The organism is Pseudomonas sp. Leaf434, from assembly GCF_001425545.1.
GTDB classification, from domain to species: domain Bacteria; phylum Pseudomonadota; class Gammaproteobacteria; order Pseudomonadales; family Pseudomonadaceae; genus Aquipseudomonas; species Aquipseudomonas siliginis.
This window is the reverse complement of sequence record NZ_LMQZ01000001.1, coordinates 346,030-403,700: the sequence shown is the minus strand read 5'-3', so window position 1 is coordinate 403,700 and position 57,671 is coordinate 346,030. Positions and strand designations below refer to the sequence as shown.

Genomic DNA, 57,671 nt, shown 5'->3' with positions numbered 1-57,671 from the left:
TCAGCCGTCATAACACTCAAGCACTGAGCGGCGTCAGTCACCTGTGGCAGGATTTCTTTGCCCAGGCCCTGGCCGAACAGACGAGTGAAGTGGTGCCTGCCTGTGGCACGTTTCCACCGGTTGACCTGAACAGCCCGGAAGAACCGACCGTTGGCAGCGAGCTGCACGCGCACATCGTCAGCCAGCGTGAGTGCGACGTGGTCGAAACCCAGGTTCGCCCGCCGGAGCCACTGTTCCTGCCGATCGCCGAGTTCGAAATGGAGCTGCTGGACAAGCCGTTCCCACCGTTCCCGCCGGAAGAGCTCAAAGCCCAGCAAGAGCAACAGGATTTCGACAGCAGCTGGGTACGCCCGATTGTGATCAACAATGGCCAGCCAGTGCCGGAGCCAGGCCCTGCGCCGCAGAAACGTCCGCTGTACCTGCCGATTGCCGAGTTCGATCTGGACTTGCTGCAGAAGCCTTACCCGCCGTTCCCGCCGGAAGAAATCGTCGAGCAGCAGAAAGCTCTGGACTTCGATAATGGCTGGGCTCGGCCGATCGTTCTGCAGAACCTGCGCCTCGCTGCCTGATTCTCAGCGACACACGCTCCAGCGCCCGACATCGACATGAAAGTGATTGCGATGGGCGGCGTTGTAGTCCGGACTCAACACCACACTGAATGACTCACAGGCGCCGTCGCGCACTTGGCGGAGAAACTCTGCGTCCTGGTTTTGCTTGGGCCAATCCCTGAGCACGCTGATCGTGCGTCCGCCAGCCAAACGGAAACCGGCAATGTCCAGCGCGTCGGCACTGGCATGTCGACTGAGGGCACCGCTCTCACGGTTGTAGACATTGCGACAGGCAAAGCTGCCGAGGTGATCGACACGCGCGATCTTCTGGCCATAAGCCGATTGCGCGGCCGGTTGCAGGGTGTGGTGTTCGAACATCGCGTACGCCACCGCCAGCGGGCAACTGGCAATGAAACTGCTGCTCAGCGCCACTCCACCGCCATGCACCCGCAGAGCACCGACCAGCGGACACTTGGCGCCGGGGCTGTCGGCCTGGGGGCTGACGCGCAGATCCGAGCTGCTCAATGCCTGTGCGCAAAGCTCGGGATCACTGCGCAGGCGCATGAGTTTGTAACCGGTGAGCCAGTTGGGCGCGGCTTTAATGTCCAATGGCGCCCACGGGTTCCACTGCGGCGGCACGTCCAGCCAGCCACGCCAGATACTCACCGCGCCACCAGCGATCGCGAGCAACACCCCCCAGAACAGCCAACGTCCCATGCTCAGCCCTTGAAGAATTGGTTGGCCCTGGCGTACGGCATCGACTGCGACGTAAAGCCAAACGTGCCGCACTGGTGGATTTCTTCAGCCGCGCGGAAGAACTCGCCGAACGCCGCCAGCGCCAGTGCCGACCCGGTGCTGATCCGCCGGACGCCCAGTTCCTCGAGCTGTTGCACGGTCAGTTTCAAACCGCCAGACATCAACACATTGACCGGTTTCGGCGCCACCGCTTGCACCACTGCGCGCACTTCTTCGGCGCTGCGCAAACCCGGCGCATAGAGCACGTCGGCACCCGCTTCGGCGAATGCCTGCAAGCGGCGAATGGTGTCGTCAAGATCGGGGTTGCCGTGCAGGTAATTTTCCGCGCGAGCGGTGAGGACGAAAGGAAACGGCAGGGTGCGCACCGCCGCGACAGCGGCTTCAATCCGTGCAACGGCGTGTTCGAAGCAATAGATCGGCGCGTCCGCACGGCCCGAAGCGTCCTCGATCGACCCGCCCACCGCGCCCGCTTCGGCGGCGCGCAACAGACTCTGCGCAGACTCGACCGGATCATCGGCAAAGCCGTTTTCCAGGTCCACCGCCACCGGCAGATCCGTCGCCGCGACAATCGCGCGGACATTGGCCAGGGTCTCGTCGAGACTCAACGCGCCATCAGGCTTGCCTTGGGAAAACGCGTAACCGGCACTGGTGGTTGCCAAGGCCTGATAGCCAAGACCGGCGAGCATCTTCGCCGAGCCGGCATCCCACGGATTAGGGATGACGAAGATCCCCTGGCGATCATGCAGGGCTTTGAAGGCTTGGGCTTTGAGGCGTTGCTGTTGACTGACTTGGACGTTCATCGACGGCCTCCCGGGCAGAAAAAAACCCGCCTCAGAGCAAGCCAAGCTGCTCGGCGGCGGGTTCTCTGTATAGCTCAGGCAGCGCGGGCAAGCCAGGCAAACGTTGCATCAGTTGGGAGTGAAAACGCTGCGCCAGTTTCGCTGCCAACAGGTTATCGGCGGTATGCAGAAAGACGTAGGGCGTGCGCCCCTCTTCGATCCATTCAGCAATCTTCGCCACCCACGGCACGAGAAACGCATCGTTGGCCTCAAGCTCGGGATGGCCGATGAAGCGCACCTGCGGAAACTGGGTGAACGCCGCCGGACGGGTCGGCACTCGCGGCTTTTTCGACTGCGCGTGGATCACCGAGGACTCGGTCGACAAGCAGCTGAACAGCGCGCGCGGGTCAAGACAGATGCGCTCGACACCGCGATCCAGCAACAGACGATTGAGCAGACGCTCGCTCTCGCCCTTGGCGAAGAACTGTTCATTGCGCACCTCGACCGCAAGCGGGCAATCCAGCGCATCGATAAACGCCGCGAGCTCCGGCAGACGCTGCGGCGTGAAGCTTTTCGACAGTTGCAACCACAGCGGCGAAACACGTTCGCCTAACGGCTTGAGTAAGTGCAGGAAGGTTTCGGCAGCGGTCAGTTGCTCGCGCAGGTCGCCGCTGTGGCTGATGTCGCCGGGGAATTTGGCAGTGAAGCGAAAGTGCGTCGGCATGATCTCGGCCCAGCGCTGCACAGTGGCTGGCGAAGGGCTGGCGTAGAAGGTGGTGTTGCCTTCGACAGCGTTGAACACCTGGCAGTAGAGAGCGAGAAAGTCGGAGGTTTTTGCGTCTACCGGATACAGATACTCGCGCCAGGCATTTTCGCTCCAGGACGGGCAACCGAGGTAGTAAGGCAGATCCATCAGATATACAGATCGAGGCCCAGCACGTCTGCGTCCCAATCGACAAAACCGGCGGTGCTCAGGTAGCTGGCGAGCGCCATGGCTACGCTCTTCTTCATCGCGCGGTGGTAGATCATGTCTTGTTGACGGGCAGGCAGGTTGCTCAGGCGTTGCGCGGTGGCTTGCGCGGCGCGAGCAGCCAGTTGCTCCTCGCTCGGGAATTCCAGCTCGCCGTCGATGATGTCGACGGACTCATCCAGCGCCGCATTGCCTTTACGCGGCTTGCGCTTGATGGGGTAGGACTGAGTGGAAACGCCGTCTATACGCATAATGTCATGCTCGGTATCAATGATGGCAATTTAGCGGCACTTGACCGACTTAGCAAACCGCCGAGTGATAACTAGAACACATAAAGCGCAAAAGGTTTTAAGCGAGGGGGCAGAAACTGACGATTGGCGATATTTGTATGTGACCGCGAACCTGTGGGAGCGAGCCTGCTCGCGAAGGGTTCAGCACATTCAACACATGCATTGACTGACCAGAAGCCTTCGCGAGCAGGCTCGCTCCCACAGGAGAAAGTGTCGTATCAGCGGGCTTTGGGGGTGGCAACTTTATCGCGCAAGTAAACCGGCTGCGCGTCATCTGCCGGGATCGCCTCACCGCGCTCCCAGGCGAAACGCGCCAGGGTCAGCAGGTCTTCGGCGTGGGGCAGCATGCCGGCGTCGGAGCCGCTCAGATTGACCGCGATGCGCTCGCCGTAACCCCAACCGGTACCGGCACCGAACCAATCGCCACTGGCATCAGCGGGCAACGCGGCGACTTCCGGCGGCAACACGGCTTCGGCACCAACCAGACGCATCTCCCCCGCCGTCTCGCGGTAGCAGCCCCAATACACTTCATCCATCCGCGCATCGATCGCAGCCGCGACCTGGCTTGCGCCATGTTCACGAAAGGCACGCTGGGCCAGCACGGCAAGGTTGGATACCGGCAACACCGGACGATCCAGAGCAAAGGCCAAACCCTGCACCACACCAATGGCAATGCGCACACCGGTAAACGCGCCCGGGCCACGGCCGAAAGCAATCGCGTCGACCGCTTGCAGCGTGGTGCCGGCATCGGCGAGCAATTGCTGAATCATCGGCAGCAGCTTCTGCGCATGCAGGCGCGGGATCACCTCGTAATGGCTCGTGACCTTGCCGTCATGCAGCAAGGCAACGGAGCAAGCTTCAGTCGCGGTGTCCAGGGCCAGCAAGGTGCTCATCGATGTTTCCAAAACAGGGGTGGGAAAAAGTGCGTCAGTATAAACAACAACGGCCCGCAAGCGGGCCGTGGATGATGCAGCCGATCAGACTTTTCAGCTCAGCGCGGCCAGCACCTTGGTGGTGATTGCATCAACCGAACCAACGCCTTCGATGTGGCTGTACTTTGGCTTGCCGCCGTTCTTGGCGGAAAGGTTCTGGTAGAACTCCACCAGCGGTTTGGTCTGCGAGTGGTAGACCGACAGGCGATGACGCACGGTTTCTTCAGTATCGTCCTTGCGCTGCACCAGCTCTTCGCCGGTGATGTCGTCCTTGCCAGCCAGTTTCGGCGGGTTGTAGACGATGTGGTAAACGCGGCCACTGGCTTCGTGGACACGGCGACCGGCAATACGCTGCACGATTTCTTCGTCTTCTACAGCGATCTCGACCACGGCATCCAGCTCGACACCGGCAGTGACCAGCGCTTCAGCCTGCGGAATGGTGCGCGGGAAGCCGTCGAACAGGAAACCGTTGGCGCAATCAGGTTGAGCGATGCGGTCCTTGACCAGCGCGATGATCAGGTCATCCGACACCAGGCCGCCGGCATCCATGATGCTCTTGGCTTGCACGCCCAGTGGAGTGCCAGCCTTGACCGCAGCACGCAGCATGTCGCCGGTGGAGATTTGCGGAATGCCGAATTTCTCGGTGATGAACTTTGCCTGAGTACCTTTACCGGCCCCGGGAGCTCCCAGCAGAATGACGCGCATCGATGTGCTCCTCAATTTTTTATATAAAAGCTTTACAAAACAAAGGATTCGCTCGTAACCGGCGGATCCTGAAAATACGGGTCGTGGCCGCACAAACGGCCAAAGGCTGATCAAGATACACAGCAGGCTGCGCCCACACAAGACGCCAAAAGTCGGAGAAACCGACGCCCGCCGTGACCTTGCGACGCGGTAACCCAAGTCGCAACCCCATCAATAACTGTCGCCTCGCGGCACTTTCCTACGGCAGGAGAAGCGGCATCCGACCCTTGTCGCAAATGCCGCCAGAGGTGCTCAGCAACCTTAGCCGGTATTGCGCAATCCGGCGGCAATCCCCGCCACAGACACCAGCAGCGCCTGTTCCACCGGGCTGCCCTGCTCGATATCCTGCTGCCGCGAACGCGCCAACAGTTCCGCCTGCAATAGATGCAGCGGGTCGAGGTAGGTGTTGCGCAAGCGGATGAATTCGAGGGTGTCCGGACTGTGCGCCAGCAGCTGCGACTGCCCGGTCAGACCGAGCACGACGGTGCATGCCTGCGACAATAGGTCGCGTAACTGCGCGCCCAACGGCAGCAGATCAGCTTCAACCAGACGCTCGTCGTAGGACTGCGCAATATCTGCATCAGCCTTGGCCAGGACCATTTCCAGCATATCGATACGGGTGCGGAAGAACGGCCATTGTTCGCGCATCTGCCCCAGCAACTCACCTTCGCCGCGCTCCAGCGCCTTGCTCAACGCAGTCTCCCAACCCAGCCAGGCCGGCAACATCAATCGGGTTTGGGTCCAGCCGAAAATCCACGGGATCGCCCGCAGGCTTTCGATACCGCCGGCGCGACGCTTGGCCGGGCGACTGCCCAGAGGCAAACGTCCCAATTCCTGCTCCGGGGTCGACTGCCGGAAATACTCAACGAATTGCGGATTTTCCCGCACCACCTGGCGGTAAGCGCTGACACCGTCCGCCGCCAATTCGTCCATCAGATGGCGCCATTCCGGAGTCGGCGGCGGCGGTGGCAGCAAGGTCGCTTCGAGCACGGCGGCCAGATACAGATTGAGGTTTTGCTCGGCGATGTCCGGCAGGCCGAATTTGAAACGAATCATTTCTCCCTGCTCGGTGGTGCGGAAACGTCCCGCTACCGAACCCGGTGGTTGCGACAGAATCGCCGCGTGCGCCGGACCGCCGCCACGGCCAACGGTGCCGCCGCGACCGTGGAACAGCAGCAGCTCGACTTGCTGCTCACGGCAGATTTCCACCAGTCGTTCCTGCGCCCGATATTGCGCCCATGCCGCAGCGGTGGTGCCGGCATCCTTGGCCGAGTCGGAATAGCCGATCATCACTTCCTGCGGGCCATGCAAACGCGCGCGATAGCCCGGCAAGAGCAGCAGACGTTCCATCACCGGCCCGGCGTTGTCGAGGTCGGCGAGGGTTTCGAACAGCGGCACCACGCGCATCGGCCGCAGTACGCCGGATTCCTTGAGCAGCAGTTGCACCGCGAGCACATCGGAAGCGGCGCCGGCCATGGAGATCACATAGGAGCCCAGCGACGCAGCGGGTGCGGCGGCGATTTCCTTGCAGGTGTTCAGCACTTCAGCGGTGTCCGCCGACGGTTTGAAATGCGCGGGCAGCAACGGACGACGGTTGCTCAGCTCCTCGGTAAGGAAGTCGATGCGCTGTTCTTCGTCCCAATCCTCATAGCGGCCGAGGCCGAGGTAATCGGTGATTTCTGTCATCGCCGAGCTGTGCCGGGTCGAATCCTGACGCACATCGAGGCGCACCAGGAACAGGCCGAACGTCACCGCCCGACGCAGGCAATCGAGCAACGGCCCGTCGGCGATGACGCCCATGCCGCATTCGTGCAGCGAGTTGAAACACAACTGCAAAGGCTCGAGCAGGTCGCGATTGTCGTGCAGCACATCGGCGGTTGCCGGGGTCGGCGCGGTCAACGCGGCATGCGCCCAGTTGCGTGTGGCGCGCAGGCGTTCGCGCAATTGCTTGAGCACCGCGCGATAGGGTTCGGCGCTGTCGCCGGCCTTGGCCTTCAGCGCATCGCTGGCCTGCTGCATCGACAGCTCGGCAGCAAGATGATCGACATCGCGCAGGTACAAATCAGCGGCCATCCAGCGCGCCAGCAGCAAGACTTCGCGAGTGACGGCGGCGGTGACATTGGGGTTGCCGTCACGGTCGCCTCCCATCCACGAAGCGAAGCGGATCGGCGCGGCTTCCAGCGGCAAGCGCAGGCCCGTAGCGGCGAACAGCGCCTGATCGGCCTTGCGCATATGGTTGGGGATCGCCTGCCACAACGAATGCTCGATCACCGCGAAGCCCCACTTGGCTTCATCGACCGGCGTCGGGCGGGTGCGGCGGATTTCTTCGGTGTGCCAGGCTTCGGCGATCAGCCGCTGCAGTTTGCTCTGGATCTGCTCGCGCTCGGCGCTGGTCAGGTCGCGATGATCCTGCGCGGCCAGTTGCGCGGCGATCGCGTCGTACTTCTGGATCAACGTGCGTCGCGCCACTTCGGTCGGATGCGCGGTCAGCACCAGTTCGATTTCCAGCCGCGCCAGTTGCCGGGCCAGGGACTCGGCGCTGTGGCCTTCGCTGCGCAGGCGCGCGAGCAGTTCCGGCAACACCCGCGACTCGAACGGCGCCGGTTGCGACTCCTCGCGGCGATGGATCAACTGATACTGCTCGGCGATGTTGGCCAGGTTGAGAAACTGATTGAACGCCCGCGCGACCGGGAGCAATTCGTCTTCGCTCAATTGATTGAGGCTGGCGCTCAGTTCAGCGTCCATCGAGCCGCGCCGGTCGGCCTTGGCGCCTTTGCGAATCTGCTCGATCTTGTCGAGGAACGCCTCGCCGTACTGGTCTCGAATGGTGTTGCCCAACAGCTCTCCGAGCAGGTGAACATCCTCGCGCAAGCGTGCATCAATATCGGTCATCAGCAGTTCTCCAGCGGTAATCGGGGACAGCGCAGAAACGAATGCTTTGCCAGAGAGTGCCGCTCTGCGCCGCTTCTTACAAGCAGGCGACGAATTGACTTTAAACCTTGCCGGCGAAAGCTAGTCTCAACAGTAAGCCGTACGACGGCCCGCCGCCGGCGCTGCCGGACACTCACCCAGGCCTGCCATCAGCAGGCGCTAAATGAGGTCATCATGAAAATTCGTGAACTCGCCCAGCATTGGGAAGAAAACGCCAAAGGTCGCCTGACCGACACCGGCTACACGATTCATCTGGACGTCGAAGCCGCCGCAAGGCTGGCGGCGATTGCCGAAATGTACCCCAAGCGTCACCCCGAGGAACTGCTCGGTGAGCTGATCGGCGCCGCGCTTGAGGAGTTCGAAGCGAGCCTGCCGTATGTGAAGGGTTCAACAGTGGTGGCGACCGATGAGGAAGGCGATCCGTTGTATGAAGATGTCGGCCCGACGCCGCGTTTTCTGGCGTTGTCGCGGCGGCATCTGCATGATTTGTCCTCGGCTGAGAACAAGCAGAAGCACTGATTCGACACACATCAAAACCGTGGGAGCGAGCCTGCTCGCGAATGCGGATTTTCATTCAGCATTTGCGCCGACTGACACATCTCATTCGCGAGCAGGCTCGCTCCCACATAGGCTGTATTCCAGTTCGCAAATTGGTTTATCAACAGACAAATTACACCCACGCGTACCGCTCCAAAGCCCCAAAGTTCCCGTCCCAGAGCCTTGTCCAAACGGTCAATTAAATTTTTGGCGATAGGCCATCTTTTCTGAACTTTTCAAAAATGCCGCCGGTCGGAACAGGTAACCACGCCTGGAACGAGCGTTTCAATTCGCGTCTACAAGCGATGCTTTCGGCTCCTCTGCCAGGATGGATTCAGTTGTATTTTCAGGAGATGCCTAATGGAGTTGAAGACCATGAAAACCCAAACCTCGTTTTCCCACCTGCGCGGTCTGAAACTGGCCGCTCTGGCCATCGGCACCAGCTTCGTACTGGCCGGTTGCGCCGGTAACCCACCGACCGAGCAGTACGCCGTGACCCAATCGGCTGTGAACAGCGCCGTCAGCGCTGGCGGTACCGAATTCGCTGCGGTGGAAATGAAGCAGGCTCAGGACAAACTGAAACAAGCTGAAATCGCCATGCACGACAAGAAGTATGACGAAGCCCGTCGCCTGTCCGAACAGGCTGAATGGGACGCTCGCGTCGCGGAACGCAAGGCTCAGGCCGCCAAGGCCGAACAGGCTGTGAAGGATTCCCAGAAAGGTGTTCAGGAACTGCGTCAGGAAAGCCAGCGCACTGTGCAGTAAGCGCGCATCCCGACCGCAAAGCTGAAACTCTTACCGATAGAAAGGACGAAAAATTATGCGTAAGCAACTGATGATTCCCGCTCTTCTGGCCGCAAGCGTTGCACTGGCTGCCTGCTCCACCCCGCCTAACCCGAACCTGGAGCAGGCGCGCACCAACTACGCCGGCCTGCAGGCCAACCCACAGGCGAGCAAAGTCGCGGCACTGGAAACCAAAGACGCCAGCGATTACCTGGACAAGGCCGACAAGGCTTATCTGGACAAAGAAGATGCAGCCAAGGTTGACCAACTGGCTTACCTGACCAACCAGCGCGTGGAAGTGGCCAAGCAGACCATCGCTCTGCGCACCGCTGAAAACAACCTGAAAAACGCCGCTGCCCAACGCGCCCAGGCTCGTCTGGATGCCCGTGACCAGCAGATCAAACAGCTGCAGGACAGCCTCAACGCCAAGCAGACTGATCGCGGTACGCTGGTGACTTTTGGTGACGTGCTGTTCGCCACCAACAAGGCTGATCTGAAATCCAGCGGCTTGGTGAACATCAACAAACTGGCGCAATTCCTCCAGGAAAACCCGGATCGCAAAGTGATCGTCGAGGGTTACACCGACAGCACCGGCACCGCGAGCTACAACCAGTCGCTGTCCGAGCGTCGCGCGACTTCCGTGCAGATGGCCCTGATCAAGATGGGCGTCGACCCTTCGCGCATCGTCGCTCAGGGTTATGGCAAGGAATACCCGGTAGCGGATAACGGCAGCGTCTCGGGCCGTGCGATGAACCGTCGTGTGGAAGTGACCATCTCCAACGACAACCAGCCAGTAGCACCGCGTTCTTCGGTGAGCTCGAACTAAGCTCCACCCGGTAACGCAAAAGCCCCGCCTGAGTGATCAGGCGGGGCTTTTTTGTGGGAGCAGACATCGTAGCCCCTCGCCCCAGCCCTCTCCCAAGGGAGAGGGAGCCGATTTGTGTCGCTTTCAAAACTTGTGTTCGGCGCAATGGATCAGGTCGACTTAGCTTAAACAAACACCTCGGTCAGTCCCCTCTCCCTCTGGGAGAGGGTTAGGGTGAGGGCTGAACCTGCAGAATCACTCCTCCAGCTTCTGCGGGGTCTCTTCGCCCATACACCGCACAGCCTTTTTCTGGCCATTGATCAACACACCGGTCAACCCTTTCTGCTCGGTATCAAACAACACCAGCACACCATCAATGCACTGCGCCACTTGCGGCGCGGGGGTCAGCGAGACTTTGTAGTCCTCGCCCGGCACGGTCTTGAGCATGGTGAATTCGCTGAGCAACAACGCATCCTCCGGCTTGGCAAAGTGCAGGTAGCCGTAGTACCACAGCGCCCCGACGGTGCCGAGGATGCTGCAGATACCGGTGATGATCAGCGGGATGGCATTACGTTCTTCACTCATTGCGGGCTCTCATCTTCAGAATTCGGGGGCGGCGGATAGTTGGGGATTTCGCCGAGGCGGCGCAGGCCGTCGAAGTGTTCGGGATCATCAAGGTAGCGCAGCATGACCTGACGCCACACCGGGTCGCCGAAGGTTTGCACATGACCGCCACGGGTCAGCTGCAACACGCGCGGCGGCGGCGCCGCTTGATACAGGCGAATGCCGTTGGCCATCGGCACCAGCGGATCGTCGATGCTGTGGAAGATCAGCTTGGGCACGCCGGTCAGCTGCGCCATCGAGTTGATCGCGCTGTCGCCATCCGGCACCAGCCACGACAGCGGCACCTGCAACGGCCAGGTCAGCCACGAAGTGCTGAGGGCGAATTGGCCGACACTGCGATAACTGGCCGGCACGCCATCCAGCACCAGGGCCTTGAGTTGTTTTTGCCGTTCCGGGTGCTGCGCCAGCCAATGCACCGACATCGCGCCGCCGAGGCTCTGCCCGAGCAGCACCAGCGGTTTGCCTTTGACCTCGGGCGCTTTGTCGAGCCAGGCAAACGCAGCGTCGATGTCCTGATAGATCGCCGGCAGGCTCGGCTTGCCCTCGGACAAACCGTAACCGCGATAGTCGACCAGCAGTACCTGATAGCCATTCTTCGGCAACCACCAGCTGCCGCCCAGATGCATCGGCAGATTGCCGCCGTTGCCGTGCAGATGCAGGACCGTGCCTTTGACCTCGACGCCAGGTTTGGCCGGCAGCCACCAGGCGTTGAGCTTCAAGCCATCAGCGGTGAGCAGGGTGATGGTGCGGTATTCGAGTTTGGCTTTGTCCGGGGTGAAGATCTGGCCCGGTTCAGGGTAGAACAGCAGCGAACTGCAACCGCCGAGGGTCAAGAGCAGGCAAAGAATGCCGAGGATTCTCATCCGGTGAAACCTCGCAAAGAAGAGAACTGAACACAAATCAAACCTGTGGGAGCGAGCCTGCTCGCGAAAGCGGTGTATCAGCCGACATCAATGTTGAAGGTGAAATCGCATTCGCGAGCAGGCTCGCTCCCACAAGGGGTTCGGTGCTGGGTCTAGAGGATATTGGAGTAATCCGCCTCAATCCGGTCCAGACTCAAATGGTTGAGGAAGTTGGAGAAACACATCCACGCCGACAACGCATTCAAGTCACGGAACTGATCCGGTAGATATTTCGGCGGCACCACCAGCCCTTCATCCACCAGTTGCCGCAAGGTTCGCATGTCTTCCAGTGTGGTCTTGCCACAGAACAACAGCGGAATCTGCTCGAGCTTGCCCTTGCGCACGGCCAACTGAATGTAGTTGTAAACCATGATGAAGCCCTTGAGGTAGGACAAGTCTTTGGTGAATGGCAGACCGGTCGGCGTCGAGCCACGGAAAACCCGGCTAGCGTTGCCGTAGCTTTCGGCCATCTCGAAACCTTGCTCGCGGAAGAATTCGTAGATCTGCAAGAAGTCCGCGCCCTCCTCGACCATATGAATCGCACGGGTGCGGTTGGTCAGTTTGCGCAGGCGACTCGGGTAAGAAGCGAAGGTGATGATTTCCATCAGGATCGCCAGCCCTTCCTGGGTGACCGTTGACGAGGGCGGGCCTTTGGACAGGAAAGTGCAGATAGGCTGGTTCAAGCCATTGAGCGTAGTGCCGACGTGCACCAGACCTTCGTGGACTTCCAGTGCGCGCACGTCGCGGTCGTTGAACAGCGCATCCGTGCGGATCTTGATGTAGTCGGCGCCCGCCGCGGCGTCGGCGACGATGCCGTCGGACTCGAACACGCGAATGGTTTCTTCGGCCTCACCGAATACCTTGTTCAGTCGGGTTTGCAGCAGGTGCACCGCGTCTTTGGCGGTGAGGATTTTCGGCTCGTCCTTCAGATCGCCGCGCCCGTCGATGTTATTCAGGTAGTCGGACATCATCAGGCCGAGGTCGGCCAATGTCGGGTCACCGGCGTGGAAGGCATCGGACGCCGCGCCGTACAGTTCTTGCGAGATCAGTCCGAAGTCCTCGGTGCCGCGCGCTTCGAGCATGCGCACCACCATGCGGTATTCCTTGCACATGCGCCGCATGATCTGCCCGACCGGGTTGAACTGGCCGAGCTGGCGGGTGATGTCGCGCTCGATGTTCTGGAATTCCAGTTTGACCTGGCTCGAATCGAACGACAGCGGGCGGTTGAGGTAGTAGTCGCGATCCACCGCCGGCATTTCCTTGCCTTTGGCCTTGAGAAAACCCTTGCGCACGTTGTCGTCCCACTTGACCGCATCGAGCACGCGGATCGGCGTCTGCGCCAGCACAATGCGATCGGACAACATGCGTATCGTCTGCTGGTAATCGTCCACCCGAAACTCCTGTAGAAAACGTGACGTGCTGAAACTCAGTCTTTTAGCCTCTGTGGGAGCGAGCCTGCTCGCGAATGCACTGTGTCAGACAACGGAGATGTTGAATATCAGAGTGCTTTCGCGAGCAGGCTCGCTCCCACAGGGTGTAGCGTGAAACGCTAGACCGACGCCAGCACCAGATGCATATACCGCGTCAGAATCCCGAGCATGTCCTCTTCGGCCAATGGCTCGGCGTCGTTGAGCAGGCCCTGATATTCCATCCGGCCGATAATCGCCGTCAACACCTTGGCATCCTGCTGTGGTTCGCGCGAGCCCAGTACCTGGAACAACTGGCAGGTGCCCTGCAACAGAATCTGCTGATGGGAGCGCACCAGAATGGCCAGACGCGGATTGAGCAGCGCTTCCTGGCGGAACGCCTGCTCGGCCATCAGATGCTCGCGGCGGTTGATCAGTTGCCGGTGCACGTAATCGGCCATCAGCCGCGCGATGTCATCGGCCAGTTGCGAGCGCGACTCCGGGCTGCCGTCGGCGCTGACCACCATTTCGCGCAGCAGACCTTCGTTATTGATCCACAACTTGGCCATGTACGCCGCGCTGCGTTCAACGTATTGGGCGAAGGTATCGGTGAGCAGGTCATCGATGTCCTTGAAATAATACGTGGTCGCCGACAGCGGCACACCGGCCTCCGCCGCGACCGCACGATGGCGCACGGCTCGCACGCCGTCGCGCACGACAATGCGCATCGCGGCGTCGAGAATGTCCTGGCGACGCTGCTCACTGCCCTGTCGGCTGGCCTTGCGGCCCTGGTACTGAACACTTTCAGCGACCGCAGTGGCGATACCCGCTGCACCTTCTTGAGCTATTGCACCCATCACGACAGCACTTCCTCTGCTATTTGCAAATTAACCAATTGATACATTTGTACCAGACAGGCAATAAAAAGCCGCCTGTTTTAGGCGGCTTTTCAACTGAAACGTTTACGCTTGCGGTCGCATGTGCGGGAACAGGATCACATCACGGATCGACGGCGAGTTGGTCAGCAACATCACCAGACGATCGATGCCGATACCTTCACCGGCGGTTGGCGGCATGCCGTACTCCAGCGCACGGACAAAGTCGGCGTCGTAGTGCATGGCTTCGTCGTCGCCGGCGTCCTTGTCGGCCACCTGCGCCATGAAGCGCTCGGCCTGGTCTTCCGCATCGTTCAACTCGGAGTAGGCGTTGGCGATTTCACGACCACCGATGAACAGCTCGAAGCGGTCGGTGACGTTCGGGTTTTCGTCATTACGACGGGCCAGCGGCGACACTTCGAACGGGTACTGAGTGATGAAGTGCGGCTGCTCCAGCTTGTGCTCGACCAGTTCTTCGAAAATCATCACCTGCAATTTGCCCAGACCTTCGAAGCCCAGCACCTTGGCGCCGGCCTTCTTGGCGATGGCGCGAGCCTTGTCGATGTCGTTCAGATCATCGGCAGTCAGCTCAGGGTTGTACTTGAGGATCGAGTCGAACACCGACAGACGCACGAACGGCTCGCCGAAGTGGAACACCTTGTCGCCGTACGGCACGTCGGTGCTGCCCAGCACCAGGTGCGCCAGCTCGCGGAACAGTTCTTCGGTCAGGTCCATATTGTCTTCGTAATCGGCGTACGCCTGATAGAACTCCAACATGGTGAATTCAGGGTTGTGACGAGTCGAAACGCCTTCGTTACGGAAGTTGCGGTTGATCTCGAAGACTTTCTCGAAACCACCGACCACCAGACGCTTCAGATACAGCTCAGGAGCGATACGCAGGAACATTTCCATGTCCAGCGCGTTGTGGTGAGTTTCGAAGGGCTTGGCTGCGGCGCCGCCGGGAATGGTCTGCAGCATCGGCGTTTCGACTTCGAGGAAGTCGCGCTTCATCAGGAAGCTGCGGATGTGCGCGATCACTTGCGAACGCACGCGGAAGGTCTGGCGCACGTCTTCGTTGACGATCAGGTCGACGTAACGCTGACGGTAGCGCTGTTCGGTGTCGGTCAGGCCGTGGTGCTTGTCCGGCAGCGGACGCAGCGACTTGGTCAGCAGGCGCACGTGGGTCATTTCCACGTACAGGTCGCCCTTGCCGGAACGCGCCAGGGTGCCTTCGGCGGCAATGATGTCGCCCATGTCCCAGGTTTTCACCGCGGCCAGGGTTTCTTCGGACAGCGTCTTGCGGTTGACGTAGACCTGAATGCGCCCGGTCATGTCCTGGATCACCATGAACGAGCCACGGTTGAGCATGATGCGACCGGCAACCTTGACCGGGATTGCAGCCTCTGCCAGCTCTTCCTTGGTCTTGTCCGCGTACTGTTTCTGCAAGGCATCGCAGTAGTTGTCGCGGCGGAAGTCGTTCGGGAAGGCATTGCCCTTGGCGCGCTCGGCAGCAAGCTTTTCCTTGCGCAGGGCGATCAGGGAGTTTTCTTCCTGTTGCAGGGCTTGCGGGTCGAGTTGTAGGTCGCTCATGTCTTTAAGTATTCCATCAGGTTCGTTGCCCCCAGCCTTCGGCTGGGGATCGCGGGCGAGCCCGCTCCCACAGAGGGTGTTACAGGCCGGATTTCAGGCTCGCTTCCAGGTATTCGTCGATGTCGCCGTCGAGCACCTTGTCGCAATCGCTGCGTTCGATGTTGGTACGCAGATCCTTGATCCGCGAGGCATCGAGCACGTAAGAGCGGATCTGGTGACCCCAGCCGATATCGGACTTGGTGTCTTCCAGCGCCTGCGAGGCCGCATTGCGCTTCTGCATTTCCTGCTCGTACAACTTGGCCCGCAGCATTTTCATCGCGGTGTCCTTGTTGGCGTGCTGGGAACGCTCGTTCTGGCAGCTGACCACGGTGTTGGTCGGTACGTGGGTGATACGTACGGCCGAGTCGGTGGTGTTTACGTGCTGACCACCGGCACCAGAGGAACGATAGGTGTCGATCCGCAGGTCTGCCGGGTTGATTTCGATTTCCACCTTGTCATCGATCTCTGGCGAGACGAAAACAGCGGAGAACGAGGTATGGCGACGGTTGCCGGAGTCGAACGGGCTCTTGCGCACCAGACGGTGCACGCCGATCTCGGTACGCAGCCAGCCAAAGGCGTATTCGCCCTTGATGTGCACGGTCGCGCCCTTGATCCCGGCGACTTCACCGGCGGACAGTTCCATGATGGTTGCGTCGAAACCGCGTTTGTCAGCCCAGCGCAGGTACATGCGCAGCAGGATGTTGGCCCAGTCCTGCGCTTCGGTGCCGCCGGAACCGGCCTGGATGTCCAGGTAGGCGTTGTTCGGGTCCATTTCATGGCTGAACATGCGGCGGAATTCCAGCTTGGCCAGATTTTCCTCGAGACGGGCCAGCTCGGCGACGACATCGCCCACTGCGCCTTCGTCGTTCTCTTCGACGGCCATGTCCAGCAGGTCGCGGCAATCGGCCAGACCGCCGTTCAGTTCGTCGAGAGTGTCGACGATCTGCGCCAGCGCGGCACGCTCGCGGCCCAGCTCCTGGGCGTATTCAGGTTTGTTCCAGACACTCGGATCTTCAAGCTCGCGATTGACCTCGGTCAGACGCTCATGCTTTTGATCGTAGTCAAAGATACCCCCGAATAGTTTCGGAGCGCTCGGACAGGTCCTTGATGGTGTTCAGGATCGGGTTGATTTCCATGACGGGCAGCACTCGTTGGCGAACTTTTGAAAGCCGGCGAGTATAACGTAAACAGCCTGTCGCGGCAGCCCGTCTGGCGGGTGTGGAGGTGATTCACTTGACTCTGACCTGACGCGATCTCCTGTGGGAGCGAGCCTGCTCGCGAAGGCGACCTGCCAGCCGCCGGCAATGTCGACTGCACAACCGCTTTCGCGAGCAGGCTCGCTCCCACAGGGGGACTGCATTGTCAGGAAAGTTATTCAATCCCGACCTGATTGCGCCCATTGTTCTTGGCCAGATACAAGCCGCGATCCGCCGCCGAAATCAGCAGCCGGCAATCACTGCCCGCCTGGGGCACCATGGTCGCCAGACCGATGCTGATGGTCAGACTGGAGCCCTCGGTCGGCGTGTTGTGCGGAATTTTCAGCGCCGCCACGGTCTGGCGCAGTTTCTCGGCCAACAGCCGCGCGCCGCCGGGCGAGGTGTTCGGCAGGACCAGCACAAACTCCTCGCCGCCGTAGCGCGCCGGCAGGTCCGATGGCCGCGAGCTGGCCTCGCGGATCGCCGTGGCGACCTTGCGCAAGGCTTCGTCGCCTTCAACGTGGCCAAAACTGTCGTTGTACGACTTGAAGTAATCGACGTCGATCATCAGCAATGACAGCTGCGTCTGATCACGTAGCGAACGGCGCCACTCCAGTTCCAGGTACTCGTCGAAGTGCCGTCGGTTGGACAGCCCGGTCAGGCCATCGGAGTTCATCAGCCTTTGCAGCACCAGATTGGTGTCGAGCAATTGCTGCTGGCTGACCCGCAACGCTCGGTACGCGGCGTCGCGTTGCAGCAATGTCATGTAGGAACGTGAGTGATAACGAATGCGCGCGACCAGTTCGATGGTATCCGGCAGTTTCACCAGATAGTCGTTGGCGCCAGCGGAGAATGCCGCGCTCTTGATCAGCGGGTCTTCCTTGGTCGAGAGAACGATGATCGGGATGTCCTTGGTCGCCGGATGATTGCGGTATTCGCGCACCAGGCTCAGGCCATCGAGGCCGGGCATCACCAGGTCCTGGAGAATCACCGTCGGTTTGATCCGCACCGCCTGGGCGATGGCCTGCTGCGGGTCGGAGCAGAAGTGGAAGTCGATGTTTTCCTGATTCGACAGCCCACGGCGCACCGCTTCGCCGATCATCGCCTGATCATCCACCAACAACACCATGGCGGCGTTTTCGTCGGTTTTAATGTCGTCGATCTGTAAATCATTCATGAGCGGTCACCTGAGTACTGCGGGGGCCTGGATTGCCGATCAACCTGTTCATTTGGGGAAAATCTCCAGCAATCGTGGCGCTATCTTTTCCAGCGGGCGGATTTCCACCGCGGCATCGATTGCCGCGGCAGCCTTGGGCATGCCGTACACCGCACTGCTGTGCTGATCCTGCGCAACGGTCAAATAACCCTGCTGGCGCATGAGCTTAAGCCCTTGCGCGCCATCGCGCCCCATCCCGGTCAATAAAACCCCGACCGCGTCACCGTTCCAGTAACTGGCGACGCTCTCGAAAAACACGTCGATCGAGGGGCGATAGATCTCGTTGACCGGTTCGGCGGTGTAGGCCAGCGTGCCGTCTTTCAACAGGCGAATATGGTGATTGGTCCCGGCCAGCAGCACCGCACCACTTTGCGGCGGCTCGCCTTCACGGGCCAGACGCACATCGAGGCCGCTGGCGCTGGCCAGCCATTCGGCCATGCCGGCGGCGAACACCTGATCGACATGCTGCACCAGCACGATCGCGGCGGAAAAATCCTTCGGCAGGCCTTTGAGCAACACTTCCAGCGCCGCCGGCCCACCCGCAGACGAACCGATCGCCACCAGCCGCTGACGTGACGGCGAACTGCGCGGTGAACTCGGCGCCGGGCGCGAACGTGGCGCCTTGTCGCCGATCAGCCAGCCGATGTTGAGGATCTTGCGCAACAACGGCGCCGCCGCTTCCTGGGCATTGCCGGCGCCGATCGCCGGCGTGTCGACCACGTCCAGCGCGCCGTGGCCCATGGCCTCGAACACGCGGTGCACGTTCTGCTGGCGGTCGACGGTGACGATGACGATCGCGCATGGGGTCTCGGCCATGATCCGCCGCGTGGCTTCGACGCCGTCCATGATCGGCATGATCAAGTCCATCAAAATCAGGTCCGGCGTTTGTTCGGCGCAGCGTTGCACCGCCTCGGCGCCGTTGCTGGCGACCCAGATCACCTGATGCGCCGGCTCGAACGCCAGCGCTCGGCGCAGGGCCTCCACCGCCAGGGGCATGTCATTGACGATTGCGATCCTCATGCCCGCGCTCCCCCGATGAGCTCGACCACTGCATCGAGCAGGGCGTCGTCATGAAAACTGGCTTTGGCCAGATAATAGTCGGCGCCGGCGTCCAGTCCACGGCGGCGGTCTTCTTCGCGATCCTTGTACGACACGACCATCACCGGCAACGATTGCAAACGGTTGTCGCGGCGCAGCAGCGTGACCAGCTCGATGCCGTCCATGCGCGGCATGTCGATGTCGGTGATCAGCAGATCGAAGTTCTCCGAACGCAGCGCATTCCAGCCATCCATGCCGTCCACCGCCACCGCGACGTCATAGCCGCGATTGAGCAGCAGTTTGCGTTGCAGCTCGCGCACGGTCAGCGAATCGTCGACCACCAGCACCCGTTTGCGCGCCGCTTCGGCAGTTTGATTGCCGTGGCGGGCAATGCGCTCCAGGCGCCCGGTATTGAGCAGCTTGTCCACCGAACGCAGCATGTCTTCGACATCGACGATCAGCACCACCGAACCATCATCGAGCAAGGCCCCGGCGGAAATATCCTGAACCTTGCCCAGACGCTCGTCCAGCGGCAACACCACCAGCGTGCGCTCACCCACGAAGCGCTCGACAGCCACCCCATAAATCGCCTCGCGCTCGCGGATCACCACGACTTTCAGGGTAGCGCCATCGTTCTGACTGGCCGGGCGATTGAGCAACTGGCTGGCCGCAACCAGCCCGACATGCTGGCCTTCGTGCCAGAAATGCTGGCGTCCTTCGACCTGCACGATGTCTTCGGGGGCCAGATCGCACATGCGTTCGATGTGCGCCAAGGGGAATGCGTAAGCCTCTTCGCCGACTTCCACCACGAGGCTGCGCACCACCGAAAGCGTCAACGGCACCTCCAGATGGAAACGGCTGCCCTCGCCCGCCGTCTGCTCCAGCACCACGGCCCCGCGCAACTGGCGGACCATATGCTGAACAGCGTCGAGGCCGACGCCACGCCCGGACACCTCGGTGACCTTGTCGCGCAGGCTGAAGCCCGGCAGAAACAGGAACGTGAGCAGTTCCTCTTCGCTCAACTGCGCTGCGGTTTCGGCTGGGGATAACTGCCGTTCGACGATGCTGCGGCGGACTTTCTCCAGATCGACGCCACCGCCGTCATCGCTGAGTTCCAGCACCAGCAAACCCGCTTGGTGGGAGGCGCGCAGGCGAATCAGGCCCTCTTCCGGCTTGCCCTTGAGCAGGCGTTGTTCCGGGGATTCGATGCCGTGATCGACAGCGTTGCGCAGCAAGTGAGTCAGCGGCGCTTCGAGCTTTTCCAGCACGTCGCGATCGACCTGGGTTTTCTCGCCTTCGATCTCCAGGCGCACTTGTTTGCCAAGACTGCGTCCGAGATCGCGAACCATGCGCGCCTGCCCGCTGAGCACGTCGGCGAACGGGCGCATACGACAGGCCAGCGCGGTGTCATAGAGCACTTGTGCACGCTGGCTGGCCTGCCAGGCGAACTCGTCGAGTTCGGCGTTCTTCTCGCTGAGCAATTGCTGCGACTCGGCGAGCAAACGTCGCGCATCTTCCAGTGACTCGAGCGCTTCCAGGCTCAGTGCGTGGTCCTTCAGGTGCACATTGAGATTTTCCAGTGCGCGCAGGCCATTGTTCTGCATGCGCTTGAGGCGCTGCATGGTCGCCAGATGCGGCTTGAGACGCTGGGTTTCCACCAGCGATTTGCTCGACAGATCGAGCAGGCTGTTCAGGCGTTCGGCAGTGACGCGCAAAACGCGCTCGCCGCCTTCGGTGGTGCGTTTGTTTTTGCGCGGGGTCGGTTCGGCGGGCTCGTCGACAATCGGCGCCGACACTATCGGCACTGGCTCGATCTGCAACTCGGCCATCGGTGGCGTGGCAACCACAGCGGCTGGCGCCGAAAGATCGAGCAGACGCCCCATCAGCGTCACGTAGGCTTCAATGTCCGTGGGTTGCGGCGCATTGGCCGGCGTGGCGATGCGCATCAGCAGGTCGGTGCCCTGCAACAACGCGTCGATGTGTTCGGGACGCAGCAACAAACGCCCTTCCTGCGCGCTGACCAGGCAATCCTCCATGACGTGGGCGACGCTGACGCCGCTGTCGATGCCAACAATGCGCGCCGCACCTTTGAGCGAGTGCGCCGCACGCATGCACGACTCCAGCTGATCGGCCTGGGTCGGATTGCGCTCCAGCGCCAACAGCCCGGCGCTGAGCACTTGGGTCTGGGCTTCGGCTTCGAGACTGAACAGCTCGAGCAGAGAGGCGTCGCGCATTTGCTCGGGGGTCATGTCAGGCTCCGGGTCACGGCGGACAACAGCTGTTCTTCATCCAGCCAGCGCAGGCTGCGACCGCGATATTGCAGAACGCCACGGGTGTACTTGGCACTGTTCTGCGCACCGGACTGCGACGCGGCGTCGAGGATGCGCTCGTCGATGGCATGAATGCCGTCCACTTCATCCACCGGCACCACCACCGGCCCGCCGTGCGCGGCGATGATCAGCATGCGCGGCATGATTCGCCCGCCGCTGACCGGCGCAACGCTGGCGCCGAGGTCGAGCAGTTCCACCAGAGACAGGCACGCGACCAGTGCGCCACGGACATTGGCCACGCCGAGCAAGGCCCGCGAGCGCTGGTGCGGCAGCGAGTGAATCGCCTGCAACGGCGCGACTTCGACGAGGCTGCGCGTCGCCAGTCCGAGCCATTCCTCGCCGAGGCGGAACATCAGCAGCGAGCGGGTCTTGACGTCGGTTTCGACCTTGCTGACCACCGCTTCGCGCTGGTCCTGCTGCAACGAATAACGGTCGAGCAGGCATGTGGCGGCGGCGGAATACACCGAGCAGTTGCGGCAATGAATATGCTCTTCCAGCAACGGGCAGGACTTGTCGCCATGAATGCCGATGCGGTTCCAGCAATCGTCGATGGCGCGGGCGTCTTCGTGGGTAACGTTCAAGGTGTCGGACGCGCTCATCGTTTACGCTCACTGTCGGCGGTGCGCCCGCTGCGGGCGGCGCGCTCCTGCAATCGTCGGGCACCCGCCGTATCGCCCTGAGCCTGCAGCAATACGGCCAGGTGCATCAGCGCTTCGGGGTGTTGCGGTTCGAGGTACAACGCTTTGCGGTAATACCCCTGGGCTTCGAGGCTCAGCCCGGCGACATCGCTGAGCAGGCCCAGCCAATAGAACACCTGCGCCACGGGTTCATGGCTGCGCAGATAGTGTTCGCACGCGGCGCGGGCCTCGGCGCTTTTGCCTTCGTTGGCCAGTGCAGCAATCTGCGCCAGCAGTGTTGCGGCGTCCGGGTCGGCAGTTTTTTTCGTCACCGGCAAAGCCGTCACGGCAGCGAACGGCCGATTGCGCACTGGCGCTGGCGGCGGCGCGCTGCGCAGTGGTTGGCTGACCGGCACGGCGACCGGTTTGGGCATCGGCAGCGGTTCGGGGTGCGGCTCGCTATGGCGGCTGAAAGCGAAGGATTGCGGGATGCCGATCGAACGCATGCCCAAACGCCCGAGCAGACTGCCCTCCGCCGGGCCGATAAACAGCACGCCGTCGACGTGGGTCAGGCGCTTGAGCACTTCGAACACCTGCTTTTGCGTCGGCTGGTCGAAATAGATCAGCAGGTTGCGGCAGAACACGAAATCGAAGGCTGGCTCGCTCGCCAACAGCGTCGGATCGAGGACATTGCCGACCTGCCAGCGCACTTGTTCGCGAACGTATTCGTTGACCCGGTGGCCGTCCTGCTCGGCAAAAAAATGTCGCTCGCGGTATTCCAGATCCTGACCGCGAAAGGAGTTCTTGCCATACACCGCACGCCGCGCCTTTTCCACCGAGAGCGGGCTGATGTCCATGCCGTCGACCTTGAATTGATGCGGTTTGAGCCCGGCATCGAGCAAGGCCATAGCGATCGAATAGGGTTCTTCACCGGTCGAGCACGGCAGGCTGAGGATGCGCAATGCGCGCATGTTGTTCAGCTCGGCGAGACGCTGACGGGCCAGTTTGCCCAAGGTGGCGAAGGATTCCGGGTAACGGAAAAACCACGTTTCCGGAACGATCACCGCTTCGATCAGCGCCTGCTGCTCGTCCCGCGAGCCTTGCAACAGCTGCCAGTATTCGTCGGCGTGGGCAGCCTGGGACAGGGTCGTGCGCTGGCGTACGGCACGCTCGATGATCGCCGCGCCCACCGAAGCGACATCGAGGCCGATGCGTTCCTTGAGGAAATCGAAAAAGCGCTGCTCACTGCTCATGGCTGCGCCTCAAGCTGCGCCGGATCACGCGGCGGATCGGGGAACAGCAAACCGCGCACGGCATCATCGAGCAAGTCATCGACCCGCACCCATTGCAGCAATCCCTGCGCATCTTCGCGCACCGGGCCGAGGTACGGCGCCTCGCGGTTGTCGAGGCCGTAGGGCTGGAAATCTTGCGGATGACAGCGCAGCGTGTCGGTGGCCTGCTCGAGAATCAGCCCGAGCCATTGTGCTGATTGCGATTGATCCGGCTGATAATTGACCAGCACCAGCCGCGTGCTGGTGCGCGCCTCGGCGGGCTGGCCAAAAGTCAGCGCACTGAGGTCGATCACCGGCACCACCGCCCCGCGATAGGCGAACACCCCAGCCACCCAGTGCGGCGCCCGGGCAATCGGCTTCAACGGCAGGCGCGGCAGCACTTCGGCCACTTCCGTGGCGCGCAGGGCATAGCGCTCGTTGCCGATGCGAAACAGCAGAAACAGCGCCTGCTTCGCCACTGGCGCGGCGCCACGTTTGGCGATGATTTCGCTCATCAGACTTTGAATCGCGAAACGCCGCTGCGCAGGCCGACGGCCACCTGGCTCAGTTCGTCGATAGCGAAACTGGCCTGACGCAGCGACTCGACGGTCTGGCTGCTGGCATCGCCCAACTGCACCAGCGCATGGTTGATCTGCTCGGCGCCAGTGGCCTGGGCCTGCATCCCTTCGTTGACCATCAGCACGCGCGGCGCCAGCGCCTGCACCTGATGGATGATCTGCGACAGCTGCTCGCCGACCTGCTGCACTTCCGACATGCCGCGGCGCACTTCTTCGGAAAACTTGTCCATGCCCATCACCCCGGCCGACACCGCCGACTGGATCTCGCGAACCATCTGTTCGATGTCGTACGTGGCCACGGCGGTCTGATCGGCCAAACGCCGGACTTCGGTGGCGACTACGGCAAAACCGCGACCGTACTCGCCGGCCTTCTCGGCTTCGATCGCCGCGTTGAGCGACAGCAGGTTGGTCTGGTCAGCCACTTTGACGATGGTCACCACCACCTGATTGATGTTGCCGGCCTTCTCGTTGAGGATCGCCAGTTTGGCGTTGACCAGATCCGCTGCGCCCATGACCGAGTGCATGGTGTCTTCCATGCGCGCCAGGCCTTGCTGGCCGGAGCCGGCGAGCACCGAGGCCTGATCGGCAGCGGTGGACACTTCAGTCATGGTGCGCACCAGATCCCGCGAAGTCGCGGCGATCTCACGGGAGGTTGCGCCGATTTCGGTGGTGGTCGCTGCGGTTTCGGTGGCGGTGGCCTGTTGCTGCTTGGAAGTGGCGGCGATCTCGGTGACCGAGGTGGTCACCTGCACCGAGGAGCGCTGGGCCTGGGATACCAGCGACGTCAGCTCGGTCATCATGTCGTTGAAGCCGGTTTCGACCGCGCCGAACTCGTCCTTGCGATCAAGGTTCAGGCGCGAACTCAGATCGCCGGTGCGCATGATGTCGAGGATGGTCACGATGCGGTTCATCGGCGCCATGATCGCGCGCATCAGCAGCAGACCGCAGAGGCCGGCGGCCAGCACCGCAACCAGCAGGGAAATGACCATGCTGACTTTGGCCGTTGCCACCGCGTCGTCGATATTGGCCATGGCGGTATCAGCGACGACTTTGTTCTCGCCAATGATGTCGTTGAGCTTCATCCGCCCGGTGTACCACGCCGGGGTCAGTTTCTCGTTGAACAGCTTGATGGCATCGGCTTCCAGATTGCGCTTGTGCAGGTCCAGCACGGCATCCTGAATCTGCATGTAGGTATCGTGGTACTTCTCGAACAGGGCGAATTCGGAACGGTCTTCATCGGTGGCCATGGTCTTGCGATAGTTGGCCATCTGCTCTTGCAGACGCGCCTCGAATGCCTTGTAGTCGGCAGCGTCTTCGCTGGAAACGCCCTGGCCTTCCTTGAGGCCGAGCAGCTCTTGCGTCTGCAAATAACTGTCGACCCATGCACCACGAATCATCGAGCTGTAATAGACGCCGGGGATGGCATCGTCGCGCACGCTGTTTTCACTGGCCTCGATTTTCAACAACCGCGAGTAGGACAGCACCACCATCAACAGCATGATGGCGATAATCACCGCAAAGCTCGCCAAAATGCGTTGGCGCAACGTCCAATTCTTCACAGTGAATCCTCGTGCCTGATCGAAATGCGGGGAGTATAGCCGAGGGCGGTGTTTCATTTATAAGACGCTTTCGCTGGCAGTACTGTCCTTGAGGAAGCGAGCCTGCTCGCGAAGGCTACATCGCGGTCCCGGCAAATCCCCAACTGCGCAAGAAGTTGCGCAGTTGCCCGTAATATTTCAGGGCCTGAATCCCCTGCAGCCCAAGCGGCGCAAGCCCTGCAGCCAAGTGCGCAAGAAGTTGCGCAGTACTGCGCAACTTCTTGCGCACTTTCTCCCGACTTTCCCGCTGAAAATCGCCCCGAATGATCACCGACTACCGTGCCGCCCCCGCCATCCGGGCACCGCGCAAAACCTGGCACGCTCCTTGATAACTCTCAGCCACCCACCGGGCGATTTCGCCTCCGGGCACCCTAACTTTATCCGCAAGGAGAGCACCCCATGGCAACACCAGCGTACATGTCGGTTACCGGCGAAAAACAAGGCCTGATCACTGCCGGCGCTTTCACCGCCGACTCCGTTGGCAACACCTACCAGGAAGGCCACGAAGACCAGGTCATGGTTCAGGCTTTCACCCACGACGTGATCATCCCGCGTGACCCGCAATCCGGTCAGCCAACCGGTCAGCGCGTACACAAGCCAGTTGTGATCACCAAGGTCTACGACAAGGCTTCGCCACTGCTTCAAGCAGCTCTGACTTCCGGCGAGCGCATGAGCGAAATCGTTATCCAGTGGTACCGCACTTCGGCTCAAGGCACCCAAGAGCACTACTACACCACCAAACTGGAAGACGCGATCATCGTCGCCATCAACAACAAAATGCACAACTGCCAGGATCCAGGCAACGCGCACTTCACCCACCTGGAAGAAGTGCAGTTCACCTACCGCAAAATCACCTGGACCCACGAAGTATCCGGTACTTCGGGTTCCGATGACTGGCGTGCTCCAGTCGTTTAATTACGGCTGACCGTTACACGCATCGGCCAGCTCTGCTGGTCGATGTTGTTTACGCCCCTCCAGAATTTCGCGTACGTTGAGCCGCTTTTTTGCGGCCGTCGACGAGCGCCGCTGTACAGCACGAGGAACAAGGGATGTTCGCGCCGGCCAATGAAACCCACTTTGCCCTGACCATCGAAGGGCTTTCCGCCGACTTTCAGGTGTTTACCCTCACCGGCCGGGAAGCCATCAGCCAGCCTTTTGTCTTTGAGGTGGAGCTGGTCAGTGAGCAGCCGTCGCTGGACCTCGAAACCCTGCTGCACAAACCGGCCTTCCTGCAGCTGTCGCCTGACGGCAGCGGCATCCATGGCCAGATCTACCGCGCCGCGCAAGGTGACTCGGGCAAACGCCTGACCCGTTATTCGGTGACGCTGCGCCCACAACTGGCTTACCTCGCGCACCGCATCAACCAGCGCATCTTCCAGAACCTCAGCGTGCCGAAGATCATCGGTCAGGTGCTGGAAGAGCACGGCATTCAAGGCAACGCCTACGAATTCAAGACCGGCTCGATCTATCCCGAACGCATCTACTGCGTGCAATACGACGAGTCGGACCTGCACTTCATCCAGCGCCTGTGCGAAGAGGAAGGCATTCACTTCCACTTCCAGCACAGCGCCAACGCGCACAAGTTGGTGTTCGGCGACGACCAGACGGTGTTCCCGAAGCTCAAGCCGGTGCCCTATCAGCAAGACTCCGGCATGGTCGCCAGCAACCCGGTGATCAAGCGTTTCGACCTGCGCCTGGAAACCCGCACCAGCCGCACCACGCGCCGCGATTACGATTTCGAAAAACCGCGCCTGACCCTGGAAAGCGAAAACCGTGGCGACGCCCTGCCCGACCTCGAAGACTACGATTACCCGGGCCGCTTCATCGACCGCGAGCGCGGCAAACATTTGGCCAAACGCGCCCTCGAACGTCATCGCAGCGACTTCCAATTGGCCGAAGGCAAGAGTGATCAGCCACTGCTGGTCAGCGGCCACTTTCTCGCCCTGACCGAACACCCGAAAGCCAAGTGGAACGACCTGTGGCTGCTCACCGAAGTGCTGCATGAAGGCAAGCAGCCGCAGGTGCTCGAAGAGTCGGTGACCAGCGACACCACGGCGCTGAAAGACGATTTCCACCAGGGCTACCGCAACCGCTTCCAGGCTACGCCGTGGGACGTGCCCAACCGCCCGCCGCTACGCCATCCGAAACCACGCATCCTCGGCAGCCAGAGCGCCGTGGTCACTGGCCCGAAAGGTGAAGAAATCCACTGCGACGAGTACGGCCGCGTCAAAGTCCAGTTTCACTGGGACCGCGAAGGTCAGGCCGACGACAAGACCAGCTGCTGGCTGCGCGTCTCCAGCGCCTGGGCCGGCGCCCAGTACGGCGGCATCGCCATCCCGCGCATCGGCATGGAAGTGCTGGTGACCTTCCTTGAAGGCGACCCCGATCAACCGCTGATCAGCGGCTGCCTGTACCACAAGGAAAACACCGTCCCCTATCCACTGCCGGCGAACAAGACCCGCAGCACCTTCAAGACCCTGAGCTCCATGGGCGGTGGCGGCTACAACGAACTGCGCATCGAAGACAAAAAAGGTCAGGAGCAGATCTACCTGCACGCCCAGCGCGACTGGGACGAAAACATCGAGCACGACCAGAAAATCCGCGTCGGCAACGAACGACACGACACCGTCGAAAAGAACAGCTACACCGAGCTCAAAGCCGAAGAACACCACACCGTCTACGCCGACCGCAAAGTCGAAACCCGCGCCAACGACCACCTTACCGTCGGCGTGAACCAGCACATCAAGATCGGCACCGGTCAGTTCATCGACGCCGGCCAGGAAATCCACCTTAGCAGTGGCATGAAGGTAGTGATGGAGGCTGGTGCGGAGCTGACCTTGGTGGGTGGCGGCAGCTTCATCAAGATCGATGCTGGCGGCGTGACCATGAGCGGGCCAGTGATCAACATGAACTCCGGCGGCAGCCCCGGCGTTGGAACGGGCGCCGCGCCATTGATGCCCGGCGTGCTGAAACAGGCGGATGCCGACAAGGCTGGCCAAGTCCTGACCCCGGCGCAGATCAACACCCTAAAACGTAACGCGCCGTTCTGTGAAGAATGCGAAAAATGCAAGGCAGGTGCCTGTGCCATCTGAACGAATCACCCCCAAAGACTGGCTGGCGCAACAGCCGCTGCAAAGCGGCGAGCGCTTGTATCTGGTCGTCAGCGCGGCCAGCGATGCCGACGCCCTGAAAACCCTGTACCTCACCGAACCCACCGCCCAGCTCATCCCGATCTGGGGCGGCACGCCCTACTCCACCTGGCAACCGGTGATGCCCTACCTCACCGAACTCAAAGCCAACTCCGCCTTCCTGCCATGGATCGCCGAAACCGACGCCCTCGACTGGGGCTGGCTGGCCGTATCGCGCTCAGAGCCAAACGAAGTGTTCGAACATCTGCGCAGCCTGACGCAGGTGAAAATGCCGGATGGCACCGAGGTGTTTTTCCGGTTTTGGGATGGCCGGCATATTTATCCGATTCTGCGGGGGCTTGGGGAGAAGGCTGGAGAAGTGCTGCCGGTGTTTGAGCGGTATCTGATCAATGGGCAGGCGCTGGAAGTCGGCACTCGGGTGGTGCCGAAGGTCAAGGACTGGCCGTGGTGGGAGGTGCCGAAGGGGTTGTTGGAAGGGTTGAGCAAGGACAATCCGGCGACGCTGGTCAGCAACCTGATGCAATGGCTGGAAGAAGACCGCCCGGACCTCTACACCGCATGGCCCGAGAACAATCTGAAGCTGAAAATCACCCGCTTCGTGCGCCGCCCGGATGCGCCGCAAAATCTTAAAGAAGCATTGATAAACCACCTGATTCTGGAGCAAGGCTGATGGATCGCGTTGCCTTTGTTGACAACCAACTGAACACCTTCAAGGACAGTCTGAAGCTGTATCAAGAACAAACAAAAACTTGGTACGCACAGGCTCTCGACAAGGGTAGCCGTGCCGCGGACATGCCGTCCTTATTGGGCATGGAGCGTGTCATCAAGGCGGGCAACACCAGTAAAACGGTGAGCATGACCGACGGTAACTTCACCTCGAACGTGGCTCAATGTCCGCTCAAGGGTCCGTTGCTGATCGAGAGCAAATTCGAATCGGTTTACGACATTCCCGTCGGCGATATCGAAGTCGAAATCGTGGCCGTGGACGGTGGTGCTGTCAGCAAGGTCAAACTCGACGCCCAAGGCAAAGCCGCATGGACCGGCGGTGTGCCCGGCAAGTTCTACACGATTCGCGTCCATAACGAAGTGACCCCGGCCCAGATCGACGCCCTCTTCAGTTCTTACAGCGGCGTGACTGCGGACCTTGAAGGTTTCCTGCGCAAGGAATGGGCCGGCTTCAAACCGCAATGGTCGAATCTTTCGACCTCCGGCACAGCCATGGCCATCGGCAACGGCATTCTTGAAGGTGGCTGGGAGGCCATCAAGGGTGTGTGGGACGGCATCAGCCTTGTGCTCGATATCCTCCAGGATCCGAAGAAATTCGCCAAGGATCTCGGCGCTGGCGCAGACGAGCTGATCAGAGTCGCCAAGAGCTCGCCGGACATCATGAAAAAGGCCATGTTGCTGGCCAGCGACGAGGCGGCTTTGTTTTTGCTGGTGCGCAGTGCGGTGATCTGGCTCGCGGGCTTGCCGCCGATGAAGATGGCGGGCGACGTAGCGAAGATGACCACGGCCATTGTCGTAGGCATTGCGATCGACATCGTGATCGGCGTGGTATTGACCATCGCGGCCGAAGGTACCGGCATAATCTACCTTGCGGCCCGACTGAAGAAGTACGGAGAGCTTGTCATCAAGGCTGTGATCGGCTTCGTGAAGTCGGTGTTCAAGATCATCAACGGTTTTATGGAGTATGTCGCCAAGTACACCGCTGTGGCGGCCCGAGGGGTAACGGCAAAGGTCAGAAACGGGATTTCCGAGTTGCGTTTTGATGGCAAGAAAAACGCCAGACTTGCTGACGGTAAAGTCGCTGATGACGTATCGAACCAGGCGACGAATCCCGCCGAAAAGAGCGCAGAACCTGCTGCAAAGACTTGCACTAACGGGTGCCCTGTTTCGATGGTCACTGGCGAAGAGTTATTGACGTTAACTGACGGCCAACTCGACGGCCTGCTGCCATTCGAATGGACCCGTCTCTATCGCACCAGCGCTGTGGAAATCGACTGCGGTCTCGGCTATGGCTGGAGCCACGCGCTCGCCCACCGCATCGAGATCAATGGCGATGAAGTCATCTGGACCGATCAGGAAAACCGCTCCACCGTTTTCCCACTTCCGAGCGAGCAGCGTCCCGCCATCACCAACAGCCTATCGCACGCGGCCATTTTTCTAGGTGACGATCCATCCGAGCTGATTCTCGCGCAGGCTGGCAAGCGACCATCGTTCTATCACTTCCGCTTCGACAGCAAAGGCGCGACCCTGATCGCCATCAGCGATAGCTATGGCAACCGCTTGCACGTTACTCGCGACATCCATGGGCGCATCAAACGTCTCGACAACGGTGCCGGCCGCGCCCTGCTTCTGCGCTACGACCGCAAGCACATCATCGCCGTCGATTATCAGCAGTTTCTGCCCGCCGATAATCTGGAAGACGTCTGGAATACCGTGCAGACGTTGGTCACCTATAGCTACGACGCGCAACATCGCCTGATCGAGGCGAAAAACGCGGCGGGCGAAGCCGAGCGTTATCGCTACAACGAGCAACACGTCATTCTCGAGCGGCAATTGGCAGGCGGCGCAGCGTTCTATTGGGAATGGGAAAACGAAGGCAAACTGTCTCGCTGCACTCGTCACTGGGCCAACTTTTCGCAGATGGAAGCGCAGTACGTCTGGGATGACAAAGGCAGCGTCACCGTAACCAACGCCGATGGCAGCGAAGAGGTCTATACCCACGACGATCAGGCCCGATTGATCAGCAAGATCGATCCGGATGGTGCCGAGCATCTCAAGGCCTACAACGACAAAGGCCAATTGATCGCCGAAAAGGATCCGCTGGGCGCCGTTACCGAATATCGCTATGACGATAACGGATTGATGACCGCGGTCATCCCGCCGGAAGACGAAGCCACCACTTACGAGTACATCAATGGTTTCGTCAGCGACGTTCGTCGCGGCAAAGCCAGTTGGAAGTATCAACGCAACCGACAAGGTGATGTCACTGCGCAGATTGACCCGGACGGCAATGCCAGCCATTACAGCTATGACCCGCAGGGTCGTCTGTTGGAAATCCGTCACCCGGACGGCAGCCGTCATCAACTCGGTTGGAACAATCTCGGTCAACTGCTTGAAGAACGTCTTCCCGACGGCGGTCAGCGCAAGTACCGTTACGATGCACTAGGCAGGCAGATCACTCGCCAGGAAGAGTCCGGCGCGATCACTCATTACCAATGGGATGCTGCCAATCGCCTTGCCCAAGTTACGCTGCCCGGCGGCGCCACTCGCGCATTCAGCTACAACGCCTACGGCAATGTCACTGCTGAACGTGACGAACTTGGCCGTATCACCCGCTATGAATATGCCGACAATCTTCACCTCGTCAGCCGCCGAATCAATCCCGACGGCAGCCAACTGCGCTACCGCTACGACAACTCGCGTCTGTTGCTCACTGAAATTGAAAACGAGCGCGGCGAGCACTATCACCTTGATTACTACGCCAACGGCCTGATTCAACAGGAAACCGGCTTCGATGGTCGTCGGACTGGCTACGAGTACGACCTCAACGGCCAACTGCTGAAGAAAACCGAGTTCGGCGACGACGGCAGCGAACTGGTCACCGAATATCAGCGTGATGCCGCAGGCCGGTTGCTTGTAAAAACGCTGCCCGACGGCGAAGAGATTCACTACAGCTACGACGCGCTTGGCCGCCTCGTTAACGTTGACGACGGCCACTGGCCGCTCGCCTACAAATACGACCTGCAAGACCGACTCATCGAGGAGCACCAAGGCTGGGGCACTCTGCGCTACGAATACGATAGCGTCGGCCAGCTCAAGCACTGCCGCTTGCCCGATGGCAGCAAACTCGATTACCGCCACCAGCCTGGCGGGCAACTCACCAGCATCGACCTCAACGGTTCTCGCCTGACCTCTCATCAGTTCAACGCTGGTCGAGAGCAACAGCGCCAACAAGGTCTGCTGCTTAGCCAATACCAATACGATGAACAGGGACGTCTGCAAGCGCACAGCGTTAGCCAACGGGACAAGCACCTGTTCCAGCGTCGCTACAACTACGACGCCAACGGCAACCTCGCCGGAATCGACGACAGCCGCAAAGGCAACCGCAGCTATCACTACGACCCGCTGGATCGCCTGATCAGCGTGCGCGGCGCCATGCCAGAGAGCTTCGCCCACGACCCGGCGGGCAACCTGCTCGGACAAAATGACCTGCCCGTTGCGAATCTCGCCAACGTTAAAGGCAATCGCCTGCTCATGCAAGGCGACCGCCACTACGATTACGACGCCTATGGCAACCTAGTCCGCGAGAGTCGAGGAACAGGCCAAAAACTTGTCACCGAATACCGCTACGACTGCCAGCACCGCCTGATCGGCGTCAGCCTGCCGGGTGGCAGCACTGCAACCTACAAATACGACGCCTTTGGCCGCCGCATTGAAAAGTCAGTCGACGGTCACACCACCGAGTTTCTGTGGCAAGGCGAACGCCTCATCGCTGAAAGCGCCGAGAACCGCTACCGCAGTTACATCTACGAACCGGGCACCTTCCGCCCGTTGGCAATGCTCGACGGCGAAGGCCCGCTAAAAGCGGCCCCGTTCTATTACCAACTCGACCACCTCGGCACCCCTCAAGAACTGACCGACTACAGCGGCGAAATCATGTGGTCGGCGAAGTACCGCGCCTACGGCAATCTCGCAGCGCTGGATATCAGCGAAATCGATAACCCGCTGCGTTTTCAGGGTCAGTACTTCGACGTCGAGACAGGGTTACATTACAACCGCCACCGCTACTACAATCCGGGAACTGGACGGTTCTTGACGCCTGATCCGATCAAGCTTGCGGGTGGTTTGAATAGCTACCAATACGTGCCTAACCCTACGGGGTGGGTGGATCCTCTAGGATTGAATACATGTCCCGGAGCCGGAGATAAAGATTCATCAGGTAACCGAACTGACCAAGAAGAAAAAAAATCGAAAGTTGATGACGGCAGCCCCGAAGCGCCATATACCGGACCGATCCCCAAGGCAATGCAGAACAAAATACTGTATGGCACACGGAGCCCCGGCCATAACAAACCAGTAGGCGGTCATTCGGCGCAGGTTATGAACTCTCCAAAATATCAGTACGATATTGTCAGCACTAACAAGGACGGAACTACCAGCGTTAAAAATTTTAAAATGATTTTAGAGCGAAAGGATGGAACCATCGGCTGGTCTGCAGCAAAGTCTCCAAATAGACATACATTTGCGCCGAAATCTTGGAGTGACGCGAAAATCTTGAGAGTTACTGATGAGGTAGCAGCAGAGCCAGGCAGAGTGTTACGGAACGATCCAGGCGCGGTAGTGACCGAACACACCAAAATCGTGGACGGAGTTCAATGGCAGGTTATTAAAGAAAACGATGTCATCACTTCTTCATACCCTACGGGAGCAACACCATGACGACTGGCAATGAAGAAAATCTATATAAAAAGCTCTGCTCATGGATAGGTGAATCTGAAGATTCACCATGGACTGAATACAGCACCGAGCTAGTTGCTAAAACGGTACTCATAGACTTCAGTGATAAGGACTGGGAAGTCCTAAAAAAAGCAATACTCAAAATGCCGGAATTTTGGCAACAAAGATGCGCCGTTTCACTTGGAGAAAATCGTACCACCAAAGCCATAGAAATTTTAAAGACTCTACTTTCAAAATCGGGATATAAAGACGTTAAAATTATTTCTATTTACGAGCTCGACTGGGCCGAAGTACCGATTGAAAAAAAGTACTCTCACCATGTAAAGCAGATAATAGATACCACACCAAAAAGTGAAATAGAACCAGAAATATATAGTTTACTTGCGAAAGCAGAATCATCAGAAATATAATAGCTAAGCCCACCAAATCTTGTATAAGCGAACTTTTAAAATATTACCGACAAACGCCCAACGCCACTTACCAAAAAGGCGCCAATAAAGAACCAACAATTAATTAAGACAGCCTATAATCAATCGGCAATCAAAAAAGCAAAATGAATATCTACATTGACATTACAGATATTTTGGTGCAATCGATTACGACAATGCAGGCGGAATTATATCCTACATGAATATCCCTCCCACTGAAAACATAAAGGAAAAATTCCAAGTAGAAATCTTCAATTTTGTTCTCAACCTATTAGATTAGCCAATAACGTCTTCAATAGAAAGCCAAGACTTAAACTTTCTAGAAAACATGGACGAGGATGGCTTCCTAATAATCAAAAAAGCAGCCGTTACATTTGAAAAAATAAAAGGTCACGAAAAACTGGCAAGAGTCTTAGATCAAGGGAAAGACTACTTATTACATGAAATTTACCGACCCAAACTGGAAAATAAAGACAAGATCTATGACATTGGAGGTAGATCATTCACATCACCTCAACTCCTAATCAATCTTGCGATTATTTCACCCCAAAAGATAACTCTTGACTTCTCCGCTTCCGATCATGTCTACATAGCAACATACCATAAACTTCGAAACGTGGCAGAAACTCTAAATTTACAGGCGAAACGCACGCAACCGCCAATTGAAGGAATATTCGAAGTGAATTACAGCAACATGCATACCATAAGCGTCTTTGATGCCGGCTATCGATTTTTCAAAACATAGGAAGTGTCGACACAAGATTTTCGATGCTTGCCCTTTCTCAGTGCAGCTTTTTTACAAATGAAATGCCGCGAGTCACCTGGCACATCTAATCTGCTCAGCGTACCACGCGCGCGTATACCAACAACTGACGATCGCGTAACTCCCGAATAGAGCGAACTCGGCAGTACTACCCGCTACGAATGCACCGACAACCTGGACGTGAACAGCAAAAATCACGACGAGCACAACTACTGGCCTGGAACAAATAATAGACATCGGATGGCATCTATTATTTAGCAAAAATGGCACTTTTAGAATTTCATTAATTGCAAATCAAGCTTGGAGAATTTCCAATATTCACCGACACCGCCAAAACTTGGAGCGGCCTTGAAAAAACTTTAGACCACACACTACATAAAGTTAAACAAATCTGATGCAGCCTTTACAAATCTGAAGTATACGGGGAAAGCAGTGGACCTGACATTGGCTAATACATAGGATGTGGCGGCGCCACTCTCTCAGCAAAAAAATGTTTAAGCAACACCCTAAGCTAAAGCAGTCTGCGTTCGATGCCGATGCCGATGCCGATGCCGATGCCGATGCCGATGCCGATGCCGATGCCGATGCGATTGTTTTGGGAAAGGCCTCAGACTTGTAGTGCAAGGGGAGTTTTCTTTCGGGTAAAAAAATCTCGACAACCAAACCTATAACAGCGAAAGCAAAACCATGATATTTAAGTGCTCGGGCAACGCAGTCAATCCAAATACCGTATCTTATAGAAGCTTGGGATTCGGAGAGGCGGTTACGATCAAGACTCAGCCCTACATACTGCAAATCAAACCCGGCGACTTTCCAAGAAAGTTTGAAATTATTGCAGATACGTTTATTTCGGAATGCAGGATTGACGATACCGTGCAAGGCTATGCGGACATCCCCGAGCTTGCGACAGTTGATTACCCGACTTTCAATGAACTTCTGAACACCCATCCAAACCTAGCAGCAAGTTTGATCGAAGATCATCTTTACTTCGAACTCTTCTATCATCTTTTTCAAAACCCAACCAACCCACAATTGGTTATCAACAACATCAACAGCGTATATACAGAGAAAGATTCAATAATAATCACGGGAGACACATACCCATTCAAATACTTCTAGCAGAAGGAAACTTGCTCGACGGCAGGCCCGCCGACTCAGACCTCAATGGTCGACTGTTAAATAACACTGATCTGGCGACGACGTCAGTGCGCTAATCACCGATTGCTAGTGATCTATTTGCCAGCTCTATTACCCGGTCAGTGCCAAAAGTATGTACAGAGCCAGCGGCATGCGCAGTGTCCGCTATCGGGACAAAGATCGATTCAACGCCGTTACGGAAACTACTGAAACGCAGGAAGTCTAGCTAACGTAAAAGGGCAACCGCCTGCTGATGCCGGGCGATCGCCACTACGATTACACGCTATCCGCCCCCACCAACCGCACCTGCCTCTCCAACTCCACCTTCAACCCCGGCTCCAGCTTCAACTGCCGTGCCAGTTCATCCAGATAACTCTTCTCCATAAAATTCTCCTCATCCACCAGCATCACACTGGCGATGTACATCTCTGCCGCCATTTCCGGCGTGCTCGCGGCGCGGGCGACGTCGGTGGGGTCGAGGGGTTTGTTGAGTTCGGCGTGGAGCCAGTGTTGCAGTTCCTGGTCGTTGTCGAGTTTGGTGAATTCGCCTTCGATCAGTTCGCGCTCGCGCTCGTCGATGTGGCCGTCGGCCTTGGCGGCGGCGACCAGGGCTTTGAGGATGGCCTGGCTGTGTTCTTCGACTTGCGCGGGTGGCAGGCGGTCGAGGGTTTGTGGTTCGCGTTGGGGTGCGCTGCCTTTTTGGGCGTTGTAGTTGCCGTAGGCCTTGTAAGCCAGTACGCCCAGCGCGGCGAGGCCGCCGTAGATGGCGACTTTGCCGCCGACCTTGCGGACTTTTTTGTTGCCGAGCAGCAGGCCCATCGCGCCCGCGGCCAATGCGCCGCCGCCCGCGCCGGACAGCAGGCCGCCGAGGCCGCTGGAGCCAGACGAGCCACCGAGCAAACCGCCCAGTCCGCTGGCAGCCGACTTGTTGGAAGCGCCACCAGTCTTGTTCTGCAGCATTTCCTGCCCGGACTTGAGCAGTTGATCGAGCAATCCACGGGTGTTCATGTTCCGTCTCCAAACAAGGGTTATCCGGATCTAAGGCCCTCAGCCTAGTTCGAAAGTGCCGGGACCCGCCCCGCGAGTGTGCTTCGAGATGTTGCTCGCCACTCAGAAGGGCCCGTTCCGAGCGTTACCCAATGAAAAGGGGCAGGCCTTTCGACCTGCCCCCTTTTCCCCTCCTCCTTAAAACCGCGAAACACTCCGCATCGCATCCACCAGATAGCGCATGGCGATCCGGTCGCTTTCCGATAGTTCTCGATAACGCTCCACAAGTTTCAATTCTTCGGAATTGAGGCGGCGTCTTCTGCGCCCGCCGCCCAAGCAAGGGAAGATGCCCAACATTTCGGTGATGCTCTGTATTTTTGCCATGGACGATGTCCTTCTCTATTGAGTCAAGAAACTGCTGAACCTCACATCGCCCTGCCTCTTCGAGCAGCGTCGTGTGCCCCGCCGGCACGAAGGCTTGTATCCGGTCTTGCCCATAGAATAGGAATTAAATCGGCGTTGAAAAGCGGTTTTTAGAGTAATTAATCGAAAAAAGCAGATATGCCCTCTAAATCAGAGAGCCCTGTCAGAAAAATTACAGACATGTCTTGTTTCATTGCCAGGTGACGCAACGCAAACAAGCCTTTTTGCCCGACAATCGAACCGATTAAGCTAGCGGGCATCTGTTTATAGTCCGTTGCGTTTGGCCGAAGGCATGACCGAACCGTAATTTCCGATCCGACAGGTGCCAGGAACGGCGCTGGATTGCACACGACAGGTTGTATTTATGCACCGCAGGAATTTGCTCAAAGCGTCCATGGCCATTGCGGCCTATACCGGTCTTTCCGCGTCGGGCCTGTTGGCCGCCCGCGCTTGGGCAGCCAATGGCGGCGCCGCCGATGGCGAGGCCCAGGCCTTCGATTTTGAAGCATTGAAGCGTCAGGCCAAGCAGCTCGCCGGCAGTGCCTATCAGGATACGAAACAGGTGTTGCCGCCAACCCTGGCGACCATGACTCCGCAGAACTTCAACGCGATCCGCTACGACGGCGAGCATTCCTTGTGGAAGGAAAACAAAGGTCAGCTGGACGTGCAGTTCTTCCACGTCGGCATGGGTTTCCGTCAGCCGGTGCGCATGTACAGCGTTGATCCGAAGACGCGCATGGCGCGCGAGGTGCATTTCCGTCCGGCGCTGTTCAATTACGAGAACACTTCGGTCGACACCCAGCAGCTCAAAGGCGACCTGGGTTTTGCCGGCTTCAAACTGTTCAAGGCGCCGGAGCTGGATCGGCATGACGTGGTGTCGTTTCTGGGCGCCAGCTATTTCCGTGCGGTCGATGCCACTGGCCAATATGGCCTCTCCGCACGCGGCCTGGCCATCGACACGTACGCAAAGAAGCGCGAAGAGTTTCCCGACTTCACCAAGTTCTGGTTCGAGACGCCTGACAAGAACGCCACGCGTTTTGTGGTCTACGCCCTGCTCGACTCGCCGAGCGCGACCGGCGCCTATCGCTTTGACATCGATTGCCAGGCCGAGCGCGTGGTCATGGAAATCGACGCGCACATCAACGCCCGCACCACCATCGAACAGTTGGGCGTGGCGCCGATGACCAGCATGTTCAGCTGCGGCACCCACGAACGGCGCATGTGCGACACCATTCATCCGCAGATCCACGACTCCGATCGCCTGGCAATGTGGCGCGGCAATGGCGAGTGGATCTGCCGGCCGTTGAACAACCCGGCGACGCTGCAATTCAATGCATTTGCCGACAAGGACCCGAAGGGTTTCGGCCTGGTGCAGACCGACCACGAATTCGCCAACTATCAGGACACTGTCGACTGGTACAGCAAGCGCCCGAGCCTGTGGGTAGAACCTACAACCGCCTGGGGCGAAGGCTCTATCGATCTGCTGGAAATTCCTACGACCGGCGAGACGCTGGATAACATCGTCGCCTTCTGGACGCCGAAGAAACCCGTGGCTGCCGGTGATTCGCTGAACTACGGGTACAAGCTGTACTGGAGCGCGCTGCCACCGGTCGGCACGCCACTGGCGCGGGTGCACGCGACGCGTTCGGGCATGGGCGGCTTCACCGAGGGCTGGGCGCCGGGTGAGCACTACCCGCCGGTCTGGGCGCGGCGCTTTGCCGTGGACTTCACCGGTGGCGGCCTCGAGCGCCTGCCACAGGGCACCGGAATCGAGCCGGTGATTACCTGTTCCAACGGCAAGGTGCAGGACTTCAGCGTGCTGGTGCTGGATGACATCAAGGGCTACCGGATTCTGTTCGATTGGTATCCGACCAATGACAGTGTCGAGCCAGTGGAACTGCGCCTGTTCATTCGCACCAATGACCGCACGTTGAGCGAGACCTGGCTGTACCAGTATTTCCCGCCGACCCCGGACAAGCGTAAATACCCTTGAGGTTCTAAGGCGGCTGTTCTGGCGTCATTCGCGAGCAGGCTCGCTCCCACAGGGGTCCGCATTCCTATTGTGGGAGCGAGCCTGCTCGCGAAGAGGCCCGCCTGACAACGCAAAATTGTGCCGAATAGAAAAGCCCCGACCCTCACCGGCTCGGGGCTTTTGCTTTCCAGCCTTCAATCAATCGCGCAAATCCGATTCATGAATCGGCTGATCCCGATGGGTCGCGCGCTGATACTGCGCCGGCCACACTGCTTTGCGCCCGCCCAGATCATCGTCGGCATGCAGCGGCCAGTACGGATCGCGCAGCAGTTCGCGCGCGAGGAAAATGATATCGGCCTGACAGGTACGCAGAATGTGCTCGGCCTGGGCCGGCTCGGTAATCATTCCGACAGTACCGGTGGCGATGCCTGACTCTTTGCGCACACGCTCGGCGAAGCGCGTCTGATATCCGGGTCCAACCGGGATTTCCGCGTTTGCAGCAGTCCCTCCTGAAGACACGTCAATGAGATCGGCGCCCAGCGTATGAAGGCGGCGCGCAAGCTCCACGGTCTCATCCGGATTCCAGCCATCTTCGACCCAATCGGTCGCCGAGACGCGGACAAACACCGGTAATTCCTCCGGCCATACCGCCCTCACCGCTTCAGTGACTTGCAGCACCAGACGGATACGATTCTCGAACGAACCACCGTACTGATCGCGGCGTTGATTGCTCAGCGGCGAGAGAAACTGATGCAGCAGATAGCCATGCGCAGCATGCACCTCGACCACGCTGAAACCCGCCGTCAGCGCGCGTTTGGCCGCGTCGACAAAGGCCTGGATCACTTCGGCGATCTGCCCCTCATCCAGTTGCTTCGGTTGTGTGTGCTGGGGATCGAAGGCAATCGGCGATGGCCCGACCGGGGTCCAGCCGCCGTCCTCGGGCTTGACACTGCCATGCTTGCCGATCCACGGCCGGTGGGTGCTGGCCTTACGCCCGGCGTGGGCCAGTTGAATACCGGCGACCGCGCCCTGGGCGGTGATGAAGCGAGTGATGCGTTGCAGCGGTTCGATCTGTTCGTCGTTCCACAGGCCAAGGTCTTCGGCGGTGATGCGTCCGTCGGCGGTAACCGCCGTGGCTTCGGTAAAAACCAGACCGGCACCGCCCACCGCGCGGCTACCCAGGTGCACCAGGTGCCAGTCGTTGGCCAGGCCGTCGACGCTGGAGTACTGGCACATCGGCGACACGGCGATGCGGTTGGGCAGGGTCAGTTGGCGAAGAGTAAAGGGTTCAAGCAGCAGACTCATGGGGCACCTCTCGAATCAGTGGGCAGGCTCCAGGGTTCTGTTTGAAAAGTCGACGAGTGACAGAAAAAGGGTGCAGCACCCGCCCCCGCGGGCAAAAAAACGACAAGACGTCACAAGGCCAATCAAGCAGTGCTTAGAGCCTAGTCGACAACCGGGGATCTTGGGGGGTTCCAGAAAAGATCGCAGCCTTCGGCAGCTCCAACAGAGGAATGCGATCCCCTGTAGGAGCTGCCGAAGGCTGCGATCTTTTGATCTTCAGCGCGGTTCGATATGAGCAATCATCAACTGCACAGTCTCGTTGCCACGAAACTCGTTAACGTCGAGCTTGTAAGCCAGTTCAACCCATTGAATCGTCGGGTTCGGCCACACATCGCGATCAATGCCAAACGCGATGCCATCGAGCTTCACCGAACCGCATTCGCTTTTCAGCACCACTTTCAAATGCCGTTCGCCGACCACGCGCTGCTCGACCAGTTGAAACACACCGTGAAACAGCGGCTCGGGAAAATGCTGCCCCCACGGCCCGGCGTGGCGCAAGGCGCGAGCCAGTTCGAGATGAAACTCTTCAACGGCCAGCGTGCCATCTGAAAGCATCCGCCCGGTGAGGTCTTCTTCGCGAAGTTGCCTACGCACTTCAGCGTCGAAAGCCTCGGCGAACAGCGGAAAATTCTCCTGCGGCAAGGTCAGACCAGCGGCCATCGCGTGGCCACCATATTTGGCGATCAGGTTCGGATGCTGCGCCGCGACCACACTCAGCGCATCGCGAATATGGAAGCCCTGCACCGAGCGACCGGAGCCCTTGAGCAGACCGTCACCGGCATCGGCGAAGGCAATGGTCGGGCGGAAATAGCGCTCTTTCATCCGCGAGGCGAGGATGCCGATCACGCCCTGATGCCACTCCGGATCGAACAGGCACAGACCAAACGGCATCGACTCGACCGGCAGATCCTTGAGCTGCGCCAGCGCTTCACGCTGCATGCCCTGCTCAATGGATTTGCGATCCTGGTTCATGCCGTCCAGTTGCGCAGCCATTTCCCGCGCCAGATTGGCGTCGGCCGTGAGCAGGCATTCGATGCCCAGGCTCATGTCGTCCAGACGTCCGGCGGCGTTCAGGCGCGGGCCGACGATGAAACCCAGGTCGGTGGAAGTGATCCGCGCAGCCTCTCGCTTGGCGACTTCGAGAATCGCCTTGATCCCCGGCCGCGCCCGGCCGGCACGAATCCGCTCCAGCCCTTGATGCACGAGAATGCGATTGTTGGCATCCAGCGGCACCACGTCGGCGACGCTGCCCAGCGCCACCAGATCGAGCAGTTCGCCGATGTTCGGTTGTGGCTTGCTCTCGTACCAGCCGAGGCTGCGCAGACGCGCGCGCAACGCCATGAGTACGTAAAAGATCACCCCGACGCCGGCCAGCGCTTTGCTCGGAAATTCGCAGCCCGGCTGATTCGGATTGACCAGCGCATCAGCCTGCGGCAGTTCATCGCCGGGCAAGTGGTGGTCGGTGATCAACACCTTCAGTCCGGCGCGCTTGGCCGCCGCGACGCCTTCGACACTGGAAATACCATTGTCGACGGTGATCAATAATTGCGGTTCACGGGTCAGCGCTACTTCAACGATTTCCGGCGTCAGGCCATAGCCGTATTCGAAGCGGTTCGGCACCAGGTAATCGACATGCGCCGCGCCCAACAGGCGCAGACCGAGGACACCGACAGTGCTGGCGGTGGCGCCGTCCGCGTCGAAGTCGCCGACGATCAGAATGCGCTGGCGTTGCTCCAATGCCGTCACCAGCAGGTCAACCGCCGCATCGATGCCTTTGAGCTGCTGGAACGGGATCAAGCGCGCCAGACTTTTGTCCAGCTCCGCCTCCGACTGCACGCCCCGCGCCGCGTACAGGCGGGTCAGCAGTGGCGGCAGATCACCGAGGAAAGGCAACGTGGCAGGCAATTCACGAGGTTCGATACGCATGGGGCGACGGAGGCTTCTCTTTGATTCGTGGGAAATATCAGCGGTGTCGCGACCTCAGCCGCGCTCACCTTGCAGCCATTGCAACTGGACTTCGTGCTGACCGCGATCGTCGGTGACGAAGATCGTGCCTTCGCTGATCATCACGTCCCACTTGATGACGCGGGGCATGTCCTTGGCCAGGGTCTCCAGCACTTCTTGCGGGACGGCGGCGATGTTGACGTTTTTCAGGTTCTTGATCGCCGGGATCACCTTGGTTTCCCACACACGCAGGCTGCCGTAGGCCAGCAGGCTGGTGCGTTCGGTGCGGCGCGAGCACCAGGTCAGGCGATCGGCATCCGGCTGGCCGACTTCGATCCAGTGCAGGACACGGTCGTCCAGGCTCTTTTCCCACAAGGCCGGTTCATCCACGTCTGACAGACCACGGCCGAACGACAGCTGCTCGTTGTACCAGAGCGCGTAGGCCAGCAGCCGCACAGTCATGCGTTCTTCGGTCTCCGAAGGATGACGGGCGATAGTCTGCTTGACGCTTTCGTAGACGCTGCGGTCGAGGTCGGTGAGGTTCAGTTCGAATTTGTAGGTAGTGGACGGCTGTGCCATGAACGGGCTTCTTGATACGAGGAAAGTCGGCAAGTCTAACCGATGCCACAGGCAATCATCGAATTGATGGCAATCCAGCTGCGGCGTCTGACAGCCGGCTATGTTAAAACCCTGTATCCGTTCAGCCTTGTCCTACAGGATTTCGCATGCCGTTCACCAGCAAACCGCTCTCGGGTCTGAAAGTCATTGAATTGGGTACGCTGATCGCCGGGCCGTTTGCCTCGCGCATTTGCGGCGAATTCGGCGCCGAAGTGATCAAGATCGAATCGCCTGACGGCGGCGATCCCCTGCGCAAATGGCGCAAGTTGTACGAAGGCACCTCGTTGTGGTGGTTTGTCCAGGCGCGCAACAAGAAGTCGCTGACCCTCAATCTGAAACACCCCGACGGCTTGGCGGTCCTGAAACAACTGCTGGGCGAAGCTGACATCCTCATCGAGAATTTCCGCCCCGGCGTACTGGAAAAACTCGGTCTGAGCTGGGAAACCCTGCACGCACTGAACCCGAAACTGGTGCTGGTGCGCCTGTCCGGTTTCGGTCAGACCGGGCCGATGAAAGATCAGCCCGGCTTCGGCGCGGTCGGCGAATCCATGGGCGGCCTGCGGTACATCACCGGTTTCGAAGACCGGCCACCGGTGCGTACCGGGATTTCCATCGGCGATTCGATTGCCGCGCTGTGGGGCGTGATCGGTGCACTGATGGCGCTGCGTCATCGCGAGGTCAATGGCGGACTGGGCCAAGTGGTCGACGTTGCGCTGTACGAAGCTATCTTCGCGATGATGGAAAGCATGGTGCCGGAGTTCGACGTCTTCGGTTTCATCCGCGAGCGCAGCGGTAACATCATGCCGGGCATCACGCCCTCTTCGATCCACACCAGTGCCGACGGCAAACATGTGCAGATCGGCGCCAATGGTGATGCGATCTTCAAACGCTTCATGCTCGTGATTGGCCGCGCAGATCTTGCCAACGACCCGGTGCTGGCCAGTAACGACGGACGTGACAGTCGCCGGGACGAGTTGTATGGCGTGATTGATCGCTGGGTCAATTCCTTACCGCTGCAGACCGTTCTCGACTTGCTCAATCAGGCCGACGTACCGGTCAGCCGGATCTTCAGCGCCGAGGACATGTTCAACGATCCGCAATACCTGGCGCGGGAGATGTTCCTGCATGCCAAGCTGCCGGACGGCAAGGATTTCAAGATGCCCGGCATCGTGCCGAAGCTGTCGGAAACGCCGGGCTCGTCCGAATGGGTCGGACCGCAGCTTGGCGAACACAATGCGCAGGTGCTTGGCGATCTGGGCTACGACGCGGCGCAAATCGCTCGGCTGCGCGAAGACGGGGCCATTTGAGCAACGCTGGAGGTTTGGTTTTCGAGCAAAAAGCTGTGCACAGGGCAAACGCCGGGCAAAAGAAACCCCGAGAAGTGGGGAGACGACTCGGGGTTAAACGGGGTCTGCTTCGAGACCCGTAGCAGCAAGCGACAAGCACCGGAGCACAATGCTTGATCCTGCTGTTATGGGGTCTGACTGACAGGGATGCAGGAAGGTTCCCACAAAAAATATTTCATCTTTACAGGGCCGGACGCTTGTCCAGAGCTGCATTGCGCAACGCCGCAATGACGCAGGGTTCCAGCCGCCCTTCGGCGATCATCACGTCACGGTGCAGGCCGTCCACCACGTCGGTCAGCAAGCGCTTGTCGCTCAACTGGGCCTGATTGAATTCGCGTTCCACCACAATGGCGCCGCTGCTGTTCTTCAGCGTCACCAGACATTCACCATGGCTGCCGCGAGGGGTCAGCGTCACCTGATACGGGCTCAGAGCCTCACCGAGCAATAGACTGATACTTTCCATCTCGATCTCCACTCAATAGTCCGAAAACACAGTGCCTGGGGCGTGTTCACATTAAATGACCACCGGCCCGAGAAGAAAGTTCTGCCTGTCACGTTCCGACCTTGCAGGACCGTGTCTGACAGAGCATGCATGGCGAAGATGACAGAAAAATATTCGCCGGTATCAGGCCTCGATGAGTGCCTGCGCAGTGATCAGATAACTGTCCAGCAGACCTCGCATCAACACCGCCGAAACCGGTGTCTGCAGACGCCCCAGCAGGCGCAGGCGTTGTTGACGAAGCACCGGCTCCAGATCACTCAACAAACTCTGCGCGACCGAGCCCAGCAGAATCAGGGCACGCGCCTCATGGTGCGCCGCCAGGTGATGAATCAATGCCAACCCATCGCCACCTTTGAGCTGCGGATCGCAAATGGCGATATCGACCGCACCGCGATGCCCCAGTGAAGACAGGGCTGACGCCAGCGACGGCGCGGTCAATACGTCGTAGATGCCGATGGCATTGAGCATTTGATGCAATGCCATCAGCTGGAACGGGTTGGGTTCAAGAATCAGGACTTTAAGCGAGCGCATGGGCGACCTCTGGAGCGATCATCGCGGACTCTCACCGCAGGTGTCGTTCACTCTAGGGCAGGCGTCTTAAGCCTCCCATCAGAAAAGTAGCCGCGTCTTGCAGGACATTTCCCTTCTTTACTGCAGACAGCGGCACCCGCTCTCGGTCCGACGCTGGGTGATGTCGGTCCAGCCGCCCAACAAGCCGCGCAATTTGCCGTCGCCGCTGTAAAACGGCACGGTCCACTGATAAACCTCGCGAGGCCCGCCCTTGAACAGCAGTTGGCGTTTGCTGAAGCGCGACTTGCGGGTTTGCAACTGGGCGATGAATTCGTCGTGGAGCATCCGCGCGGTGGTTTCCGGAAACGCATCGACTTCGATCAGCAAGCGTCCCTGCATCTGGTCCTGGCGCACCGACAGCGCCTCTTCGTAACTGCGATTGCAGATGATCAAACGCCCGTGCAGATCACGGACAAACACCGGATCCGGCATCGAATCGATCAGAGCGTGCTGAAAGGCCAGTTGATCGCCCAACTCCTTTTCCGCCGCGCAGCGCAGCTTGATCACGGCCGCCAGGCGCCGGTTCCACACCAGCGACAGCATTCCGAAAACGCCGATTCCCCCCATCGCCCAGCATGCCCACTCGACCAGGCGCTTCCACACGGAGGGCACGGGCGGCGGCGAAACGCCTGCCAGCCACTTGAGACGAATCGCCCGCAACTCCGCAGCAGGGAAAGCTTCCAGCGCCTTGTTAAGAATACTCAGTAGTTGCGGCATGCCTTTTCGTACAGCCAGATGATCGGCTTCCCACTTGCCCTCTACCAGAGCACCGACCTTGAGCATGCCCAACGGATAGAGCTGCGCGCCGATTTCGTTTTCGATGGTTGCGTAGGCTTCCCCACTCTCGACCAGCGCCCGCGCTTCGGCGTAGGTTTTCACCGAGCGTATTTCAATCGACGGATAATCGCGCCGAATCGCATCCTCCAGGGCATGACGGGCGGGCAGCACCAGAACGCGCTTCGCCAGTTGCTCGAAAGACTCCACCCTCGGGGCATTGGCATGTCCGACAAACACCCAGCCAGCCCCTCCGAAAGCATGACTGAAATCGAGAAAGGCCTTGCGTTCATCGCTCATGGCCAACGTCGTACTGATGTCCGCGACCCCGCTTTGCAGGCGATCGAGCATATGGTCGGTAGAGAACGATTCCTGGTGCTCGAATTGCAGTCCGGTCATTGCGCTGACCCGCTTGAGCACATCGTTGTTCAGACCGCTCCACTGGCCGTGTTCGTCCTGAAACAGGTACAGCGGATATTGCACCGATGCCACCGTTACTCTGGGGTTGTCACGGATCCATTGCCGCTCGTGCGCATCCAGTTCGACAACCGGCACAGTGCCCGACGCATTGGCCTGATCGAGTGCCATCTGCGCTGCCACGCCGCTGTGCATCCATCCCAGCACCGCCAACAAAAACAACCAGCCCAGTGCCGGTTTCAAACCTCTGTAAAACAGCATTGCCATTTCCTTCGTGATCGACTCACCCGTCCTTCGTGGGTGAAAACCCGAGCAGTGTGGCAGCAGAAACAAAAAAGCCCGTCAGCAGACGGGCTTCAAAATGTGACAGCTTTTACTGGCTTAGAGTGGCTTGCCGCGGTTGCCATGCTGGCTGACAAAGGCTTGCACGGCTTTCAGGTCGTTTGGCAGAACCGTGCAACGCTCGTTTCGCTCAAACAAATCAGAAAGATGTGCAGGTAGTTCGAGCGCTTTTCCTACACCCGCTTTCTCCACTGCCTCAGGAAACTTGACCGGATGGGCAGTGCCCAGAATTACCATCGGGATATCCAGACTGCGACGGCATTCGCGCGCAGCTTTCACACCGATGGCAGTGTGCGGGTCGAGGACTTCACCGGTTTGCTCGTAGACGTCGGCGATGGTTTCGCAGGTCTGCGCATCGTCCACCGCCAGCGAATCGAACAGCTTGCGTGCTTCGGTCCAGCGTTCTTGTTCGACGCTGAAACTGCCGTCCTTTTTGAACGAGTCCATCAGGCCGGCAATCGCCGCACCGTTACGCCCGTGCAGGTCGAACAGCAGGCGCTCGAAGTTCGACGACACCATGATATCCATCGACGGCGACAGCGTCGCGTGCAGGGTTTCCTTGACGTACTGGTTGCCGCTCATGAAGCGGTGCAGGATGTCGTTGCGGTTGGTTGCCACGATCAACTGATTGATCGGCAGGCCCATGTTGCGCGCCAGGTAGCCGGCGAAGATGTCGCCGAAGTTGCCGGTCGGTACCGAGAACGACACCGAACGCGCCGGACCGCCCAACTGCAGGGACGCATGGAAGTAGTAAACGATCTGGGCCATGATCCGCGCCCAGTTGATCGAGTTCACCGCCACCAGACGCGTGCCTTTTAGGAAGCTCTGGTCGGCGAAGCTGTTCTTGACCATTTCCTGGCAGTCATCGAAGTTGCCTTCGATGGCGATGTTGTGGATGTTCTCGCCGAAGATCGTCGTCATCTGCCGACGCTGCACTTCCGATACACGCTGATGCGGGTGCAGGATGAAGATGTCGACGTTTTCGCAGTGCTTGCAGCCTTCGATGGCCGCAGAACCGGTATCACCAGAGGTGGCACCGACAATCACCACGCGCTCACCGCGCTTTTCCAGCACGTAATCAAGCAGACGACCGAGCAGTTGCAGAGCGAAGTCCTTGAACGCCAGGGTCGGGCCATGGAACAGCTCCAACACCCATTCATTACCGTCCAACTGACGCAGTGGCGCAACGGCGCTGTGGGCGAACACACCGTAGGTTTCTTCGAGGATCTTCTTGAAATCGGCATCCGGGATGCTGCCGGTGACAAACGGGCGCATCACCCGGAAGGCCAGCTCGTGATACGGCAGGCCGGCCCAGGAAGCGATCTCTTCCTGAGTGAAACGTGGCAGGTTTTCCGGGACGTACAGACCGCCATCGGTCGCCAGACCGGCCAGCAGGACCTCTTCGAAATTCAGGGCCGGGGCCTGGCCGCGAGTACTGATATATCGCATTTTTTTCAAACCTTCGGTTTGAGCTGCAAGCTGCAAGCTGCAAGTCGCAAGTAAAAGCCAGACTGCTTCTCTCTTGCCGCTTGCAGCTCGAAGCTTGCCGCTGCTTTTTAGTTCAAATGTTCGACACGGATCCGTACAACCGGGCCGTCGACGCCAGCCAGTGCTTCCAGCGCGGTGATCGCATCGTTGATGCGCTGCTCGACCACGCGGTGGGTCAGCAGGATCATCGGCACCAGGCCGTCATGTTCTTCGACTTCCTTCTGCATGATCGATTCGATATTGATGCCGCGCTCCGACAGGATGCTCGCCACCTGAGCCAGTACGCCCGGGTGGTCCTTGGCGTGGATTCGCAGGTAGTAAGCGCTTTCGCAGGCTTCGATCGGCAGGATCGGATGCGCCGACAGCGAGTCAGGCTGGAAGGCCAGGTGCGGTACACGGTTTTCCGGGTCGGAAGTCATCGCGCGAACCACGTCGACCAGATCGGCGATCACCGACGAAGCGGTCGGCTCCATGCCAGCGCCGGCGCCATAGAACAGCGTCGAACCGGCGGCGTCACCGTTGACCATCACTGCGTTCATCACGCCGTTGACGTTGGCGATCAGGCGATCGGCCGGAATCAGCGTCGGGTGCACGCGCAATTCGATGCCGGCGTCAGTGCTGCGCGCCACACCCAAGTGCTTGATGCGATAGCCCAGCGCTTCGGCGTAGTTGACGTCGGCAGTGGTCAGTTTGGTGATGCCTTCGGTGTACGCCTTGTCGAATTGCAGCGGAATACCGAAGGCGATAGACGCCAGAATGGTCAGCTTGTGCGCGGCATCGATGCCTTCGACGTCGAAGGTCGGATCGGCTTCGGCGTAACCCAGCGCCTGCGCTTCGGCGAGTACGTCTTCAAACGTACGGCCCTTCTCGCGCATTTCGGTGAGGATGAAGTTGCCGGTGCCGTTGATGATCCCGGCAACCCAGTTGATGCGGTTGGCGGACAGGCCTTCGCGGATCGCCTTGATCACCGGAATGCCACCGGCCACCGCCGCTTCGAATGCCACGATCACGCCTTTCTCGCGTGCCTTGGCGAAAATCTCATTACCGTGAACGGCTATCAGCGCCTTGTTCGCGGTGACCACATGCTTGCCATTCTCGATGGCCTTGAGTACCAGCTCGCGGGCAACGGTGTAGCCGCCCATCAGCTCTATGACGATGTCGATCTCAGGGTTCGTGGCCACTTCGAAGACATCGTTGGTAATCGCAATACCGGTCGTCTGGAACTGAGGCTTTGGCGTGCGCGTGGCAATTTGTGCCACTTCGATTCCACGCCCGGCACGACGAGCAATTTCCTCGGCGTTGCGCTGAAGTACGTTGAAGGTACCGCCACCGACGGTCCCTAACCCACAGATGCCTACTTTGACCGGATTCACTGTGAACTCCCCATGAAACGGCCGACACAGGGTCGGCCGGAAAACAACCGCGTGCTCGCGGCTCTCTGTTGATGGCCCGGCGCTGCTGCTGCCGGACCACGATCGTCAACGGTTACCCGTGACGATGCGAATTACTTCGCGCCCAGTGCCAGTTTGGCGACTTGTGGCGCCGGCTGGTAGCCCGGAATGACCTGGCCGTCGGCCAAAACGATGGCCGGTGTGCCATTCACGCCGATCGACTGACCGAGCGCGAACTGTTTGGAAACCGGGTTATCGCACTTGGCGGCTTTGATTTCCTTGCCATCGACCATTTTGTCCATGGCAGCTTTCTTGTCTTTCGAACACCACACTGCTTGCAGCTGCTCGTCACCCGGCGAATTCAGGCCCTGGCGCGGGAACGCCACGTAGCGCACTTCGATGCCGCGCTTGTTCAGCTCGGGCACTTCGGCATGCAGTTTGTGGCAGTACGGGCAGGTGGTGTCGGTGAACACGGTGATGTGCGATTTGGTCTCGCCCACGGCCGGGTAGACCACGGTTTCGGCCACCGGGATGGCATTGATCAGTTTGGAAATGCCCAGGCGTTCGGTCTTCTCGGTCAGGTTGACCGGTTTGCCATTCGCGAGCTGGTACAGGTTGCCCTGCACGATGTACTGGCCATCGGCACTGGCGTACAGCACGCGGCTGCCTTTGAGTTTGACTTCGTACATGCCAGGCAACGGGCTGGCACTGATGCTTTCGACCGGAACCTCGAGTTCGAGTTTTTCCAGGCTTTGACGAATGGCTTTGTCAGCCGCGTCGTCGGCGACGGCAAAGGTGCTCACCAGCGCAATAGCGGCGGCGGCGAAAATCTGGGTCAGACGCATGAGTACTCCTGAGGGCGGGCCAATGAAACGATCAGAACGCCCGTGCGAAACACCGGGTCATAACCGTCCATCGTGCAAACCGGCAAAGCCTAACACATAAGGTCACGAGGGCCGAATGCGCCTGTCGCCACACACTCATGTGCAACTGACACATCTTCATGCTTGTACAGTTGACCCACAACCACATGTGGCTGACACACATTATTGTGGCGAGGGGATTTATCCCCGCCGGGTTGCGAAGCAGCCCTAAACCATCCACCGCGATCTTTCAGTCAAAATCGAGCCAGCCGGGTTTGCGACTGCTGCGCAGCCGAACGGGGATAAATCCCCTCGCCACAGGTCAGTATTTCAACATTATGGGATGTGTCAGCCGCGTGGGTGGTGTTTGGCGTGAAGATCCTGCAATCGGGCGCGGGCGACATGGGTATAGATCTGCGTCGTAGAGAGGTCGCTGTGCCCGAGCAGCATCTGCACCACGCGCAAGTCCGCGCCATGGTTGAGCAGGTGCGTGGCAAATGCGTGGCGCAAGGTATGCGGCGACAGCGACTTGCTGATCCCGGCGACCTTGGCCTGATGCTTGATCCGATGCCAGAACGTCTGCCGGGTCATCTGCTCGCCGCGCTGGCTGGGGAACAGCACATCGCTGGGGCGGCCACCGAGTAATTCTTGACGGCCATCACGCATATAGCGCTCGACCCAGACAATCGCCTCCTCGCCCATCGGCACCAGACGCTCCTTGCTGCCCTTGCCCATCACCCGCAATACGCCCTGGCGCAGGTTGACCTGCTCCAGTGTCAGGCTGATCAGTTCGGTCACGCGCAGGCCACAGGCATACAGCACTTCCAGCATCGCGCGGTCACGCTGGCCGATGGCGTCACTCAGGTCCGGAGCCTTGAGCAGTGCTTCGACATCGGCTTCCGACAGCGATTTGGGCAACGGCCGGCCCAGTTGCGGCATGTCGACGCGCAACGTCGGGTCGACGCTGATCAGCTTTTCCCGCAGCAGATAGCGATAAAAGCCACGCACCCCGGAGAGAAATCTCGCGGTGGAGCGCGGCTTGTAGTTTTGCTCCAGCCGCCACGCCAGGTGATCGAGGACCAATTCGCGACCGGCATTGATCAGCTCGAGATTTTTCTCCTGCAACCAGCCGTTGAACAGCGCGAGGTCGCTGCGATAGGCGTCGCGGGTGTTGTCGGACAGGCCTTTCTCCAGCCATAAAGCGTCGAGGAATTGATCAATCAGCGGATGGTCGATGGCAGGCATGGGTGCTCAGGGCAGGCAGTTTCAACACTGCGCGCAAATAGACAGTGAACGACGGGAATGGCCGCTAGTCTTTCATAGCCAGCCAGATCAAGGAACAGGGAGCATCAATGAACGAGCAGCAAATTCTCTTGGCATTTGGCGGGATCGGCGCGGCGGCGCTGGTTGTCAGTGGCTGGCATGGCGCCTGAAGCTGCCGGCCATTCTGTTTCTGCTGCTGACCGGCATTCTGGCCGGCCCGCTGCTGGGTTGGCTCGACCCGCAGGAAATGTTCGGCCCGCTGCTGATGCCACTGGTGTCGCTGGCAGTAGCGCTGATCCTGTTCGAAGGCAGCCTGACCCTGCACCTGTCGGAATGGAAAGAGATCGGCAGCGTCGTTCATCGACTGGTGACCCTCGGTGCGATTTCGACCTGGATCGTCATCGCGGTAGCCACGCATTTCCTGCTGGGCTTCGACTGGATGCTGGCGATTCTGTTTGGCAGCCTGACGCTGGTCACCGGTCCGACCGTAATTGTGCCGATGCTGCGGGTGGTGCGGCCAAAAGCCTCGATCGCCAACATCCTGCGCTGGGAAGGCATCGTCATCGATCCGATCGGCGCTCTGCTCGCCGTCGTGGTGTACAGCTTCATCATCGCCAGCGCTGAAGGGCATGGCCTCAAGCAAAGTCTTCTCACCTTCGGCGGGGTGATCCTCTGCGGCGCCGTGTTTGGTGTCGTCGGTGGCTGGCTGCTGGGGACGGTGATCCGGCGTCAGTGGCTGCCGGAATACTTGCATAACCTGGCCTCGCTGGCAGCGGTGCTGGCAATCTTCATCGGTGCCAACCAAGTGATGCATGAGTCCGGCCTGCTGGCGGTGACGCTGATGGGCATGTGGCTGGCCAACATGAAAGGCGTGGACGTGCGGCACATCTTGCACTTCAAGGAAAACCTCAGCGTGTTGCTGATTTGCGGACTGTTCATCCTGCTCGCGGCGCGCCTGGACCTGAACGCGTTGATCGGTCTGGGACCGCTGGTGTTGATTCTGCTGCTGGTGATCCAGTTGATCGCTCGCCCATTGAATGTTTTGCTCAGCACCGCCGGTTCCAGTCTCAGCTGGCGTGAACGGGCGTTGCTGTGCTGGATCGCGCCACGCGGGATCGTCGCAGCGGCTGTCTCAGCGATTTTCGCGATTCGCCTGGATGAATCCGGACATGAAGGCGCCCTGCTGCTGGTGCCGCTGACCTTTGCGGTGATCATCGGTACCGTGGTTTTGCAAAGCGCAACGGCGCGACCGCTGGCACGGCTGTTAAAGGTCGCCGAACCGGCGCCGAGCGGTTTTCTGATCGTTGGAGCCAATAGCCCGGCCCGCGCATTGGGCAAGTCGCTGCAGCAACTGGGCAGTCGCGTACTGCTGACCGATTCGAGCTGGGAGAATATCCGCGCGGCACGCATGGAAGGCTTGCCGACTTATTTCGGCAACCCGGCGTCGCAGCATGCTGACGCGCATCTGGACCTGGTGGGGTTGGGGCATTTGCTGGCGCTGTCACCGTCGGGCGAGCTGAACACATTGGCGGCGATGCGCTTTCGTCATGACTTCGGTCATCAGCGCCTGTTCGGTCTGGCCAGCGGCCATGAAAGCCGCCGCAGCGATAAACATCTGGCGAGCCTGGAACACCGGGGCAATCAGTTGGGCAGTGAGGCACTGACCTATTCGAAACTGGCCGGCCAGATGGGCCAGGGTGCCGAGCTGTACAGCACAACCTTGACGGATGGGTTTGGCTGGGATGATTACCGGGCGCTGCACGGCAATCGCGCAACGTTGCTGTTCATGCGTGATGACAGCGGCTGGGTGCACGTGGTGACGCCGGAAACGGCGTTGAAGCCGGGGGCTGGGTGGACGTTGCTGGCGTTGATTCAACCAGAAGGTTCCAGCGCCTGATGGATCGATTCGCGAGCAGGCTCGCTCCCACTGTATTCCTGTGGGAGCGAGCCTGCTCGCGAAGGCCGCGACTGGGTCACGGACAGACTGAAGATCTTTGCAGCACAAATCCCGGGCAACAAAAAAGCAGCCCGTAGGCTGCTTTTTTCTGCATCGGAGGCTAGGCTTAAGCCAGTTTTTCCTTGATGCGTGCTGCTTTACCCGACAGGTCGCGCAGGTAGTACAGCTTGGCTTTACGTACGTCACCGCGACGTTTAACAGCCATGCTGTCGATCTGCGGGGAGTAGGTCTGGAAAGTACGTTCTACGCCAACACCGTTGGAGATTTTACGAACGGTGAACGCACTGTTCACGCCGCGGTTACGCTTGGCGATTACAACGCCTTCGAACGCTTGCAGACGGGAACGATCGCCTTCCTTCACTTTCACCTGAACGACAATAGTGTCGCCTGGGGCGAAGGTAGGGATTTCTTTGCTCATCTGCTCTGCTTCGAGTGCAAGGATGATTTTGTTGGTCATGCTGTGCTCCTAAGGTAAATCGTTCGATCTACCATCGATACGTTGTTAACTATCGTCCCGCTCGCGGATGTATTCCTCGAGCAGCTTCTTCTCTTCTCCAGAAAGCGAGCGGCTTTCCAGAAGATCGGCGCGTCGTTCATAGGTCCGACCAAGGGACTGCTGTAAACGCCAACGCCGGATATGCGCGTGATTGCCACTCAGCAACACGTCGGGAACACGCTGATCCGCATACACCTCCGGTCGGGTGTAGTGCGGGCAATCCAGCAGACCATCCGTAAAGGAATCTTCCTCAGCGGAATCCGCATGCCCTAAAGCTCCAGGCAGCAGTCGTGTAACCGCATCGATCAGGACCATGGCCGGCAGCTCGCCGCCAGACAGTACATAGTCGCCAATCGACCACTCTTCATCGACATGAGCCTCAATAAAGCGCTCGTCAATGCCTTCGTAGCGGCCGGCAATCAGGATCAATGCATCCGATTGTGCCAGCTCGCGTACCGCCGACTGAGTCAGTTGACGGCCTTGGGGGGACAGGTAAATCACCTTCGCCGCCTCCCCGGCTGCTGCCTTGGCCTGAGCCAGCGCATCTTCCAGGGGCTTGATCTTCATCACCATGCCCGGACCACCGCCAAACGGGCGATCGTCCACAGTGTGATGCCGATCCGTCGTGTAATCTCGCGGATTCCAACAGGTCAGCTGCAAGAGCCCCTGTTTGACCGCACGACTGGTGATGCCGTAATCGCCAATGGCGGAAAACATCTCGGGAAACAAACTGATCACTTCTACGCGCAAGTTAGCCACGTTCAGAAGTCCGCGTCCCAATCCACCTTCATCTCGCCCGCTTCCAGGTCGACGGCCAACACGCATTGCTCCGTATAGGGCAACAGGCGTTCGCGATCATCCAGGCTGCCAGCGCAAGGCTTGACGACCATTACATCATTGGCGCCGGTTTCCAGAAGATGATCGATTTTCCCGAGCAGTTGCCCGAGGGTGTCGATGACCTTCAGACCTTCCAGCTGGTACCAGTAGTACTCGCCTTCGGTCAATTCAGCGAACAGGTTGCGCGGCACGCAGATCTCATAACCGGCCAGAAGACGAGCTTCTTCACGATCATCGAGACCCTTGAGCTTGGCGACCAGGAACTTGTCGCTCCCGCGTCCACTGACCAGCTCGACCTGTTTGACATTGCCTTCGCGCTTGAGCGTCCAGGTTTTGTACTGCAACAGGTTTTCAGTCGGATCAGTAAAGGAATAAACCTTCACTTCGCCGCGAACGCCATGAACAGAATAAATTTTGCCAATAACGATCAAATCATCGGCAGGGGCTGGCGTCGCGTTCATATTGCTCAGGCCGCAGCCTTGGCAGATTCCTTCAACAACTGAGCAACGCGCTCAGAAGGTTGTGCACCAACGCTCAGCCAGTAGGCAACGCGCTCTTGGTTCACGGACAGACGGATTTCCTGACCACGGGCAACAGGGTTGAAGAAACCAACCTGTTCTTTGTGGGAGCCGTCACGCGGGTTACGCGAGTCGGTTACGGTCAGGTGGTAAAACGGGCGCTTTTTGGAGCCGCCAAGGGCAAGACGGATTGTTAGCATGTGAACATCGTTCCTGTAGTCGGTGCTGCAAATCTAAATGCACAGCGGGCATGGGTGCCCGAAAGGCCGCATATTCTAAGGAATATCCGGACTTTTGCAAATGACTTTTTCCGGCGCCCATGGCATGCCGTGCAGATTTGCATAGAGAGCCGTCGTTAAAAACGGCCAGTCAGCTCCCGCCGAGTGCGGGTTTGCTGTTGATCCTGCGTCCTTGCAGGGTCTGCGCCGGTGCGACGACCGGCGAAGTCTTGGTGTCCTGTCTCACATTTTCGGCATGCCGCCGCCGGGCAACATACCGCCCATGCCGCGCATCATTTTCGCCATACCGCCCTTGGCGGTGAATTTCTTCATCATCTTCTGCATCTGCTTGTGCTGCTTGATCAAGCGGCCGATGTCCTGCACCTGCGTGCCGGAACCCATGGCGATCCGACGCTTGCGCGAACCGCTGATCAGCTCAGGGTCGCGGCGCTCGGCCGGGGTCATGGAATTGATGATGGCTTCCATCTGTTTGAATTGTTTCTCTGCGGCATTCTGGGCGTTGCCCATCTGCGACAGGTTGACGCCGCCGATGCTCGGCAGTTTGTCCATGAGGCCGCCGAGGCCGCCCATGTTCTTCATCTGTTGCAGCTGATCGCGGAAGTCTTCGAGGTCGAAGCCCTTGCCCTTTTTCAGCTTCTTGGCCAGTTTGTCGGCCTTGTCCTTGTCCAGCGTCGCTTCAGCTTGTTCGATCAGGCTGAGCACGTCGCCCATGCCGAGGATGCGCGAGGCGATACGCTCAGGGTGGAACGGATCGAGCGCTTCGCTCTTCTCGCCCATACCGATGAACTTGATCGGCTTGCCGGTGATGGCGCGCACCGACAGTGCGGCACCGCCACGGGCGTCGCCGTCGACCTTGGTCAGGATTACGCCGGTCAGCGGCAGCGCATCGCCGAAGGCCTTGGCGGTGTTGGCGGCGTCCTGACCGGTCATGGCGTCGACCACGAACAGGGTTTCGACCGGGTTGATCGCGGCGTGCAGCGCCTTGATCTCGCCCATCATCTCTTCGTCGATGTGCAGACGACCGGCGGTGTCGACGATGACCACGTCGATGAATTTCAGTTTGGCTTCTTTAATAGCCGCATTGG

50 protein-coding genes and 1 pseudogene (2 of these 51 only partly in view) are annotated in these 57,671 nt (G+C 59.4%); 14 read left to right on the top strand and 37 right to left on the bottom strand.

Annotated elements, in window-relative coordinates; genetic code table 11:
* Positions 1-569 carry the 3' portion of a hypothetical protein gene (locus ASG55_RS01740; RefSeq protein WP_056783179.1) on the top strand. 52 nt of this gene lie to the left of the window's left edge, so only the last 569 of its 621 coding nucleotides appear in the window; the start codon falls outside the window, past its left edge; the stop codon is at positions 567-569.
* 3 nt (positions 570-572) lie between these two features.
* Here ASG55_RS01740 and ASG55_RS01735 read toward each other — a convergent pair whose 3' ends face one another.
* From ASG55_RS01735 to ppc, 7 genes are all read right to left on the bottom strand, one after another.
* Positions 573-1,265, bottom strand: a complete 693-nt coding sequence (locus tag ASG55_RS01735; RefSeq protein ID WP_056783177.1) for an extensin-like domain-containing protein — start codon at positions 1,263-1,265, stop codon at positions 573-575.
* Positions 1,266-1,267: 2 nt separating this feature from the next.
* A complete protein-coding gene (locus ASG55_RS01730; protein WP_056783175.1) occupies positions 1,268-2,104 on the bottom strand; it encodes an isocitrate lyase/PEP mutase family protein in 837 nt (278 codons plus the stop codon).
* Positions 2,105-2,135: 31 nt separating this feature from the next.
* Positions 2,136-2,996: a DUF72 domain-containing protein gene (locus ASG55_RS01725; RefSeq protein ID WP_056783174.1), complete on the bottom strand. Its 861-nt coding sequence runs from the start codon at positions 2,994-2,996 to the stop codon at positions 2,136-2,138.
* Positions 2,996-3,304, bottom strand: coding sequence for a hypothetical protein (locus ASG55_RS01720; protein WP_024011752.1), 309 nt, complete (start codon positions 3,302-3,304; stop codon positions 2,996-2,998). The genes ASG55_RS01725 and ASG55_RS01720 overlap by 1 nt, the downstream gene beginning before the upstream one ends.
* 257 nt (positions 3,305-3,561) lie before the next feature.
* Positions 3,562-4,236 carry a tRNA (adenosine(37)-N6)-threonylcarbamoyltransferase complex dimerization subunit type 1 TsaB gene (gene tsaB, locus ASG55_RS01715; RefSeq protein ID WP_056783172.1) on the bottom strand — a complete coding sequence of 225 codons (675 nt, stop codon included), beginning with the start codon at positions 4,234-4,236 and terminating at the stop codon, positions 3,562-3,564.
* A 93-nt stretch (positions 4,237-4,329) separates the two neighbouring features.
* Entirely contained in the window at positions 4,330-4,980 is a 651-nt protein-coding gene (gene adk, locus ASG55_RS01710; protein ID WP_056783171.1) for an adenylate kinase, read from the bottom strand.
* 300 nt (positions 4,981-5,280) lie between these two features.
* Complete coding sequence (gene ppc, locus ASG55_RS01705) at positions 5,281-7,911, bottom strand: phosphoenolpyruvate carboxylase (protein ID WP_056783167.1); 2,631 nt, start codon at positions 7,909-7,911, stop codon at positions 5,281-5,283.
* A 213-nt stretch (positions 7,912-8,124) separates the two neighbouring features.
* On the opposite strand from ppc, the gene ASG55_RS01700 reads away from it, so the two are divergent.
* The 3 genes from ASG55_RS01700 to ASG55_RS01690 all read left to right on the top strand — a co-directional run bounded on the left by ASG55_RS01700 (position 8,125) and on the right by ASG55_RS01690 (position 10,096).
* On the top strand, positions 8,125-8,469 hold the full coding sequence (locus tag ASG55_RS01700) for a hypothetical protein (RefSeq protein ID WP_016771500.1): 345 nt from the start codon (positions 8,125-8,127) through the stop codon (positions 8,467-8,469).
* Between the two features lie 378 nt (positions 8,470-8,847).
* Positions 8,848-9,252 (top strand): DUF4398 domain-containing protein, encoded by a 405-nt coding sequence (locus tag ASG55_RS01695; RefSeq protein ID WP_024011747.1) that lies wholly within the window; start codon positions 8,848-8,850, stop codon positions 9,250-9,252.
* A 55-nt stretch (positions 9,253-9,307) separates the two neighbouring features.
* Positions 9,308-10,096, top strand: coding sequence for an OmpA family protein (locus tag ASG55_RS01690; protein ID WP_024011746.1), 789 nt, complete (start codon positions 9,308-9,310; stop codon positions 10,094-10,096).
* A 234-nt stretch (positions 10,097-10,330) separates the two neighbouring features.
* On the opposite strand, the gene ASG55_RS01685 is transcribed toward ASG55_RS01690, so the two are convergent.
* The 13 genes from ASG55_RS01685 to ASG55_RS01620 form a co-directional block, all read right to left on the bottom strand.
* Positions 10,331-10,660, bottom strand: coding sequence for a hypothetical protein (locus ASG55_RS01685; RefSeq protein ID WP_056783164.1), 330 nt, complete (start codon positions 10,658-10,660; stop codon positions 10,331-10,333).
* Entirely contained in the window at positions 10,657-11,562 is a 906-nt protein-coding gene (locus ASG55_RS01680; protein WP_056783161.1) for an alpha/beta hydrolase, read from the bottom strand. Before ASG55_RS01680 ends, ASG55_RS01685 begins: the two co-directional genes overlap by 4 nt.
* 152 nt (positions 11,563-11,714) lie before the next feature.
* Entirely contained in the window at positions 11,715-12,965 is a 1,251-nt protein-coding gene (locus tag ASG55_RS01675; protein WP_166554750.1) for a flavohemoglobin expression-modulating QEGLA motif protein, read from the bottom strand.
* A gap of 185 nt (positions 12,966-13,150) precedes the next feature.
* The gene (locus tag ASG55_RS01670; RefSeq protein WP_056783159.1) at positions 13,151-13,864 is read right to left on the bottom strand and encodes a TetR/AcrR family transcriptional regulator; all 714 of its coding nucleotides are present in this window, start codon (positions 13,862-13,864) and stop codon (positions 13,151-13,153) included.
* A gap of 105 nt (positions 13,865-13,969) precedes the next feature.
* A complete protein-coding gene (gene lysS / locus ASG55_RS01665) occupies positions 13,970-15,472 on the bottom strand; it encodes a lysine--tRNA ligase (RefSeq protein ID WP_056783157.1) in 1,503 nt (500 codons plus the stop codon).
* A gap of 79 nt (positions 15,473-15,551) precedes the next feature.
* Positions 15,552-16,647 (bottom strand): peptide chain release factor 2 gene (gene prfB, locus ASG55_RS26715; RefSeq protein WP_099758102.1). Its coding sequence is split into 2 segments (ribosomal slippage): positions 15,552-16,574 and positions 16,576-16,647, totalling 1,095 coding nucleotides; the frame shifts between segments, so codons are not numbered across the junction.
* A gap of 235 nt (positions 16,648-16,882) precedes the next feature.
* On the bottom strand, positions 16,883-17,884 hold the full coding sequence (locus ASG55_RS01650; protein ID WP_056783156.1) for a response regulator: 1,002 nt from the start codon (positions 17,882-17,884) through the stop codon (positions 16,883-16,885).
* A gap of 48 nt (positions 17,885-17,932) precedes the next feature.
* A complete protein-coding gene (locus tag ASG55_RS01645; RefSeq protein ID WP_056783154.1) occupies positions 17,933-18,943 on the bottom strand; it encodes a chemotaxis response regulator protein-glutamate methylesterase in 1,011 nt (336 codons plus the stop codon).
* Entirely contained in the window at positions 18,940-21,210 is a 2,271-nt protein-coding gene (locus tag ASG55_RS01640) for a hybrid sensor histidine kinase/response regulator (protein ID WP_056783152.1), read from the bottom strand. Before ASG55_RS01640 ends, ASG55_RS01645 begins: the two co-directional genes overlap by 4 nt.
* The gene (locus ASG55_RS01635) at positions 21,207-21,890 is read right to left on the bottom strand and encodes a chemotaxis protein CheW (protein WP_056783150.1); all 684 of its coding nucleotides are present in this window, start codon (positions 21,888-21,890) and stop codon (positions 21,207-21,209) included. Before ASG55_RS01635 ends, ASG55_RS01640 begins: the two co-directional genes overlap by 4 nt.
* Positions 21,887-23,161 (bottom strand): CheR family methyltransferase, encoded by a 1,275-nt coding sequence (locus ASG55_RS01630; RefSeq protein WP_056783148.1) that lies wholly within the window; start codon positions 23,159-23,161, stop codon positions 21,887-21,889. The genes ASG55_RS01635 and ASG55_RS01630 overlap by 4 nt, the downstream gene beginning before the upstream one ends.
* Positions 23,158-23,694 (bottom strand): chemotaxis protein CheW, encoded by a 537-nt coding sequence (locus ASG55_RS01625; protein WP_056783146.1) that lies wholly within the window; start codon positions 23,692-23,694, stop codon positions 23,158-23,160. Before ASG55_RS01625 ends, ASG55_RS01630 begins: the two co-directional genes overlap by 4 nt.
* Positions 23,694-25,316: a methyl-accepting chemotaxis protein gene (locus ASG55_RS01620; RefSeq protein WP_056783144.1), complete on the bottom strand. Its 1,623-nt coding sequence runs from the start codon at positions 25,314-25,316 to the stop codon at positions 23,694-23,696. Before ASG55_RS01620 ends, ASG55_RS01625 begins: the two co-directional genes overlap by 1 nt.
* A gap of 438 nt (positions 25,317-25,754) precedes the next feature.
* Between ASG55_RS01620 and ASG55_RS01610 the strand changes: the two genes are divergently transcribed.
* The 7 genes from ASG55_RS01610 to ASG55_RS27390 all read left to right on the top strand — a co-directional run bounded on the left by ASG55_RS01610 (position 25,755) and on the right by ASG55_RS27390 (position 35,777).
* On the top strand, positions 25,755-26,270 hold the full coding sequence (locus ASG55_RS01610) for an Hcp family type VI secretion system effector (protein ID WP_007949952.1): 516 nt from the start codon (positions 25,755-25,757) through the stop codon (positions 26,268-26,270).
* Between the two features lie 134 nt (positions 26,271-26,404).
* Complete coding sequence (gene tssI, locus ASG55_RS01605) at positions 26,405-28,447, top strand: type VI secretion system Vgr family protein (RefSeq protein ID WP_056783140.1); 2,043 nt, start codon at positions 26,405-26,407, stop codon at positions 28,445-28,447.
* A complete protein-coding gene (locus ASG55_RS01600; protein WP_056783139.1) occupies positions 28,437-29,174 on the top strand; it encodes a DUF4123 domain-containing protein in 738 nt (245 codons plus the stop codon). Before tssI ends, ASG55_RS01600 begins: the two co-directional genes overlap by 11 nt.
* Positions 29,174-33,949 (top strand): RHS repeat-associated core domain-containing protein, encoded by a 4,776-nt coding sequence (locus tag ASG55_RS27060; RefSeq protein ID WP_082530250.1) that lies wholly within the window; start codon positions 29,174-29,176, stop codon positions 33,947-33,949. Before ASG55_RS01600 ends, ASG55_RS27060 begins: the two co-directional genes overlap by 1 nt.
* Entirely contained in the window at positions 33,946-34,377 is a 432-nt protein-coding gene (locus tag ASG55_RS01590; protein WP_056783137.1) for a hypothetical protein, read from the top strand. The genes ASG55_RS27060 and ASG55_RS01590 overlap by 4 nt, the downstream gene beginning before the upstream one ends.
* A gap of 346 nt (positions 34,378-34,723) precedes the next feature.
* The gene (locus tag ASG55_RS01585) at positions 34,724-35,140 is read left to right on the top strand and encodes a hypothetical protein (RefSeq protein WP_177342703.1); all 417 of its coding nucleotides are present in this window, start codon (positions 34,724-34,726) and stop codon (positions 35,138-35,140) included.
* 508 nt (positions 35,141-35,648) lie between these two features.
* On the top strand, positions 35,649-35,777 hold the full coding sequence (locus ASG55_RS27390; protein ID WP_269084998.1) for a hypothetical protein: 129 nt from the start codon (positions 35,649-35,651) through the stop codon (positions 35,775-35,777).
* A gap of 794 nt (positions 35,778-36,571) precedes the next feature.
* Here the strand turns inward: ASG55_RS27390 and ASG55_RS01575 are convergent.
* Positions 36,572-37,303 (bottom strand): tellurite resistance TerB family protein, encoded by a 732-nt coding sequence (locus ASG55_RS01575; RefSeq protein WP_039759087.1) that lies wholly within the window; start codon positions 37,301-37,303, stop codon positions 36,572-36,574.
* 177 nt (positions 37,304-37,480) lie between these two features.
* Positions 37,481-37,666 carry a hypothetical protein gene (locus ASG55_RS01570; protein WP_041478186.1) on the bottom strand — a complete coding sequence of 62 codons (186 nt, stop codon included), beginning with the start codon at positions 37,664-37,666 and terminating at the stop codon, positions 37,481-37,483.
* 403 nt (positions 37,667-38,069) lie between these two features.
* On the opposite strand from ASG55_RS01570, the gene ASG55_RS01565 reads away from it, so the two are divergent.
* Positions 38,070-39,698 carry a glucan biosynthesis protein D gene (locus ASG55_RS01565; RefSeq protein ID WP_056783133.1) on the top strand — a complete coding sequence of 543 codons (1,629 nt, stop codon included), beginning with the start codon at positions 38,070-38,072 and terminating at the stop codon, positions 39,696-39,698.
* A gap of 177 nt (positions 39,699-39,875) precedes the next feature.
* Here the strand turns inward: ASG55_RS01565 and ASG55_RS01560 are convergent, their stop codons facing one another.
* From ASG55_RS01560 to ASG55_RS01550, 3 genes are all read right to left on the bottom strand, one after another.
* A complete protein-coding gene (locus ASG55_RS01560; RefSeq protein WP_039759093.1) occupies positions 39,876-40,982 on the bottom strand; it encodes an NADH:flavin oxidoreductase/NADH oxidase in 1,107 nt (368 codons plus the stop codon).
* Between the two features lie 255 nt (positions 40,983-41,237).
* On the bottom strand, positions 41,238-42,947 hold the full coding sequence (recJ, locus tag ASG55_RS01555; RefSeq protein ID WP_056783131.1) for a single-stranded-DNA-specific exonuclease RecJ: 1,710 nt from the start codon (positions 42,945-42,947) through the stop codon (positions 41,238-41,240).
* 54 nt (positions 42,948-43,001) lie between these two features.
* Positions 43,002-43,544, bottom strand: coding sequence for a YaeQ family protein (locus ASG55_RS01550; protein ID WP_007908961.1), 543 nt, complete (start codon positions 43,542-43,544; stop codon positions 43,002-43,004).
* Between the two features lie 146 nt (positions 43,545-43,690).
* On the opposite strand from ASG55_RS01550, the gene ASG55_RS01545 reads away from it, so the two are divergent.
* Positions 43,691-44,890, top strand: coding sequence for a CaiB/BaiF CoA transferase family protein (locus ASG55_RS01545; RefSeq protein WP_056783129.1), 1,200 nt, complete (start codon positions 43,691-43,693; stop codon positions 44,888-44,890).
* A gap of 220 nt (positions 44,891-45,110) precedes the next feature.
* Here the strand turns inward: ASG55_RS01545 and ASG55_RS01540 are convergent, their stop codons facing one another.
* The 7 genes from ASG55_RS01540 to xerD form a co-directional block, all read right to left on the bottom strand.
* Complete coding sequence (locus ASG55_RS01540) at positions 45,111-45,392, bottom strand: DUF3509 domain-containing protein (RefSeq protein WP_016771530.1); 282 nt, start codon at positions 45,390-45,392, stop codon at positions 45,111-45,113.
* Positions 45,393-45,554: 162 nt separating this feature from the next.
* Positions 45,555-45,962 carry a response regulator gene (locus ASG55_RS01535; protein ID WP_041478191.1) on the bottom strand — a complete coding sequence of 136 codons (408 nt, stop codon included), beginning with the start codon at positions 45,960-45,962 and terminating at the stop codon, positions 45,555-45,557.
* A gap of 117 nt (positions 45,963-46,079) precedes the next feature.
* Positions 46,080-47,453: a transporter substrate-binding domain-containing protein gene (locus ASG55_RS01530; protein WP_056783127.1), complete on the bottom strand. Its 1,374-nt coding sequence runs from the start codon at positions 47,451-47,453 to the stop codon at positions 46,080-46,082.
* A 120-nt stretch (positions 47,454-47,573) separates the two neighbouring features.
* Positions 47,574-48,983: a threonine synthase gene (thrC, locus tag ASG55_RS01525; protein WP_056783125.1), complete on the bottom strand. Its 1,410-nt coding sequence runs from the start codon at positions 48,981-48,983 to the stop codon at positions 47,574-47,576.
* A 107-nt stretch (positions 48,984-49,090) separates the two neighbouring features.
* On the bottom strand, positions 49,091-50,395 hold the full coding sequence (locus ASG55_RS01520; protein WP_024011722.1) for a homoserine dehydrogenase: 1,305 nt from the start codon (positions 50,393-50,395) through the stop codon (positions 49,091-49,093).
* 131 nt (positions 50,396-50,526) lie between these two features.
* A complete protein-coding gene (dsbC, locus tag ASG55_RS01515; RefSeq protein WP_016771534.1) occupies positions 50,527-51,258 on the bottom strand; it encodes a bifunctional protein-disulfide isomerase/oxidoreductase DsbC in 732 nt (243 codons plus the stop codon).
* Between the two features lie 366 nt (positions 51,259-51,624).
* Positions 51,625-52,521 carry a site-specific tyrosine recombinase XerD gene (gene xerD, locus ASG55_RS01510; RefSeq protein WP_056783123.1) on the bottom strand — a complete coding sequence of 299 codons (897 nt, stop codon included), beginning with the start codon at positions 52,519-52,521 and terminating at the stop codon, positions 51,625-51,627.
* 107 nt (positions 52,522-52,628) lie between these two features.
* Between xerD and ASG55_RS01505 the strand changes: the two are divergent.
* Positions 52,629-54,436: pseudogene (locus ASG55_RS01505) on the top strand (cation:proton antiporter).
* Positions 54,437-54,602: 166 nt separating this feature from the next.
* Here ASG55_RS01505 and rplS read toward each other — a convergent pair.
* The 5 genes from rplS to ffh form a co-directional block, all read right to left on the bottom strand.
* Complete coding sequence (gene rplS / locus ASG55_RS01500) at positions 54,603-54,953, bottom strand: 50S ribosomal protein L19 (protein ID WP_041478196.1); 351 nt, start codon at positions 54,951-54,953, stop codon at positions 54,603-54,605.
* A 45-nt stretch (positions 54,954-54,998) separates the two neighbouring features.
* Entirely contained in the window at positions 54,999-55,751 is a 753-nt protein-coding gene (gene trmD, locus ASG55_RS01495; RefSeq protein ID WP_038860625.1) for a tRNA (guanosine(37)-N1)-methyltransferase TrmD, read from the bottom strand.
* A 2-nt stretch (positions 55,752-55,753) separates the two neighbouring features.
* Positions 55,754-56,290, bottom strand: a complete 537-nt coding sequence (gene rimM / locus ASG55_RS01490) for a ribosome maturation factor RimM (protein WP_016771538.1) — start codon at positions 56,288-56,290, stop codon at positions 55,754-55,756.
* Positions 56,291-56,295: 5 nt separating this feature from the next.
* Positions 56,296-56,547, bottom strand: coding sequence for a 30S ribosomal protein S16 (gene rpsP, locus ASG55_RS01485; protein ID WP_003185073.1), 252 nt, complete (start codon positions 56,545-56,547; stop codon positions 56,296-56,298).
* A gap of 261 nt (positions 56,548-56,808) precedes the next feature.
* On the bottom strand, positions 56,809-57,671 hold the 3' portion of the coding sequence (gene ffh, locus ASG55_RS01480; protein WP_007967791.1) for a signal recognition particle protein. It continues 514 nt past the right edge of the window; 863 of the gene's 1,377 nt are visible here — the last part of the coding sequence; the start codon falls outside the window, past its right edge; its stop codon occupies positions 56,809-56,811.

Bases quoted from the DNA above. Each gene is read 5' to 3' on its own strand.
- ASG55_RS01735 (WP_056783177.1), bottom strand. From the start codon at position 1,265: ATGGGACGTTGGCTGTTCTGGGGGGTGTTGCTCGCGATCGCTGGTGGC.
- ASG55_RS01730 (WP_056783175.1), bottom strand. From the start codon at position 2,104: ATGAACGTCCAAGTCAGTCAACAGCAACGCCTCAAAGCCCAAGCCTTC.
- ASG55_RS01725 (WP_056783174.1), bottom strand. From the start codon at position 2,996: ATGGATCTGCCTTACTACCTCGGTTGCCCGTCCTGGAGCGAAAATGCC.
- ASG55_RS01720 (WP_024011752.1), bottom strand. From the start codon at position 3,304: ATGCGTATAGACGGCGTTTCCACTCAGTCCTACCCCATCAAGCGCAAG.
- tsaB (WP_056783172.1), bottom strand. From the start codon at position 4,236: ATGAGCACCTTGCTGGCCCTGGACACCGCGACTGAAGCTTGCTCCGTT.
- adk (WP_056783171.1), bottom strand. From the start codon at position 4,980: ATGCGCGTCATTCTGCTGGGAGCTCCCGGGGCCGGTAAAGGTACTCAG.
- ppc (WP_056783167.1), bottom strand. From the start codon at position 7,911: ATGACCGATATTGATGCACGCTTGCGCGAGGATGTTCACCTGCTCGGA.
- ASG55_RS01700 (WP_016771500.1), top strand. From the start codon at position 8,125: ATGAAAATTCGTGAACTCGCCCAGCATTGGGAAGAAAACGCCAAAGGT.
- ASG55_RS01695 (WP_024011747.1), top strand. From the start codon at position 8,848: ATGGAGTTGAAGACCATGAAAACCCAAACCTCGTTTTCCCACCTGCGC.
- ASG55_RS01690 (WP_024011746.1), top strand. From the start codon at position 9,308: ATGCGTAAGCAACTGATGATTCCCGCTCTTCTGGCCGCAAGCGTTGCA.
- ASG55_RS01685 (WP_056783164.1), bottom strand. From the start codon at position 10,660: ATGAGTGAAGAACGTAATGCCATCCCGCTGATCATCACCGGTATCTGC.
- ASG55_RS01680 (WP_056783161.1), bottom strand. From the start codon at position 11,562: ATGAGAATCCTCGGCATTCTTTGCCTGCTCTTGACCCTCGGCGGTTGC.
- ASG55_RS01675 (WP_166554750.1), bottom strand. From the start codon at position 12,965: ATGTTGTCCGATCGCATTGTGCTGGCGCAGACGCCGATCCGCGTGCTC.
- ASG55_RS01670 (WP_056783159.1), bottom strand. From the start codon at position 13,864: ATGGGTGCAATAGCTCAAGAAGGTGCAGCGGGTATCGCCACTGCGGTC.
- lysS (WP_056783157.1), bottom strand. From the start codon at position 15,472: ATGAGCGACCTACAACTCGACCCGCAAGCCCTGCAACAGGAAGAAAAC.
- ASG55_RS01650 (WP_056783156.1), bottom strand. From the start codon at position 17,884: ATGAATGATTTACAGATCGACGACATTAAAACCGACGAAAACGCCGCC.
- ASG55_RS01645 (WP_056783154.1), bottom strand. From the start codon at position 18,943: ATGAGGATCGCAATCGTCAATGACATGCCCCTGGCGGTGGAGGCCCTG.
- ASG55_RS01640 (WP_056783152.1), bottom strand. From the start codon at position 21,210: ATGACCCCCGAGCAAATGCGCGACGCCTCTCTGCTCGAGCTGTTCAGT.
- ASG55_RS01635 (WP_056783150.1), bottom strand. From the start codon at position 21,890: ATGAGCGCGTCCGACACCTTGAACGTTACCCACGAAGACGCCCGCGCC.
- ASG55_RS01630 (WP_056783148.1), bottom strand. From the start codon at position 23,161: ATGAGCAGTGAGCAGCGCTTTTTCGATTTCCTCAAGGAACGCATCGGC.
- ASG55_RS01625 (WP_056783146.1), bottom strand. From the start codon at position 23,694: ATGAGCGAAATCATCGCCAAACGTGGCGCCGCGCCAGTGGCGAAGCAG.
- ASG55_RS01610 (WP_007949952.1), top strand. From the start codon at position 25,755: ATGGCAACACCAGCGTACATGTCGGTTACCGGCGAAAAACAAGGCCTG.
- tssI (WP_056783140.1), top strand. From the start codon at position 26,405: ATGTTCGCGCCGGCCAATGAAACCCACTTTGCCCTGACCATCGAAGGG.
- ASG55_RS27060 (WP_082530250.1), top strand. From the start codon at position 29,174: ATGGATCGCGTTGCCTTTGTTGACAACCAACTGAACACCTTCAAGGAC.
- ASG55_RS01590 (WP_056783137.1), top strand. From the start codon at position 33,946: ATGACGACTGGCAATGAAGAAAATCTATATAAAAAGCTCTGCTCATGG.
- ASG55_RS01585 (WP_177342703.1), top strand. From the start codon at position 34,724: ATGGACGAGGATGGCTTCCTAATAATCAAAAAAGCAGCCGTTACATTT.
- ASG55_RS27390 (WP_269084998.1), top strand. From the start codon at position 35,649: ATGTTTAAGCAACACCCTAAGCTAAAGCAGTCTGCGTTCGATGCCGAT.
- ASG55_RS01575 (WP_039759087.1), bottom strand. From the start codon at position 37,303: ATGAACACCCGTGGATTGCTCGATCAACTGCTCAAGTCCGGGCAGGAA.
- ASG55_RS01570 (WP_041478186.1), bottom strand. From the start codon at position 37,666: ATGGCAAAAATACAGAGCATCACCGAAATGTTGGGCATCTTCCCTTGC.
- ASG55_RS01565 (WP_056783133.1), top strand. From the start codon at position 38,070: ATGCACCGCAGGAATTTGCTCAAAGCGTCCATGGCCATTGCGGCCTAT.
- ASG55_RS01560 (WP_039759093.1), bottom strand. From the start codon at position 40,982: ATGAGTCTGCTGCTTGAACCCTTTACTCTTCGCCAACTGACCCTGCCC.
- recJ (WP_056783131.1), bottom strand. From the start codon at position 42,947: ATGCGTATCGAACCTCGTGAATTGCCTGCCACGTTGCCTTTCCTCGGT.
- ASG55_RS01550 (WP_007908961.1), bottom strand. From the start codon at position 43,544: ATGGCACAGCCGTCCACTACCTACAAATTCGAACTGAACCTCACCGAC.
- ASG55_RS01545 (WP_056783129.1), top strand. From the start codon at position 43,691: ATGCCGTTCACCAGCAAACCGCTCTCGGGTCTGAAAGTCATTGAATTG.
- ASG55_RS01540 (WP_016771530.1), bottom strand. From the start codon at position 45,392: ATGGAAAGTATCAGTCTATTGCTCGGTGAGGCTCTGAGCCCGTATCAG.
- ASG55_RS01535 (WP_041478191.1), bottom strand. From the start codon at position 45,962: ATGCGCTCGCTTAAAGTCCTGATTCTTGAACCCAACCCGTTCCAGCTG.
- ASG55_RS01530 (WP_056783127.1), bottom strand. From the start codon at position 47,453: ATGCTGTTTTACAGAGGTTTGAAACCGGCACTGGGCTGGTTGTTTTTG.
- thrC (WP_056783125.1), bottom strand. From the start codon at position 48,983: ATGCGATATATCAGTACTCGCGGCCAGGCCCCGGCCCTGAATTTCGAA.
- dsbC (WP_016771534.1), bottom strand. From the start codon at position 51,258: ATGCGTCTGACCCAGATTTTCGCCGCCGCCGCTATTGCGCTGGTGAGC.
- xerD (WP_056783123.1), bottom strand. From the start codon at position 52,521: ATGCCTGCCATCGACCATCCGCTGATTGATCAATTCCTCGACGCTTTA.
- rplS (WP_041478196.1), bottom strand. From the start codon at position 54,953: ATGACCAACAAAATCATCCTTGCACTCGAAGCAGAGCAGATGAGCAAA.
- rimM (WP_016771538.1), bottom strand. From the start codon at position 56,290: ATGAACGCGACGCCAGCCCCTGCCGATGATTTGATCGTTATTGGCAAA.
- rpsP (WP_003185073.1), bottom strand. From the start codon at position 56,547: ATGCTAACAATCCGTCTTGCCCTTGGCGGCTCCAAAAAGCGCCCGTTT.